The organism is Butyricimonas sp. RTP31003st1_G1_RTP31003_210430 (genome assembly GCF_040920905.1).
Lineage (GTDB): Bacteria > Bacteroidota > Bacteroidia > Bacteroidales > Marinifilaceae > Butyricimonas > Butyricimonas paravirosa.
Map to the genome: position 1 here is coordinate 1 of NZ_JBCOSQ010000046.1, position 41,786 is coordinate 41,786.

Here is a 41,786-nt window from a genome sequence, read left to right on the forward strand (position 1 = left end):
GTATAAAGATTAATAAAAGCGTTATTTTTCCTGTCATCTGAGTCACTTTTTTAGTTGCTCTCCGGTTAACCCGAATCGTCTTTCTCTTTTTTGAAAATTACGAATGGCCAAATATAAGTCTTCTTTTTCAAAATCGGGCCAAAATTTATCAAGAAAATATAGTTCAGTATACGCTAATTGCCATAAAAGGAAATTACTAAGCCTACATTCACCACTTGTTCGGATCAATAAATCGGGATCAGGGATTCCCGACGTCGTCAGGTAAGTGGAAAAATCTGCGTCTGTAAATGCCTCAACATCTTCTATTTTGCCATCCCGCACATCTTGAACTATCCGCTTGGCCGCTGTTAAAATCTCCCATCTTGCCCCATAACTTAATGCCAACACTAGAGTTAACCCGGTATTAGATGCCGTTCTCGTTATTAATCCCTGTAACTTGTTATATACCTCTTCCGGCAAATCCGACAAATTCCCGATAGCCTTCACCCGGACTTGTTTTTTCATCAAATTATCAGTTTCAGCCAAAATAGCGTCCACCATCAAGCCCATCAACACGTCTATCTCTTTCTTCGGACGATTCCAGTTCTCTATCGAAAAAGCATATAAAGTCAAATACTTCACCCCAATCTCCCCAGCAGCCTCCATTGCTGTTCTTACCGCATCTACTCCTTTTTTATGACCTTCCCATCTCTCCAAACCGTGACTTTTGGCCCACCTTCCGTTTCCATCCATAATAATTGCCACGTGTTCCGGTATATTCTCTTTATCCATAATTAATTGAAAATTGAAAATTGAAAATTGAAAATTGAAAATTACTTTTCACTCTCCAATAAAATTAACCCTATTATTTAAAATTGTTTCAACTTTTATCTTTCTTGTTTCTCTTGTCCTCGCCCCAATTCAATTTATTCCGTAACGTGTCGTAATAACTATGATCAGGCATTTTCACAACATTCATTTTAAAATCGCCCGAAGATATAAATAATTCGTGATTATCCGACATTCTTTGCATACGAGAATCAGCACTCAACATGAAGTCTCCTGAACGACTCTCAACTTTTAAACGGATTTGCACATTACCGGGCAAAATCAACGGACGCATATTCAAATTATGCGGGCTTACCGGAGTTATGATCAAGTTATCGCAATCAAAAGCCACGATCGGCCCCCCGCAACTTAACGAGTAGGCAGTAGACCCGGTAGGCGTGGCCACGATCACGCCATCAGCCCAGTATGTGGTGAGATATTCTTCCCCGATATAAGCATGAACCTTCAACAAAGAGGAACGTTCTGTCTTCAATACACTTATCTCATTCAATGCATAATTAAATTCAGCAAAAGGATTATCTTTCATCTCGAATTTCACCAACGCACGCTGTTCCACGTCAAAGTTTCCGGCACATAACCAATGAATAGCCTGAGGAATCTCTTCTTGAGCTATATTAGCCAAAAAACCCAACCGTCCGCTATTAATGCCCAACACGGGAACACCATGATTTTTCACTCGCATCGCAGAATCAAGAAATGTCCCGTCTCCTCCCACACTGAACAAGACATCCGTATCCCGATCAACATCCTCCTCATAAAACGCTTGAAAAACATCAGAAATACCACATTTCTCTTTCAAAAAATCATAGAAAGGTTTATAACAAGTCAAACAAACCCCCCGCTCATTCAGATCACGCAACATTTGTTTGAAATAAGGATAAAACTCTTCATGAATCACCCGTCCGTAAATCGCAACTTTACTTATTTTTGAACACATCTATTTATTTTAGATTCAATTAATTTAAAACTTCCTACATTTCCATAAACTTCAACAACTGCCCGTAACGATCTCTCATCTCTTCATTCATCTCTTCACCGGAAACAAAAGTATTTTTGATCACATAACGATAACGAATAAAAGTATCCAGAATCGGTTCTATCCGGGCCGTATTCACTTTAAGAGTAATCGCTACTTTATTAGAATCCGGCATACACGTAACATAGCAACTTAACACCTTCGCCTCGTTATACTCCACGATTTGGGCAACCTCGGCCAAAGAATAATCAATTTTATTTACTTCCAACACGATAATTCCGCCAGGATCGTCTATACACAAAAGTTTATCAATATTATGCAAGATGTCTGTTAACAAAATAGCTCCCTGATATACCTCTTTTCGGTTCAAAACCGGTACCACCGACAAAAGCCGTGAAGAGGCAACCCCGATAACATCATACATATGTACATCTTCGTAAACGAAAGTCATTTCCCTGGGTATATCCAACTTACCGATCGGATCATGAATACTCCCGTGCGCATACATGATTTCATCAGATAACAACCCCACGTACGTTTCTCCATCCAAGACAGGCAAATGAGACACCCGAAACAAGTCCATCCACCCCAATGCCTGGGCACAAGTATCATCCTTCTTCAATACCGGTACAACATTTGATAGTAAACTTGATGCGATCATATTTATTTCATTTCTCGCCCTAAAGATACATTATTTTCCCCAGTAAATTCCACCCTTAAAATAATTTTCAATTTTCAATATCACCGTTTTCAATTATTTCTATATTTGCCACGTAAATTTAAAAACAGTGAACATCATGTTACCAAAATTTCTTATTGCAGACAATTCCCAGGAAGCACCAGATCTAGTATATGTTGTGCACACGGAAAAGCCTCAATGTATTATTCAATGTGACATGGATGGCTTTTACAGCAACCAGAAAATTTACTGGATTGACGAAGAGCCTCTCTGCACAGACGACATTGAATCTCTCATGGAAGAAGCGGAAGAATTTTTCGAAACCGAATTAGAGAATCAAGAAGAATTATATGACGAAGAAGAAGACAATTAATTGTCTTCTTTCTCGTATAAATAACAAGCTAACAAGTTACAAGTTCACGATAAACACCCATAACCCTCAGAGTCAGAGACTCACCCGGCAGCCTGCAACGCAAAAGACAAATTTTGCTTTCTGCACAATAATTCGTAACTTGCAAAACTATTTACGTACTTACAAACCTGAAATTATGTACACGAAAAGTGATCTCAAACAATTTAAACGCAGGGGAATAAAACCCGAGCAAATTGAAAACCAGCTTGAAAATTTCAAGCAGGGGTTTGATTTTGTACAGATTCGGGATGCGGCAACAATAAACAACGGAATCTACGGTTTGAATGACGAACAAGCCGATGAATTCATCCGCATCTTCGAGGAAAGAATGAATTCGTTGAAAATCGTGAAAATGGTTCCGGCCTCCGGTTCCGCATCACGCATGTTCAAAACGCTAAATACGTTTTTCAACACGTACACGGGTAGCGATGAAGACTATTTGAAATTCCGGCAAGACAAGGAACCCGGAAGTATATTCTCGTTCTTCGAGAAATTGAAAGAATTTCCATTCTACCCACACCTAAAAGAGGCTCTTTACAAAGATCGCCTTGATTTAGACAAATTACTCTGGAAGAATCAACTCATTGAAATTCTAGAATACATCCTTACCCCCAAGGGGCTTAATTACAATGCCACACCCAAGGGATTAATTGATTTCCATATTTACAGGGACCATATCCGCACGGCTGTAGAAGAACACTTGGTAGAAGCGGCACTCTACGCCAACGACGGTAAGGAAGCTCATATTCATTTCACGGTATCAGAAGAACATATAGGCAAATTCAAAGCCCTCATGAAATCTGTTCTCAAAAATTACCAGAAAGAATTCAACTTGAAATACGACATTACATATTCTGTCCAGTCGCCAGCAACAGATACTGTGAGTCTCGATACAGAAGGTAATCTCGTGAGAGACAACGAGGGAAACATCGTGTTCCGCCCCGGTGGTCATGGTGCATTGATTCACAACCTCAATGACCTGAAAGAAGACCTAATCTTCATCAAAAACATTGACAACGTGGCACCCGATCGTAGCAAGGCAGACACAGTAAAATACAAGAAAATCCTTGCCGGAGTTTTGTTAAAAACACAGAACCAGATTTTCAATTACATGAAAATCTTAAGCAAAAAAAACAGTATTACAGACGAAAATTTGAATGAAATCGAGCAATATATCTACGACCACCTCGGTTATAAACCCAAAGAGGGATTAGTTCATACTGACCGTAAGGAAAGAGTCGCTTATTTAAAACAATTACTTGATCGACCATTGCGTGTATGCGGAATGGTGAAAAATGAAGGAGAACCGGGTGGAGGACCGTTCTGGGTTGAAGACCACGAACATGCAACACGCTTGATGATCGTGGAGAGCGCTCAAGTCAACCTGAAAGATCGAAATCAGAAAAAAATATTCACCCAATCAACCCACTTTAATCCCGTGGACATCGTATGTAGTACCTATAACTATAAAGGTAAGAAATATGACTTGGCTAAATACATCGATAACACACAGGGATTCATCACCAGCAAATCACTAGGCGGGAAAGATATTAAAGTTCAAGAACTACCCGGATTGTGGAATGGTGCCATGGCCAACTGGAACACGATATTCGTGGAAGTTCCGCTATCCACCTTCACCCCGGTAAAAACTGTCTTTGACTTGTTGCGTTTTGAACACCGTAACGTGTTTAAAGTAGAATAAATGAATTTAGATTTACGATTTATGATTTCAGGTGATTCATAAATCGTAAATCAAAAATGTTGATTCGTGAAAGGAAATCTAAAATTTAAAATTTAAAATCAAGAAATTAATTTGTTGTTCATGGAGAAGAAAAAGAACTACTTACTATTAGTACTTAGAGGATGTGCCATGGGTGCCGCAGACGTAATCCCGGGTGTTTCAGGAGGTACTATTGCATTTATCACGGGTATCTATGAAGAGTTGATCGAGTCGATTCGGTCAATAAACCTGAAAGCATTACGTTTGTTGGGAACCTTCCAGCTAAAAGAGTTTTGGAAACACATTAACGGAAACTTTTTAATTTCTGTCGTTGCAGGTATTGCCATATCCATATTTTCACTGGCAAAATTGATGAAATACTTGCTAGAAACCCACCCGTTATACATTTGGTCCTTTTTCTTTGGTCTCATCATTATTTCTGCCCTCATGGTTTCAAGAGAAATAAAAAAATGGGATATACTAACCATCACCTCGTTAATCGTTGGCGCCATCATCGCGTACACGATCACGGTTCTCTCCCCAACCAGTACTCCGAATGACTGGTGGTTTATTCTCCTTTCCGGGGCTATCGCCATTTGCGCCATGATCCTACCGGGAATATCCGGTGCCTTCATTCTGTTACTTTTAGGGAAATACGAATACATCATTACCGCCGTCAGCGAATTCAACATTCCCGTTCTACTTACCTTCTTAGTTGGAGCTGTGGCTGGTATAGTCGCTTTCTCACACTTGCTATCCTGGTTATTGAAAAACTATCATGGAATGACAGTAGCCCTATTAACAGGATTCATGGTCGGATCACTCAACAAAATCTGGCCCTGGAAAATTACAGATACAGAACTGGTTAACGGGATTGCTTTTAATGTTGAAAAAAACGTTCTCCCCAATACCTTCGAGCAAGTTAACGGGAGCGATCCTCTTGTATGGCAGGCAATCCTCATGTGTATCATTGGTATTTTACTCATATGGGGTATTGAAAAACTAGCAGTAATACTTAAAAAATAGTTCGCAAAGTTTATAAAGTTCGTAAGATTCATAAAGAAACAGAGTCTTTATCTGTCACAAACCGCTGAAGACAAAGTATCCCATAGGGAATTATGTATCTTCCGAACTTTTTAAACCTGATAAAACTCATAACCCACATAAACTCTCATGCAACTTTTCGGATTACTCGGTTTTCCTTTGGGACATTCATTTTCAAAGACTTACTTCACGGAGAAGTTCAAGGCAGAAAAAATAGATGCAGAATTTGTGAACTTCGAATCTGATAATATTGAACAGACACTACAAGTCATTAAAACAACCCCCTCGCTAAAAGGATTTGCCGTCACGATCCCTTACAAGGAGAAGATCATTCCCTATTTAGACCATATCAGCGAGGATGCCAGAAAAATCGGAGCCGTTAATTCCGTGAAAGTAGAACACACGATTTCCGGTTCCATCCTAACCGGATACAACACTGACATCTTAGGTTTCAGAGAATCTTTATTAGAATTTATCCAGACACCGCCTACACAAGCTTTACTTTTAGGCACTGGCGGAGCGTCCAAAGCCATCCGGAATGCACTTGCCTCTTTGGGAATAGAAGTATTCACGGTTAGCCGTACCCCCCATTCTTCCTCTGAAATCTCCTACAACCAAGTTGCCCGTTACTTACCCAACACTCCTTTAATTATTAACGCTACCCCCGTGGGGATGTGGCCGTATGTAACCGATTGTCCGGACATTCCTTATCATCTTCTCTCCTCAAATCATTATCTTTTCGACCTTATTTATAATCCGGAAATAACCGAATTCATGCACCGTGGAGAGCAACAAGGAGCACGAATAAAAAACGGCTTACAGATGCTCCATCTGCAAGCCGATTATTCGTGGAAACTCTGGAATACTTAATAGTTCAGAGTATTATTTTAAGAAATAAGCTACTTGTTTTGCCTGAGTTCCTTCACATACTTTGACAGGAGTCATCGGCACGTCATTGTAAGGAATGAATTCCATGACTTGTAACAAAGCATATTGTTCATCTTCACTACAATAAGCCTCCAAGCTTAAATTAGATTGTCCGGAACGGGTCAATGATTGTAAATCATCATACCTATTTTGCTCCAAAATATCATACAATCGTGAGGACTGATTTGCAGCCACATACACTTTATGTTTCTTCAACACCTTTCCCGTTGGTTTGTAAACGTAACGCTCTTTCTTTACCAAAAATGCCACGACTCCCCATGCTGCAACACCTAAACCGATCATAATAACAACAGAAGAAAGCGTATCACTCTGAGCCGTGTTAATATAATTCGCACCATACCAAAGGATTGCAGCACCCAAGATCAACAATGCCAAAGGCTTTATAGGAGATTTTTTCTTTTTTTCTATTTTATCTTTATCTACATTCAAGAGAACATCATCGATATATTCAAATTTACTATCACTCATGACTTTATAATTTTTGTATAATTAAATAGTTTATTTTTTCCACATATTCATGCGTATGTTCTTGTTCCCGAATACAATTCAGTCAAGACACAACTCTACCCGCTAATAATTAACGAGCAGCGTTTTTACAAATAAACCCAAAATCATACAATGATTTCGCGCAACGCAAAGACATAGTATCCAACGTCCTGCTTTAACGCAAAAGAGTCGAGATAATCGTTTTCAATATACCTAAAATAAGGAGTAAAAACCCTTTTATATTCTTCTAAATAAACAGAAATATTATTTTTTTGCAAATAACGAAAAGTCGGTTGCACATTTGTTACATCCTGAACAGTGTTGACCGGTAATGCATTTCCGTTCATCGCCGTCAGCATGGCTAACCGTTCAAAATCATCCTTCTCATGTGAAACAAGTCGCTCTTGCCCCGTTGCCTTTGCTAAATAACGAGTAGAATCTATCCCTTGTCCAAGATAGATTACTGCCACCAAAAGCAACACGCAATATTTCACAAAAACTTTCATTCGATATACCTACAATAATACATGACAAAGGTAAATATTTTTTCGAATATATACTAGTTTTATTCATTCTTTCCCTGCATCAACATTCTCAATGAACTCACAGGAATTGTCAGTTTCACATTCATCTGCTGGCTATAAGGCGGCTGATTAGAATAAAATATCGCACGTATACTAGACACCATCGCCACCATGTTTCCACAATCATCCATGATCGGTCCCCCACTTGACCCCTTGGCGTAATCAACCGTAAGTTCCATCCGGCGTGCAAAGGGATCTTTAGCGTCAGAAGTCGTTGTTCGCATAACCACCCCGTTCGTGTATGCATACGGATATCCTTCCGGATGACTTAACAAATGTACCCCTGTCCCCGCCGGGAGGTCATTTCCCAATGGTATCGGGGTAAGCATATCTCCCCGTGTATCAATCTTGAAGAAAGTCACATCTGCAGCTTTGTTAAAACTCAAGATCTCGGTAATCGGGTATACTCTCCCCTCTTCCGTGGCAACAAACATAATACTATCCCGTGGATTCAACTTAGCTGTTGAGTCCAGAAATTCCCAAAACACATGGTAATTCGAGACACAAATCCCGTCGTTCGATAACACGACTGCCGTTGCCCAGCCTGTCACTCCTTCCGGATGCATCATCGCACGATGATACTTGTTGACAGTCAACACGCTGCCCCTTCTCTTCTCGATCATATCTTGTGGGCTCAATTTTTTCTTCTCTACCCGTTGAGATTCCAACCGGACCGGAGTACTCTCTTTTACCTGCTGAGCCTGCTGCCGTAACACATGCACCCCACGGAATAACGTTTTTACCTCATCCCGTTTCAAAGAATCCAACAGATCTGCCTCCATGTGCGTATAATCACGATACACAACCTCTTTCCCCTCTTGAGCAAGACCATTCACGCCCCCGATCACCACAATAATCATAGTAATACATACTAAACGATAATACTTCCCTATTATATTCATAACACTTATTTCAAGTTCTGATAATCACAATACATTTAGACCCAAAAAATAGATATATTCCTATGTTTCAAAAGGAATTGATTCATAATTGGTATTAAGATTATCTCTTTAATTTATTTGAGAAACATCATTTTAAAATCTCGTTCATATATCACTACAGAGTAAAGGGGTTCTAAAAAGCCCCTTTGCTCTATAATCCATTCAATCCATTTAAAATAGTTTCAAACTCCGGATCAGAAGGTTTAGGTAATTTTAAATCCATCACCTTTCCTTTCCGATCTAACAAAATCAAACGAGGAATTGTCGTCACCCGAAAGGCTATCATAAAAGCATTATCATTTGCAATCCACCACTGATTCCCGACCATTTTCCCCCAAAAAAGCTCATTGAGCCATCTCTGCTCTTGGGTATCACAAGAAATACTCACGAATTCTATATTTTTATCTTTATACTTCTCAGCCCATCTCTTCAATGTTGGGTATTCCTGTTTACAAGGATGGCACCATGAGGCCCACACATCAATCACCACATACTTTCCTTTAAATTGTTGCAAAAAAACCTCTTGTTTGGAAGTATCTCTAAATACAAATTTAGGACACACCATTCCTTGCTTCAATTCTATGGTATCTCGCAATTCCCGAGCTCCCAAGAACAAAGGCAAACACGATAAAAAAATGAATAAAAATCTTTTCATACTATTCTTCTCTCTTTCAAATAAACCTCATAAAATCATTCAAAACTTAGGCAATGCTTCCACAAAATTTTGCATTGACAATTGCATCACTTGTGATTCCATTCGCATAATCAATTCATTGGTAAAATTTATAAAACCGATCTTTTGCTTTTCGGTCCATTTCCCCTGCCCTTGAAAAAGAAGAATTGGACGAAAATACAAGTAACTCAATTTACTCTCGCTCATGTTCTGGTAAACTTTCCTATACAAAGAATAAATTTTATCCGTATCTTTCGCATTAATAGCCCTCATCATCTCTATATAATTACTCAAGTCCTCCTGCTCCAAATCATGTTTCTTCAACTCTTTTTCCACAAGGTCTAGGTCGGCATTGGTTGCAGGCATCCTTCCTCGCAACATCTCTTCCAATCTACTAACATATAAAAATGTCAATTTCGCATTCACCTTCTCTACCCCCACACCCCTGCGAAATTGATCAACGTGTTTCAGGAAAAAGCGTAAATTCTCTGAACCTACTAAAGATAAACGAGGGTTATCATAAATAGGCCAGTAAGTCTCCGTACATCTCTTCTCTACTGACAGTGGAGCCAAGATCTCACCAGCAACTTCCCGAGCCTTCTCGTCTAACCCAGAAGCCAGTAACGATTTCAGGAAATCAAATAAATACCCCTCTTCCCTATCTCCCTTCAGGTAACGTTCTTCCATCCTGAAGGCTGATTTCTCCCCGAAACCTTCCTCCACCTTGGAGATGAACTCGTCGGCCCCTTCTGTTCCTCCAACGATTCGGTAAATTAACGTCCCGTCTGTCTTCAAGATCAAAAACGTGGGATAAGCAGAAACACTATACTTGCTGGCGATATCCACGCCCTCGCCCTGCTCCGCATTAATCTTCAAGCTCACGAACCTATCGTTCAGGTACTTCCCCAACTTTTTTTGTGGAAACACTTTATCAGCCATATACTTGCAAGGACCGCACCAAGAAGTATAACAATCCACAAACACCATTTTGTTTTCCTCTTTTGCTTTCTTCAACGCTTCAGAGAAGCTTATATCTTGAAAATTGGTCTGAGCAAATACAGACAGACAAAAGCACACACATCCAAACAACAATACAAACTTTTTCATCTCCAAATTATTTATTACCATTGAGAAAATTTTAATCTTCCTTTCATTAAACAAGTATCACCCACTACCAAATCTTCCGTATCAATCAATTTAAAATCTAACTGAAAATAACCACTGGAAATCGCTGGGTTATATTTCACGATCACGGGAATATTCACATAAGCAGAATCTCCCGGAATCGTCAGATAAGGCTTCATCAAAGGATCATCGAATGCGATATAATTTACGTTAGCCACAGCCGGTTCGTAATAACTATACTCCATCTCTGTTTCATAAGATTCAAACATCACTTTTCTCGGCTGATTAGACTTCCTCCCGATCAAGTGCAACCGGAAATAAACAGTATCCTGAAGCTTTGTTGAATTCAAGGATGGCATATACCCCTCATAAGGTAGATGAACCGGAGCTATATACGGATTCTGTACAGGCCACAAATAATAAAACTGTACCCAATTATTCTCCCCCTCATAATACCCAGGACGTTCTTCCGTGCAAGCTATACACCAGAATGTACAACACAACACTATAATTAAAAATTTTTTCATAATTCAAATCATTTATCATTCAACAATTCAGATTCCGGGAGTGGTAATTGATACTGCTCTTCCGTACACTCTCGCACTCCAAACAACATATTTTTAGTATTATACCGCTTGTATGTATAAAAATTCTGTCCTTCACCTGTAAATTCCCGGATAAATTCCAACAAGATTCTCTCCTCTCGATCGCTTTCTGTCAATGGCACGTAAGTCAAATTGCGAGCTTTACAATACTCTTCATAAATTATATTCGCTTCTTCCAATGGTGCATTCTCCGCAATAATCAAATACATTTCTGCTAATCGCACAATAGGGAAATTTTTTTGAGAAGTAGAAGAATTATAAAAATTCAAATATTTCCGACAATAATATCCACTCGTTCCAAAACGGTTATAATAATATGCCCAAAACCATTGATACCGCATATCTTCAGCGTTTCCTGCAAACAAATCCTCAAAAAATGTATCACTATAGTTTAAAATCGAAACATTCCTAGCTAGCCAAGCTGTACCCTGCGTATAATCATAATTATCACATTTCACTCCGCAAAGATGTTCACTATAACATGTCAAATCCGTAGTCTTATTATTCCAAAGTCCTTCTGTAGTATTATCATCTGGTGTCATCAAACGGACCTTGGCAGTTCCATCCCCATTCTTTGCTTCTTTCACCAGCCGAGCGTAACGCAACGCACCTTCCACCTCTCCTTTCCATAAGCGAGCCCTAGCCTGTAATCCTAATACCCCATAATAATTTATATGATTTTTACGAAAAGACCAAGAAGCGCTTGAAACTTCCGTTTCCTCAAAGGTCCCCGTAACGACAATATCCGATTTCTCTAATAATGCTTCAGCTTCATCCAAATCCGCCAACAAATATGTCATGTACTCTTCAAATGTATTATATTCGTAATCTTTAATATCATTCACCCTTACATAAGGTAAATACTTCTCACTCATATCCACATTCGATGGAACTGGCCCGAACAAACGTATCAAATCCAAATGAACCAAAGCCCGTATTGCCAAGGCTTCCCCCCGACCTATATTATAAACCTCATCCTTTAACTTGTTCTTATTTGTTTCTGTTCCTAGTATTAAAGAATTCGCATTCGTAATAATATTATACAACCCCACAAATATCATAGCTATATCTGAATCACCGGATAAATCATTATAATAATGTCCTGCCCACCTATATCCAGGAGTACCTTCTGCAAAAGTATGTGTACAAGCCATTGATTCCAATACTGATGCACCGCCCAAGCGGCCTTCCGGGTAATACAATCCTCTCATGTTAAGATAAAGTCCGTTTAGTCCTTCCTTTACACCTTCATTCGTTGTATACAATTTCTCTCCCGTAATAGCAGTTTCGGGCTCAACAGTCAGCCAACCTTCACATGCACTACAAACCAATGTCAATACAACATATAACAATAAATAAAATTTTCTTTTTTTCATACCATTAACTATTTGAATTAGAAGGAACAAGATATTGATAAATTCGGATTAATTGAGTAAGGATAAGACGTTCCCCGTTCTCGATGAATTGTCGAAAAATAAAAAATATCTGTCAAATCTGTAGAAATAGATAACATTTCCATTCCCAACTTCTTTATCAACTTTCGTGGAAAATTATAGCGAACATTAATACTATTCAAATTAAATATATTATTCTTGTGGATAAACATATCACATCCATAAGTATTCACGACATAAGCTCCTTGCCTTTTATATAACGCTTCATCTCCAGCTTTTTTCCAACCATCTTTTAATACTTGACGATCCACATTATAGGTTAAGTTTAAATTTTCTCTCTTATTCAACTCGGTGAAGTTCTCAGCGACACCGCCCCATTGTAAACCAAAGCCCAATGATACAGAGAGTCCACCATACGAGATTGTCGTGTGGATGGAACCATTCACCTTCGGTTGTGAGTCTCCCAAATAAACTAAATCTTTACCATTCTGATACATTGTCATTTCTCCATCTTTAGTTAAAAATACCCTCTGACCAGAAAGAGGATCCACGCCAATCGTACGCAAACCATAAACAGCCGTCATAGAATGCCCTTCTCTATAGCGCAAATACGTCGTAGCTGATCCCATTGAAGTATCATAATATTTTAACGAATTCTTAAAACCTTCGGCCAACTTCACTAAAGTCTCCTTGTTATGAGAAAAGCTACCACTTAAATTCCAATTAAACTTTTCTGATCTCAATACATTGAAAGAGATGCTACCATCATAACCTTCATTCCGCACTTCACCCACATTTCCTTTTACAGTGGTAAAACCGTGTGATGCAGGAATATATATATCAGTTAAGGTATTATCCGTCAATTTTCTATAATAGTTTAAATTAAATGTTATTCGGTCTTTAAAAAGACTCAAATTCATCCCCACATTATGTTGAAATGTATTCTGTTGTTTCAGATTCGGGTTTGCGAAAGTTGCCATCTTTACTCCCACACCTCCATTATAAGTGTAATTGGTTTCTCGATTAAAAACCTCCATTGACTGTTCCGGGGAGAATGCCATATTACCGGAAACCCCATACGAATAGCGGAATTGCCAATTTGAAATAAAAGGTAAGTGTTCAATTATAAACTCTTCCTTACTAAGCGTCCATCCAACACCTAAAGCATAAAAAGAAGAAAAACGACTATTTTTCCCAAAAGAAGAACCTCCGTCTAAACGATAAGTCAAATCTATAAAATAACGCGTATCATAATAATAATTACAAAAACCACTTAATGATACTCTACGAGAGGTTGATTCTGAACCATAAGTTCCTCCCGTAGAAGGATAACCTAAAGAAGTTGCCAAATGGTCAATATCCGATGTTAAAAATCCTGTTGCAGACCAAGAAACATTATCATATTTTGTTTCAGACATTTCTCCAGCAATACCTACTGTTAGCATATGTTTTTCGTTAAATGTTTTTGCATAATTCAACGCCCATCTCGTTTCCCACAATGATTCCGTTTTCTCTCCTCTACCATAACTTCCTTTTTGCTCTATATTCTCCTCACTATCATAATATTTATGCGTTGGTGGGATAAAAGAATCTTGTGTTCCCATTTTTTTAGTTAAACCCAACATTGCTGTTATTTGAAAAGCCTCTGAAATATCAAAACGAGCCTGCGTTGTGCTACGTAATGACGTGTATTTTGATTCATTCCAACACCCAACCTCCTTATTATACATCGGATTATCTATAAGAGCCGTTGCATTAGGATGATAATATTGTTCTATCAATTCTCCATTTTCATCATAAGGTTCCCAATATCTGTTCATCCTCACGTAATCAGAAAATTGTCCATAAGGACTATCTTCACTTGTATTCAATCCTATCGTTAAAAGTTGACGTACATTCCATTTACCATGCACGTAATCAATTTCCATCGAACCGTTGAAATTTGTACGATCAGATCCCTTCATAACGCCAATTGTTTCATCATAAAACAGATCAAACCGAAAACGCCAAGCCTCAACTCCTCCCATGATATTCAATATATGCTGTTGTCCAACTCCTGTACGAAGAGGCTCTTTAGCCCAGTTATAATTCACACCTGAATCAACCACATCTTTTAAAGACTGGTATAACTCCTGAAGACTTGAATCATCCCACACGCCATACACTCGTTCTAACTCTAATTTTTCTCTAGCATTCGTTAAGTTGTCATACGAACTTAAATCTGGAATTTCGACTTTAACTTTTCCCGAATATGTCACCGAAATTTTTCCTGCTTTAGGACGTAACGAAGTAATCACTATGACCCCATTCGCCCCTCTAGAACCATAAAGAGCTGTAGCACTCGCATCTTTCAAAATAGTGATGCTTTCAATTTCATTATCATTCAAGTCCATTACTCGTTCTAACGTTACCTCGAAACCATCCATGATAAACAAAGGTTGATTCAATTCATAATTACTCTTTTGATCTCGTATATCGTCTGCACTAAGTAATGTGGATGCCCCTCGCAATTGTAGTTCCGGTAAAGCATTCGGATTAGATCCTTGTGCGTTATTCTGTATAATTCGTAAACTAGGATCTAAACTCGCTAATGTCTGAATCAAATTCCGAGAATAATGAGTTCTGATCTCTTCTTGAGATATAGTTGTCACAGCCCCTGTAAAACTCTCTTTCGGTTTATTGAAAATACCTGTCACAACCACCTCTTCCACCTGTTGGAAATCCTCCTCCATCACGATCTGCAGTGTATCTGTTTTTTCTGTGAAAGTAATTTTCTGTTTTTTATATCCCACGAAAGAAAACTCCACCTCCCCTTTCGTCACAGGTAAATCTATCGCAAACCATCCTTGAGCATTGGTTGCCGTTCCCAAGCTCACCCCCACCATTCTTACCGTCACCCCTGGTAGCGGTTCCTTTTTCTTATCACGGACCCACCCTTTTAATCGCAGGGATTTCTTTTCTTCCTTCGTTTCCTGAGGTTGAATCACGATCACATAATCTTCAATCTGGTAAACGAACCCCGTGTTTCGAAGGACTTCATCCAGAATCTCTTGGATAGTAGCCTCGTGCACGTTTATTGACTTCACCCGAATATTTCTCACGTCATCCATATTATAGATAAACGTGAACTCACTACTTTTCCGAATAGTTGAAAAAACATCTGTTAATGCGACATTTTCCAACGTCAGAGTAAACCTTGCATTCTGTGAATAACTTGCTGCTGATACCGAAACAGACAACAAGAAAAAAAAGCACAAAAATTTCATAACCAACAATGTTTTTCGCAGCCTTATTTTCATAAGACCACCAGAATTACATTTTTTTTTCATAACTTTGTTCTTGAGTTTTACATTGAATTAAATATTGAATGTATTCGGACAGATAGCATGGGGGTGCTGTCTGTCTTTTTTATTCATACACGTTTATAGTTCTATCTTTTATTTCAAATTTTACACGTTTAGTTTGTTCTATTCTTCTCAGGATCTCGTTTATATCCCCATAACGTCTAATCTCGACAGAGAATTTCATCTCTTTCAACGCTGGGTTCATATAAAAAACATTCACGTTATACCAGCGGGCCATATCATCCAGAATTGTCTCCAAATCAACATCTTCAAAATAAAAAATCCCCTCTTTCCATAACACATAATTACGGGCATCTACCTGTTTCACTCTAAACTCGTCATCAGACCATATTGCTTGCTGGTTAGGCGATAAAATAACCTGTTCATTACCTTTTTTCAACTGCACCTTTCCTTCGACCAACGTGGCCACCACCTCTTCTTGATAAGCCGAAACATTAAAACTTGTTCCCAAGACCCGAATATCAACCCCATTCACGGTTACAATAAAAGGTTTTTCCTTATTCTTTGCCACTTCAAAATAAACCTCTCCCTCCATCTCAACTTTTCTCTCCTTACCCGTGAAAGCCACCGGATAACGCAACCTCGACTCCGCATTCAACCACACCCGAGTTCCATCTGCCAATTCCAACGAAAATTCACCTCCTCGCGGCACGATCAACGTATTATACTTTACTTCTGTCGATTGTCCGGCTAAAGAATCCTTCCCCGAATACTTTACCCTATTATCTGATGTCAAAATTCGGGTTCCCCCCTCCTCTTCTAATTGTAAGCTTATTTCTGGCCTCAAATCCACCTTTTTTCCATTAGCAAGTACAAGCTGCGCTTTCATGCTACCATGTTCAATTTGGGCAACAGTACCATTCTCCACCTCCTGCTTTTCTTCATTTACAAGCCAAAAAATTCCAATGCTCACGAATAACACGATAACCGCCACATACTTACTCCACGTAATCCACCGGTCAGTCTTCCGAACCGTATGAGATTTCACTGTCCCCCATCGGGATTCCATTAACTGCCTCCCCCGCTCCTGATCCTTCCAAGCCTCGTTCCCAGCCTTTAATGATTCTAAAATATTCGCATATTCCCCCCGGTGTCGTTCGTCCTCATCCAACCAACGGGCCAACACGAGCCGATCCTTTTCATCAATCGTTCCGGTCAACTCTTCGGCAATAAGCCGGGCAATATCCAAACGTTTTTTTAGTAAATCCATACTTTTACATTTGTAATTTTATCATAGAGATTACTTCAAATGAAAAGTGGGTAGGTCAGACTAGAAAAAAATTCAAAAAAAGAAAAGATTTAACATTTACACCCCTAACAGGAACATCAAAATCACAAAGTAATTTTTGGATAGGGCCTCCCTTAATGTCTCGTAAGCCGACTTTTTCAAACACTTCACCGTGTTCACGGAAATACCTAATTCTTCCGCAACCTCAGGGTTCGTTTTCCCTTCCAGATTCAAAAGGATCACGTTACGAGTCTGTGGTGGCAACTGGTCAATAGCAACATATAACATTCGCATGGTTTCCTGCCGGGTAACCTCCTGCAAGAAATCGTAATCATCCACGTTACTCTCATCCAATTGTGCGAAATAATTTTCCTTCGCCCGTTGATGCTTACAATGATTCCAGTACAAATGACGTGCAACCGTGTATAAAAAAGCTTTCCCGTAATCAACAGAAACAATCTCATCCCGCCGTTCATAAACCCGGATAAAAGTCTCTTGTGCTAAATCTGCTGCTAATTCATCATCCCCCGTGTAGCGTTTCATGAAAGCGTACACGGATGGAAAATTCTCCCGGAAGAATACTTCAAAGTCTTTATTGGTCTGAATAATAGCACTCATAGTGCTACAAAAGTAACTATTCCTCCGAAATATTCAAATACACAATAATTGAATCATTACAAAGTCCGATACAATCTTGTAAACAACTATATCATCTCTTTCTCCCTTAAAATAACATAGGGGAGAACTTTCAAATCTCGTTTCCCCCTGTTATTAAATTACTCAAACAAAGCATTTATATATTCGATCATCTCTTCCCGACGTAATCCTTTCTCCTTTATTTTTCCCTCCGGATCGATCAGATAAATCATCGGAATACCACTCACATTATAACTCTTCGCCACGGGACTTTCAAATGCTTTTAAATCTGAAATAACCTTCCACGGTAAATTATAATGTTTTACATCTTCCTCCCATTTCCCTCGCTCGTCATCCAGATTAATCGTAAACATTACAAAATTCTTATCTTGCGTATTCTTATAAACTGTTTCAAGGAAAGGTATCTCCAATTTACACCATCCGCACCAAGATGCACTAAACTCCAGCAATACATATTTTCCCCTATAATCTGACAATTTGTAAGTATTACCCTCCAAATCCTCTAACGTGAAATCATACGCCATCACTCCCGGTTGTACTCGTTTTTCCTTTTCTAATTTTACCCGGCAATTAGCGATATATGCGTTCTCGGCTAAAGAAACATCGAAAGCATTCAGTGCTTTTTCCATCAAGGGAAGATTATCAGCACTAATATATTCCGAAACAAAATAAGGAGCCACCTCACTACGTGCATACCCCGGAAGATTCAGAATGTAATCCACCACCTTATCATAAGCCTGCTTGTAAGGCTCTGCTAAAGAATCATATAAAGTCCGGTTATCTTTAAACGCCTTACTCCGGTCGTAACCGATTCTGCCATACTCTTTCATAAACTCTTGCCCGTTCTTTTCTATGGCAACAAATTCATCATGTGTTTTACTCCCAGTAATTGTTAGACTCTTCAAATTATTAAAATCCCCTTGAACTTCAACCTCACTATTATCCAAAAATATACTGAAAGAACCCACAAAATCATCTTCTCCCTTCTTAACAACGAAAGAAACCAAACGAGGGTAATCCACCTTACCCGTGTAAACCACTTGGCCATCTTTCAACTTCAAAGTATCTATATACCACTGGGCAGGATTCGGAACCCTTTCACTCACGAAAATTTCACACTCCGGAGCATTTTCCAAACGCATTTTTACCTTAAAACCATCCGTTTTGGATGCACACGAAAAACAGAACAAACATCCTGTCAACAAAATCAATAATCTATTCATCTTTATTATCTTTAAATTTATCTTTCAATCCGGAAACCACGGCTGCAAACAAAGGATCATCCACCGACCACCCACAATCTTTCATCGTTTTCTCTATCAATTCCAATCCTCGCTTACACATTTTTGCATCTCCCTTACGAATCAACATTCCATTTAATTGTAAAGTTACATCAAAACGAGCATCATTATCCAAACGAGAAAACTTCTTATCATACATTTTCAATGCTTTCTTCAAATCACCAGACAAAAAGGCTCTGGTAAACTCCACTATATCCAACAAATAATCCTGTCCGACAATTTCCGATTGAGCAACACACGTTTTATATGTATCTAAAAGTTGAACTGCATTCACTTTATCATGAAAAATTATTTCGTTACAATCATTCACAATCAACGGGAACAAATCGTCGTATATTTTACGATCCACACTATCTTTACTAACCGCTGCATCAAAATCCTTTTTATATTCCAGAAGATACTTGTATTCTGGTAACGACGGATTCTTCACGAATCGTTTCACGAGCATCCAATTTTCTTTACCACTTTTCTCTTGATCGGTCAATGTCCCCCAATATTCGTGCAACACCTCTTCCATCCGCTCTTTCATAAAAGCCCTAGCCAAAGTCTCTATATAACTATACACGAATTGTGGATCACGCTCCCCGTTGACATATCTCTTCTCATAAGAATACAAAGAATGTTCTCCAATACCATTTTGCACATTCTGTAAAAATTCCTCTGCTTTCATTCCTCCCACCATTTTATGAATCACCTCTCCATCTTCATTCAAGATCAAAAAAGTCGGGTAAACCTTCACTTGATACTTCTTAGCCAATTCCCGCCCCTCCCCTTTTTCCATATCCAATTTAACATTTACAAAATGCGTATTCATAAATTGTCCCACGTCTTCCCGGCTAAAAACATCCTGCACCATCATTTTACAAGGGCCGCACCAACTCGTGTAGCAATCCATAAACACCATCTTTTTTTCCTGTTTTACTTTTGCCAGAACTTTCGTGAAACTTCCCTCATCAAATTGTATCTGACATTTTGCCTGCAAGCACAATACAGATAAAAACAAACCGATTAATATCTTATACATGATTTTTTCCATTAATTACACAATGTAGATAATGTCTCCAATACTTCATCCCCCCTCAAGTCCCGACACACGATTCGCCCTTCCGGATCTACCACGAAAGAGTCTGGAATCCCGCCCAAATTATATGCTTTAGCCAAAGGACTGTTTTTCATCCCTTTCAGATCAGACAAACAATACCATTCGATATTATACTCTTTGATCTCATGTAACCAAGCCTCTTTCCGATCATCCATCATCATCGTTACAAAAGCAACATTTTTATCTTTTAAAGCGTGATATGCTTTACGAATAAAAGGAATCTCTTTTTTACACCAGCCACACCAGGATGCACTAAATTCAACAAATAAATATTTTCCCCGGAAATCAGCCAAGGTGTACTTCCTACCATCTTTATCAAACACCTGAAAATCTGGGAAGGCTTTTCCCGGCTGTAAAGCCGTTTCCCGCTCTACGCTTTCTTGCATTCCGTTCAGATAATAAGAATCAGTTAAACTCGGGTCAAACTTTTCCACGATCTTCCCTCTTTGCATAACATCCAGAGATGCGGACAATTGAGCCACCAAATAAGCTGCTGCCGGACTTTTAGAAACTCCCGGCTCAAAAGCAAACAACCGGTCAATAATCACCATTTGCAACGAATCTCGCTTTCGACTCATCTCTCGTACTTCTTCCATCCTAGCCTCGGCAAAAGCCATCTGGATTTTTCCATTAAACTCTGCAACCAATTGTTTCTCCGGTAAAGACTTCAAATAAACATTATACCTGTGAATATCTTCATTAATCGGGGCTGAAGTAATCTTCAACGTTTTCTTCACCTCATCCAATTCGCTGTACACCTTCATATCCTCCGGCTCTATAAATATAGCCACCATCGAGGCCCCCAATCGCTGGTATTGCGGTTCCATGTCAAAAAACAATAGACCGGCCTGAGGCTCCGTGATCTTCCCTTCTAAAAAGTACTTTCCATCCTTAACCTCGCAACTATCCAATAAAACATTTCCCGGCGGATTCGTGTACAACTTCACGATACCTTTAGGTAATCCCTTCATCTCCCCAGAAATCGTGAAACGATCATGCTCCCGTTCTTTACATGCACAAAACAGGCATAGCAAGCTAACCAATAGCCATACATTTTTACATACTTTCATCACCTATACATTAAAGTATTCTCCCGCTAAGCGGGAGAATACTGATTTATTAATAAGTATCCCACTGATTACCTATCTTATAAATTAAATCCACCACACGACCGAACTTTCCGATAAATTCCATTCCTTCCAGAGTTTTTCCATCCCCAACGACCGAAACATCCAGTACCATAAAGTCACTCTTCGACGTGTCATCCGCATTCTCCAAAGCAATACCCAAACGTTCATAATTCGTGGGACAAACAGCAATATCCCGAATCGTCCGCCCAAAATCAGAACGTAATGGTTTTACCGTATTATCCTTGTGATTATAAACATACAGCACGTTACCTGATGCAATATACACGTAAGGACGATTCTGGCAAACAGCAAATTTCGTATTCTCATTAATGATTGAAGGATCAGGAAACTCCACCTCCGAGATCGACCGATACGTCTTCGCTCCCCATCCGGAGAATCGGAATTTTTGCACGTATGCCTTGTTTTCCGAATTCGATTTCAGAACTGTCAGGAACTCATCCGTCGGGGTTTCTGTCGAGATCGGTCCTCCATCCAGCACCGTTTTCCCCATATCGTAAGGAATAAATGCCTTTTCCGAATCATTCGTGTAATCAAATCGTTTCATTTCCCCGGTTCGCACCAGCATATAACTTGAAGTTTTCTTATCAAAACAGATAATATCATTACTAAAAAGCAGGTTTCCCCGAATGCCCAGATTCGTTAATTCATAATCACCCGGATAAGGGAAATTTGGAAACAGACCATCCTGATAAAGAGCATCATATGATGCTTGAATATTACGCACATACAATTTACCATTACTGATAAGATAATCGTAATTCGTCACGCAATTCATTCTCATAGGCTTGAAATCCTTGGGTACATCCCCCACGAACTCATCTTTCGTGGCGACCATTTTACTAAACGTGTTTCCATCCAATTCCACAGAATATTCCGGTCCGTTCTGACAAGCCACGAAAATCTGTCCGATCTCTTCTGATGTCGGCAACCAATGTTCCATCAAGGCACAAGCACCCCCGGCCAAATCCGTCCCGTTCACGTTTTTATAAATATCCGCATAAAGGCCCCCATCATCCCGAACATAGGACAACTCGGAAACGTTACCTTTATCCGCCAAGAGCATCCATCCGGAATAATATGTGGAATAAACCGACACGTTAAAACGGTTGATATACTCTACCCCTAAATCCTCATTCGTAATCGTAAACTCGGCATACAATCCAGCTTTCACGGGAAGGTCACCCACAACAAAATTCAGACTTTCTTCCTCGCAAACCACCTTATTGTTTATTCTCCAAGCATAAGAAACCTTATCCGGCTTGCCATTTGTCCAGGTCACGGTTGGGGTAATCGTTTCCTGTGACCCCACGTAAAAATCATAACTTTTCTCTATACCGCTCACGGAAACCTGCGGCACGGTCTCATAGTCATAATTTCCTTTATCTTCATAACATCCGGCAGCGAACAACGCCATTACCGTGATGATATATATAAATAATCTCTTCATAACTTCATCTTTAAATATTAACCTCTCATTGCCACTTTCATCAAACTACCATCCTCATCTTCAGTTGGATGTTCTTGCAACCAATATTTGAATTGCAGCACGTAAGCCCGCATCGTCGAGTAATTCATCTCTCCCCCGTCGGCCTCTAACGTCATATCCGTCACCCCGATTTCCCGGATAAAAGTTTGATATTTCAAGTCCGAATAAGTACCCAACCCGTTCGCCTCGTGCCAGTCATTCCACCACCCCGGACGAGTTAATTGATTCGTGATAAAAATCCGTCCTTTCCGATTCGCTTCGATTCCCGGCATAAAATCCCCTGACCCCTGCACCTCAAAAACCGCTAGCACACTCCCTTTAAGAGCCTCGTTTCTCGTTACGGTAACATTCAGATAAGCAACCGAATCATTCGCCGCAATCACCTGTTCTTCCACCGGCATCTCAAAATCCACCCCGGCTTGGGCAGAACTTTCATCCTGCAAAAACTTCACGTTATACTTCCGATCACGATCTACCAGAGGCGAAATCATCACTAATTTCAAAGCCACCGTTCCCGACTCCAGCGTCTCATCATAAGCAAACGAGAAAACGGTACTATCTTTTGACAACTTATCAAATTGTATATAGTTACTACTGGAATACCCTTTCAGGTTATCTTCCGAACATGACATCATTCCAAGAAACAACATCATGATAATTACATATAATATTTTCATAGCCAAATATTAATCTACTACTTATTATTTAAATAATCTTCCTTACGCCCGCCAAACTCTACTTCAGTGGCCGGCAATGGCAAACAGAATTGAGACGGTTCAAGCTTTATCGTGGTACTCCCCTGATCAACCGGTAATCCCAAACGTTTATACCAGTAAAACAACTGACCTTCCCCGATAAATTCCCGACGAGCCTCTTTCGTCAACTCCTTCACGAAATTATCATAAGTAATCGTCGTTGAAATCTCCCCGGCTATCCCCCTATTTTTACGCAATTCTTCGAGTAAACCGATAGCAACCTCCTTATGGGCATTAAAACCGCTCTCCGCGGCAATCAGATACATTTCAGATAAACGGATCATCGGAACTTTCCCGCCATTTTCAGAATCCACATCCGCATATTTAACCGATATATCATACCCGTTACTATTCGTGATTACCAAATATTCCTTCCGGAAATCATCAGAAGAAGGATAAATGGAAGTAACATCATTTATCGTGTAATAATTATCTTGAGAGGCGTCATAAGAGTACCACAAATCATGAATACCAGCATAATTCAAAGCAAACAGAATCTCGTTTTGCATCACGACATCCCGACTCTTCAAAGGGGCACTCACCGCACTTTCCTCGGTGAAAGGGAAGAACCCGTCTTTCCCGGCCTGAATAACTTCTTGGGCATACGTGTAAGCTCTCTCATCCCCCATGTAATGATACACACGGGCCATCAACCCGGTAATTGCCCAATAATTCATGCGATATGCCCGGGCCGTTGTAAAATCATTCCCGATTTCCGTCACGTAATGGTTATACATCTCCTTAAAACTCTCTTCCCGAGCCGGATCAACCGTACTTAACATCATCCGGGCGCTATCAAGGTCCGTCAGAATCAATTGAACAATCTCGCTCGTCTTTTTTTGACCATGCACCCGGTCCGTGAAGTTATCGGCATAAGGCAAACACAAAGCCTCCGAATTCTCCTTCCATGACGGGGCAAATGCTCTCAACAAGTCGAAATGCAAGTAAGCCCTTAATGCTTTCGTTTCCGCAACCAAAAACTTATACTCTTCACCTTCAAAAAACGAGGGGGACTTCTCGCTCAAGTAATCCAATAAAACATTACAATTCGCAATACTATTGTAATTTTTTAACCACAAATTCTTAATCACATCTTGAGAATTCGAATTTTTATAATTATACCGGGACGCCTCGTAAAGAAGATGATACTTGTCCTGGTAAACATCATAATACTGGGCCAACACATCCATCAACCCGAATGTCATGTGCGTTCCATACGAAGATGCATCCGTCATCGAAGTATATATACCATATAAGGCATTCTCGAACCCCTTGGGTTTAGAAAACAATTTCTCTGCATTCACCTGTGCTTGCGGGGTCACATCCAGCCAACTATCACAACTGCTGTTCGTCACAGCAAACACGAATAACGTAAAAATAATCAATATTCTCTTTTTCATATCATCCATTATTTTACATTTCTACAGGATTAGAATTGTACCTGTAATCCCACGTTAAAAATTCTAGCAAACGGGTAATCCAGACCTCGTTCCCGTTTCACGTTAGATATTCTGAAAATATCTTCCATCTGGAACGTCAATTTTAAACGTTCCAAGCTCCATCTTTGAATCAACTCGGTCGGGAAAGAATAAGAAAATGACAATGATTTGAATTGCAACACGTTCTCATCCTGAACAAAACGAGAAGAAACCTCCGTCCGATCCCGGTTCTTAATATCTTTAAAGAAAGTGTGATCTCCCGGTTCTTTCCACCTGCCTTGCAACACCCGGCGATCCACGTTCCAACTCAAATTTGCATCCTCCACCCGATCTACAAGCGTTTGGTTATACACCTGTCCTCCACATTGATACAAGAAACTAACATTAATATTAAATCCTTTCCAGTCCGCATTGGCACCAAAAGCTCCCGATACCTTGGGTTCCGTGTCCCCGCACACTATCTTGTTGGCAGCACTCCATTCATAAGTCAAGTTACCTTTCAAATCCTCAAACACCTCTTTCCCGTTCATCGGGTTTATTCCGTGGGATTTTACCGCGTAAATCGCCGTAGTTGACTGTCCCTCTTTAAATTGTACCTGAGGTTTGGCTGTCTCCATCGCTTCACCCCACCCCGGTTCATAATTATCCTGCTCATCATCCACTTTCTTGTTGTACGTTTCCAATGAATTGGAAATCTTTTTAATCACGTTCTTATTATGCGCAATCGATCCGAAGACATTCACGATTAAATCCTTATCCCGTACCACGAATCCTCTCAACGAAATTTCATATCCTTTATTCTCCAACTCTCCCAAGTTATCCCTGTAACTTTCAAAACCTGAAGAAGGCGGTAAAGTAATATCTGCAAGCAAATCTTTCGTTGTCTTCACGTAGTAGTTCATATTAGCACTAACCAATCCATTCAAAAACTGAATTTCAAAATTCCCGTCAAACGTGTGTGTCTTTTCCCATTGCAGGTTTGTATTTCCCATGTTGTTCATGATCACACCCAAACCTCCGGCATACCATTGTCCCTTGTAATACTCGTACACATCCTGGGCCTCATATGCCTCGAAAGAAGCTTTACCGGTAGCCCCGACATTCGCGGAAAATTTCAAATGATTAATCACACCTTTCAATCCTTCAAAAAATTTTTCATTATGCACGTTCCAACCAATACCTGCCGACCAAAACGGGGCATATCTCTTCTTGGAGCCGAATTTTGACGATCCATCCAGACGACCGGATAAATCCAGTAAATAAATATTATTCCAAGTATAGTTCAAGTTCACAAACAAACCTACCAAACGGGATAATCCCTCACTTCCTTCCGGGGTTAAATCCTTAAACTCCTTACCAAAAGAAATGTAATCCATACTACCCGACGGAAAACCGATCACACTATATGATTCATTCTCAAACCGGGTCTCGATAACATTACCTCCCAACACGGCATTCAAAAAGTGACTCCCCAACTGCTGGTTATAACTGAACACCACGTTCATATCCAAGTTAGAACTCTTCTCGTGGAAACTATACGCCTCCCCTCTCTTCAAAATTCCTTCTCCATCCTGATAGTCAGACTCATTGTAAATCGCTGATTCCGGGTCCGTGAATTTCTCTTGCTTATCCGTACGTTCCGAGTATGACACTCTGGCCTTCAACCTGAAATGCTCGCTGATAAACCAGTCAAAATCAAAATTATCCGTCCACTCCGTGTACGTCGTGTTATCTTTATGATTCAACGTTGACTCGTACAATGGATTCAAGAAACGATTGCTCGTACTCACGTGCGGTTGGTATGATTTAATCAAATTTCCATCCTCATCATAAATCTGGTCATACGGGTTCGCCTTGGCATAATCCTTGAAGGAACCATACGGTGATTCTTTCGCTTTCACCTTATCCACCGTCAACTTGTTTCTAAACAACAACTTATTATTCAAATTATAAGAAAGTAGAAAGCCTATCCCGAACCGGTCTCTCGAAGATTTTTTCATCACTCCCGGATTAGCCTGGTAATTCACGTCAATCCCGTAACGCACGCTTTGGTCACCCCCCTCTACATACAAGGAATGTTTATGCCCGACAGCAACGTGCAAAGGTTGAGACAACCAATACGTGTTTACCCCTTTTTTCACTCGTTCCAAACGCTCTGCATAATCCATTCGTAACAACTGCTGGGTATAAAGATCATCCGAATCATACAACCCGGCATCCAACTCGGCCTGCAATTTTTCCTTGGCATTCATCAAGTTATAATCAGACAAATCCGGAGCATTGATCGCCATGTTCATATTATAGGACACTCTCAACTTTCCTTCTTCTGGAGCTTTCGTCGTCACCACCACGACCCCGTTTGCTGCCCGGGAACCATAGATCGCGGTAGCCGAAGCATCCTTTAATATTGTCACGTTCTCGATCCGGTCAATATTCAAGTCAAAGATTTTTTCTACATCGACCTCATAACCATCCAAGATAAAAGTGGGTAAATTCGGATCATTCCTAAATGTAGCCTCAGACACGCCTTCCACCCCGAAACCGGAATTACCGCGAATACGAAAATCAGGTAAACTATTCGGGTTCGATCCCATGTCAACATTCTCACGCAGCCGGAAAGAAGGATCAAACACCTGCAAAGCACTAATCAAATTATTGGACGACACCTTGGCCAACTCCTCTTTATTCACGGAAACCACGTTACCCGTGAAACTTTCCTTGCTCTTAGAAAAATAACCATTGACAACAACCTCTTCCACTTCCAAGGCATCTTCCTCCATCACCACGTTAAGATATTTTTGGCCCGTGTACTTCACCTTCTGCGTTTTCATTCCGATAAAGGAAAAAACAAGTGTCCCCTTTTCCATGGATAACGTCAGTGAAAACTCCCCATTCACGTCTGTTGCGGCACCTAAACTAGTACTATCCAAGCGTACCGTTACACCGGGAATCGCCTCACCTTTTTTATCCGTCACTTTTCCCTTTATCTGGAATTGTTTCACCGTACTATCCCGCATCGTCTTCACCTCGGGAACTATAACGATATAATCATCCACGAAACGATAAGTCATCCCGCTACCAGCCAACACCTTATCAAGCACAGCCCGTACATCTGCCTCTTTAAAATCGGCCTTTACCACCCGCTCCAAGGCTAAACGATCATCATTATAGATAATGATCTTTCCCGTTTGCCGTCGAATTTCCTCAAAAACCGTTTTAATTGACGTCTTCCCAAGATTCATGTTCACTCTCTGCTGCGACATCACGTTTGCAGACAGAGAACACACGAAACAGACGCACAAAATCCAAGTCAATTTCATAATTTTCGACAATTGTTGCTGCTTATTTTTTGACAAAACAAGCCACAAGACATTACTTTTTTTCATACATTTGTAAATTAAGTGATACTTAAATACTTCTTCGGGAGTGATTACCGGATCGTGGTCCTAACACTTTCCGGTATTTTTATTCCTCAGAAGTAATCCTATTCTCTATTTTTCATTAACAACAATCACATCTTTATTGATTTTAAAGGTAACATCGGTCATTGCCTCGATTAAAGAAAGTATGTAACCAATCTCGTTATATTTCTTAAACGCCCCCGAAAACTTTAACCGTTTCAAGCTCTCTTTCGTGAAAAAAAACTTCACTTCATACCAACGTCCCAGTTTATCCCCCAACTCTTCCAACGGCATTCCGTCAAAATTAAGTACCCCGTCCTTCCAATCCACGTAAGTAGCCACGTTTACGGTCTTTACCTCGTATTCACAGTTCTCGTTATTCATCACGAATTGTCGGCTAGGAGTCAATATTTCGTTGATTTTCCCGCTTTTTACATCCACCTTCCCCTTCACCAAGGTGACCTCCGTTCGGGGATCTTGTTTATAGGCCATCACGTTAAATCCTGTGCCTAACACCATCACGTCCAATCGTTCCGTACGCACGATAAAAGGATGCACCTCATCTTTGGAGACTTCAAAATACGCCTCCCCTTCCAACTCCACCATGCGATCTTTCCCGCTAAACATCACCGGGTACTTTAACCGGGATTCGGAATTCATATAAACCACCGTGCGATCGGCCAGCACTAGCCGATACTCTCCCCCCGACGGAACGATCAACTCGTTATACACAACATCTCCCTGTAAGGAATTTTCCTGTTTACTATAATCAATATATTCTTTCCCGTTCAAAATTGGGAAACCCTTTTCACGGATCGTATCTCCATTCGTGCATCCCAACTCAACCTCAAATCCAGATGACAACACCAAGCGAGCTTTCGCCTCACCCGGTTTTACCACCGGGGACTGAGCCACAACCGAAGAGGGAATTTCTTCTTCCCACGATCCCACAAGCCATGTAATCCCAATCAGCACAGCCACACTTGCAGCCACACTCCACCCGATCCGTCTGAAATGACGCCTTTGCCTCTGTTCCTTCCTGTGTTCCACTGCTTTCCATGCGGCACTCATCTCCACGTTCTTCCACCGGGCCACATACTTTCCCGTGTACCAGGCCCGCTCTATTTTTTCAAAGAAGACACGGTGTTCAGCATTTTCCCGCAACCATGCCTCGAACTCCTCCCGTTCCTCCACGCTCGCCTCTCCCACTAGAACTCGATAAATTAAGTCTTCCATGTAGTCTGAAATAGCCATACTTATTCTTATTTTTTACAAGTAGGACTAAATAAAAATCAAAACGGGTGAATGGAGGCACATTTTTTTCGAAAAAATAAACTTAAAAAACGATAACTCCTACCATTCTCTCTAATTTTGAGTGACTGTTACCTGACCGTTGCCTGACTGTTGGGCGCTATCGCCGCCTTGTCGCCGCCTTATCGCCCACTTATAGCCGCCATTTTAACAGACATCATACAAATTAAACAGACCTGACATTACCACCTAAGTGATCTATAAACACGTAACAATAAACCAAACATAATACATCAGAGAATAGCAAGGGGTTAATCTCCCAAGCTCTTGGATAGGATAAGCAACAGAATCAATTCTTCATCTCCCTTTAATTCTTCCCGCAATATACGCATTCCATTACGTAACAACGTTTTCACCGTGTTTAGAGACACCTGTAACTCGTTGGCCGTATCCTGATATTTCATATCCCGCATCAGAACGCAATCCACCACTTTCCTCGTTTGCTCCGGCATCCGAGCGATAACAGTCGTCACCCGATCCACAATTTCCTGATTCAGCACCGTGGCCGTGTCTGCGGCCACGTCAATAGCCGTGTAATCCACCCGTCTACGCAACACATCCTTCTTGTGCGTGTAAGTGTAACAACTATTGCGAACAGAAGAAAAAAGATAAGAACTAAGAGCCTTTTCCTCAATATGCTTCAGATAATCATCTTCCCATAAACGCACGAAAAATTCCTGAACGAGATCTTCTGCCATCGTATCATCATCAATCAAACTTCCCGCGTACAGCACGAGAGGACGATAATATCGATCAAACAACATCCGAACTCCTTCCTTACGGTTCTTCACGAACACATCCAATATATCTCGATCACTTTTTCGCATTAGTGCAAAAATAAACTTTTTTCAACAGCGATCGACAAACAATGAACTTTTATTTCTTAAAACAACAAACCATCCCGCACTTCAAGATATGACTGAATTAATCGGGAAACGGCATATTCTCCCACCCGATCATCAGGCACTTTCAAATATTTTTCCATACTCTCTGAAAACGAATCGACCCGGATTTCATAAAATACAGGGTATATCACCCGATGAGACAAAACGTGTTTCTTTGCCACGTACTCCCGGGTAATTTCAACCTTTTCGATACCATCAAATAACTCTTGAAAAACAGCCATCCCGGACAATTCCTCCCACGTAACCGCACGTTCCGTTTCGATTAACGGGAACTCGTAGAGATTACGCCAAATATCATTCCCCGTTCGCTTAAATAAAAGGGTCATACCTTGCCCATGTATATACAAATAATTAAAATAACGGGGTTTCACCACGGTCTTCCCACTTTTCACGGGTAATCGCTCCACTTGCCGGGCGGCTAATCCCAGGCACTTCCCATTTAGAGGACAATGCTCACAATCTGGTGATTTGGGTACACATTGCAATGCCCCGAACTCCATCATTGCCTGGTTGAACAAATCCGGACGACGTTCATCCAACAGAGATTGAGCCAATGCCGTAAAATATTTCTTCCCCTCTCCCCCGTCAATGGGTAAATCTATATCAAACAACCGGGCCAATACCCGGAATACATTTCCATCCACGGTTGCATAGGGTAACCGGTAGGCAAAAGAACAAATAGCCGCCGCCGTGTAATCACCAATTCCTTTCAACGAAAGCACTTCCTCACGTGTACGGGGAAAAACACCACTGAAATCATTCATGATCTGCCGGGCTGCCGCATGCAGGTTCCTAGCCCGGCTATAATACCCTAACCCTTGCCAGTACTTCATCACCTCGTCCTCATCCGCCCGGGCAAGAGCCGCCACGTCGGGAAATCGCTCCGTAAATCGGTTAAAGTACTCCAATCCTTGTACCACCCTAGTTTGTTGAAGTATGATTTCCGAAATCCAGATCAGGTAAGGATCGGAAGTCCTTCGCCACGGTAAGTCCCGTTTATTCTCCTCGTACCAACGAATTAATATATCGCTAATCTCTCTATCTTCCATCTCGTGTAATTATTCGCCACGAAGATACAAAAACATCGGATTAGAATATTATTATACACACAACAAAAGGGATCACCATCACAGCAATCCCTTTCCATTCACTAATAACAAAAAAATCTATCCTTATTCCAAATGAGCCCGGATCATCCAAGTTACTTTTTCTTTCTTCTCGATCATATCCTCCAAGAAATTGGATGTCCCGAAGTCCTTTGATCCTTCTTTCTCCATGGTTTCCAAATCGGAACGAATTTGTCGAATCACCTCGGCATTATCGTCCAGCAAAGCTGCCAGCATACCCTTTGCATCGGGAAGCGGTTTTTCATCATCATGTTCTTTGATACGATTATGCTCCAAACATCCCTTCAAAGAACCGATAGGACGTTCGTCCAAATCACGAACACGCTCGGCAATGCTATCTATATCTTCAATCAAGCCGTTATAAAGATCTTCCAAAAAAGTGTGATAAGACCTGAAACTCGGGCCCTTCATATTCCAGTGGTAATTCCAAGTTTTAGCGAGTAAAACAAAATGATCAGCCAACAGGTTATTCAAAATGGTTTTGCTGGATTTAATCATTGCAGCATCTAAACCGATATTTCCTTTCATCATAACTATAAATATTTAAAAGTTCGTTTTTATTTCGTTTTCAACACCTATAGAAACGAAAAGAACTTGATAAAGTTTCGATTTTATAGCCTAAAATTTTATATGTTTTTCTCTTGCCGCAATAAACAAGGTGCCTAAAAATTCCGTCCAGTATCCCACCACAAAGGAGTTCCGGCATGATCCGGACCTCCCAAGGCATCGACCAGCATCTCGTATTGCCCGTTATCGCTATCAAGAATAGAAGAGGGATAATTCAGACGACGAATCATCTTTTCCGTGTCAACACACCCGTTACGACTATTGTTATACCGTACGGGGAATAATCTCGGATAACCTGTCCTTCGTTGTTCTGCCCATGCCTCGCAACCTTCCGGGAAAACTGCCAGCCATTTTTGCGTGATAATCCGTTCCAGTTTCATCTCGTCAGAGGCGGCATCATCCCAACGGGGAGTAACCAAACAACGAGCCTTGATATTATTCCCGGGGGTAAAGGCATCCTCGAAATCAGTCGCCCGACAATCACTCTGTAAATAAGTTTCCACACCGGGCACCTGCCACTGGGAGAATGAACACCGGATGCCCTGTTCGTAACAAATTCCGGGGTCCTCCGTCGTCCATCCCCGCAAAGCGGCTTCCGCCCGCAGGAACCAGACCTCGGCAGCCGTCATCAGAATTGGTTTCGTCCGGACATTCACATAGATTTTCGACAAAGCGGAATAAAGCGTGTGGGCAAACATGGTTCCTTGACGGATTCCCCAGTACTGCCCTTTCAAGGGGATACGAACCGAATCCCGTCCCTCCCGATCCTGCAAAAGAACATCATCGGGACAAGGCTCGAAAAAAGCCTCCCGCCGGGGATCATCAAAACCATTCAGAATAGATTCCATGGACGCATTCATGTACACCTCGCCCCACACCCGGTTAATCTCGCCCAACGGGTTAGTATATTCATTGTCTGTCGTCACGGCCACCTGTTGCGCAGGTTCTTCAAAAACCCCGTGGGGATCAGCGAAAGCGTCCACGAACTCTTGCCGGGCTCTATCCGGATCGGCCATTGCCATCCGGATTGCCAGACGCAAACGCAACGAGTTGGCAAACCGAATCCACGATTCGACCTTGCCATCCAACAACAAGTCGAAACGGGAAAATTCAGGCGTGTAGCCAGCTAAATTCACGTGATTTTCCAGTATTCCCACCGCCGTTTTCAAATCATCCAGAAAACGATAATAAACATCTTGTTGCGAATCCGGCAGGTATATCATTTTTTTATTTCCGAAACTCGTGTAAATGACAGGACCATAATAATCAGAGACCCGATGCATCACTTCCACTTTCAATATTTCAGTGACAGCATAGACGGCAGGGTATTTTAACCGGGTAGAATCCTCCAGTCGTTTAATCTGGGGCATGATGTAAGCGTAGGTATTCTCCCACAACGTCCCGTTCCACCCGTCTTGCAGATTATAATCGGAGTTATGACTTCCACCGTTTAGAGGTTTGTAATCGTGCATGTACCCGCTAAACATATCGGCACTCAGATTCTGCATCAACTGATAAGGCCAATTCTTCCCCTTCCCGTAATCATAATTAAAATAAATCCCTTGCTGAATCACGTTTAACGGTATGCCCAGGTGATTCAGATCGACTTGCATATCCTCATCCGTGATTCCCGTATTATCCGTGTTCAAGTCCCTGAAACGTCCCGTGCAAGAGACGAACATCAACCCCATTATCATGTAGATTAAACCTCTCATTCTTTCTTCCAATTAAAACATAACACGTAAACTGAATCCCATACTTCTCGTGGTGGGCATCCCGTACACTTCTATCGCTTGGTTATCATTCCCCGTGGAAAGAATCAGATCCGGGTCAAAAGGCGCTTTCTTGTATATAAAAAACAAATTTCGGGCAGTAAAAGCCAGTTGAACATCCCGGAAAAACTTCGTTGCCTCCATCCAGTGCTTGGGGAAGGTATAGCCCAAAGCCAACTCCCGCAAACGGAAATTAGTGGCATCATACATATAATATTCCGTCACCCCAGCACGCCCCCCGACGATAGACTTGTAGAACCCTTTCACGTTAGTAATCTTCTCTCCTTCCAGCATCACGTACCCCCTGTCCCGTGCATCCCCAGTAACTTTTGTCACCCCGTACATATCCATGTCGGCCTGTGTCTGCGACAACACTTTACCCCCGTACCGACCATCTATCAGCAAGCTCAACACCAATCCCTTCCAAGAGAAAGTGTTCGTCCATCCCAACGTGAAATTCGGATTAGCATTTCCCACTTTCACCGTGTTCCCATCTCCTTCAATCATCGGCAATCCCTGATGTTCTCCATCCGTCTCGTAAAGAATTTTCCCGTCAGCATCCCGCTTGAATGCCTTACCGTATATATCCCCGAAAGACCCTCCTTTCTTCAATTTCATCGCGTAACTGGATGAAAAACCATAAGGCCCGTATTGAAACACGGGTAACTCGGCGTGCAAACGAACCACTTTATTCTTGTTGAAAGCGTAATTTATTCCTGTTTTCCAACTGAAATTTTTAATCTCAACCGGAGTACCCTCAATCATCAGCTCGACACCTGTATTCTGAATATTTCCAGCATTCACGTAACGATAGGCATACTCGTCGCCATCTTTTGCCGGTAATTTGAAAAACTGATTCTTGGTATGCGTCTGATAATAGGTAAAGTCAACGTGCAGGCGAGAACCAAAGAATTTCCATTCCGTTCCCACCTCCATTGACAAGCTCATCTCCGGTTTCATCTCTTCAAAAGGAGCCGCATCCGATGCCTGTATTCCCCCACCGGCCAGAACGTGAGCCACGGGATTCGTGATATACAAAGGAATGTCATTTCCCACCTTACTCCACGTGGCCCGCACCTTACCACTCGTCACCTGTTCGGGTAATTTCAGCACCCGGTTCACCAACCAGGAAAAACCAACGGACGGATAGAAAAAGCCTCTCGATTCCCTGGTCGTGTACGCTAAAGTAGAACTCCAGTCATTCCGGGCTGAAACATCCAGAAATAGATAATCTCGAAACCCTACTTGTGCCGTGACAAACAATGACTGCATCTCCCGGACGGCATCAATCTGCTCTGAAATATAGGCAGATGTATTCATGTTTATGTTCGCTATATTAAACACGTTAGCAAATTTCAAAGAGGCGGTCTTCGAATCGTATCGAAGTTCATTGACTTTTTTCCGGTTAATACTGGCCCCTAAAGATACATCCAGCGAAAAGTCATTAAACTTTCCTTTATAAGTTCCAATCACATCCCCGTACGTTTGCACCTGTTCGTTCCCGGAATCTATATAACGCCCGTTATCTCCTGCCAGCGCAGGAGCCGTCGAGGCATAATATTTTTGACGGAATTTATCGTTCACGTAATCCACGTTTCCACGGGCCTGAACTGAAAAACAATTTGTAATTTTCAAGTTCAATGCGAGGGAAACAATAGCCCGTATTCGTTGCTCCCGGCTCGTGATCCGCTCCTGTATCCAATATGGATTCTGCTCGAAATCCTCTGTCGGGGCATGCCAATTCTGCACGTTCAAATGCCGTTCTTCATTCCATACTTCAAAATGTTCTTTATATTCGGTTATATCCATTCCCCGGGGAAAACGATACAGACCCACTAACGGGTTCATGTAGAATCCTCCCGGAACAGGACGATTTTTCACGTGTTGGCTCAATAGATTTACATTCCCGTCTATTTTCAAACGCCCCTCGTAAAATGTCGCCGTTTCCCGCAGATTAATATTGTGTTTTGACAACTTATGATTCTCCAAAATCCCTTTCCCCGTGGTATTAGCATACGAGAAATAAGTTTGCACTCGCTCATTCCCAGTCATGAAGGACAAAGAGTGAATCGCTGTTACTCCCGTCCGGAAAAAAGAGGGTATCGGATTACCCGTGGCTATATTCTCTCGCTCTCCCCAACTCTCGATTTCATCGCTCATCCCGTAATGATTCTGCAACTTCGGTAACATCATCGCCTTATCAAAAACCACGCTGGAAGTAAAAGAAACCTCTTGTTTCCCGACCGATCCTTTCTTCGTGGTAATCAAAATAACCCCGTTGGCAGCCTGTGTCCCGTAAAGGGCCGCGGCCGGGGCCCCTTTCAAGATGCTGATACTCTCTACATCTTCCGGGTTCAAATTAGAAATTCCATCTCCGGCATCCCGATTTCCCGCATCAGCCGTTCCCCCGATAGCCGTGTAAGGTTGTTCACTGCTTTCGTTCAACATCGGTACCCCGTCAATCACGTACAACGGTTGATTATTCCCAGCCACGGATCGACTTCCCCGCATCACGACTTTCACTGAGCCACCCATTCCCGAAGAACTCCGGTTCACTTGCATTCCGGCCACTTTTCCCATCAACGCCACGATCATGTTCGGATCTTTCACCTGGACTAACTCATTCTTGTTCACCTGAACAGCGGCGTAAGACAAGGCCGATTCTTTCTTTTGCAATCCCAATGCCGTCACGATCACGTCATCCAAAAGAATATAATCATGCTCCAACGTGATCACTAAATCGGTTCTCCCGTCAATCGGGATGATCTGGGTTCGATAGCCAACAAAAGAGACGATCAACGTTCCATGCAAATCTACCTCAAGCGAGAATTTCCCTTCTCGATCGGTAGTTACCCCGTTCATCGTTCCTTTTTCAATAATATTGACCCCGGCTATCGCCTCGCCTTGTACATCATACACGACTCCTGTTACAACAGCACATTTTTCATTCCGAGCCAATGAATCAATTCCCCGTACCACGGCAAACAGTCTTCCACCCTGTACAGATAATAAACAAAGCAAAAGAACAAATACACGCACACACATCGTAATTAGTTTATAAAGTCCGTAAAGTTCATAAAGTCAAAAGTTTTTGGTATCCTTCAGACTATTTATTGGCAACAATGCCATCATGAACAAATCATCCACAAGGATTCACAAACTTTACAGACCTTATAAACTTTATAAACCTTACGAACTTTACGGACTTTCCTGTTATTTCAATCCTCTCTTATGCAACAAAGGATCTTCCGATGGCTCCTGACCACGGAATTTGATATACTGCTGCATAGGGTCAGCATATCCGCCTTCTGACAGAACATATTTTCTAAACTTGGCTGCCAACTCTTTGTTATAAATATCCCCAGAAGATTTGAAAGCTTGGAAAGCGTCAGCGTCCAACACTTCGGCCCAGAGATACACGTAATATCCGGCACTGTAACCGCCATCAAAAATATGAGAGAAATACGTGGAACGATAGCGAGGTAATATCTCTTTGATCAAACCGTATTTATCCATAGAGGCTTTCTCGAAAGCGTTCACGTCAAAATCTTTCACTTCTGTATTAGAGTACCAATCCATATCCAGTAAAGCCGCTGCCACGTATTCTACCGTCGCAAATCCCTGATTAAAATGTCCGCTCTCCTGAATCTTCTGGATTAACGCGTCCGGCATAGTCTCGCCAGTCTGGTAATGTTTTGCATACATTTTCAACACTTCCGGTTCACTCGCCCAATTCTCCATCACCTGCGACGGTAACTCTACCATATCGTGAGGAATCGTACCCGCAATCCGCTGGTAATCGCCACGAGTAAAGAATCCGTGCAAGGCGTGTCCGAATTCATGGAACATCGTTTCCGTGTCATCCCAACTCAACAAAACGGGAGCATCCCCCACGGCCGGAGAGAAATTATAAACCACAGAAACTAATGGCATTTCTTCCTGTCCGTTCACTTTCGTGTAGTGACGGAATTCGGTCATCCATGCTCCTGCTGACTTGCTGGCACGAGTGTAATAATCCAAATACAAAATTCCGAGAGAAGTTCCGTCAACATCTTTCACCTCGTAAGTTTCCACTTGCGGGTGATATAACGGAATATCCGTTCTTTTATGCATGGTGATTCCATATAATTTATTGGCAACCGCAAACATTCCATCCCGCACGTTTTCCAATTTCAGATAAGGAGCCATCTCGGATTCGTCCAGATCATATTTCTGTTTCCGCAATTTCTCCGCGTAATACCACCAATCCCAACTTTCCAGTTTAGACGTCATCCCCTCTTTCGTGGCAATAGCTTGCATTTCAGCCAATTCCTGTTTGGCAACTTTCAATGCTGGTTCCCACACACGTCCCATGAAATCATAGATAGCCTTCGGGGTTTTGGCCATGTTCACATCTACCACGTAAGCGGCATAAGTGTCAAATCCCAACAATTTAGCTTTTTCCGTTCTCAAGTTCACCATTTTAGCTAACACGGCCTTGTTGTCATTAGCATTGTCATTATTCCCGCGCATATAATATCCCTTGTATAACTTCTCCCGCAAATCACGATTTTGGGCATACGTCAGGAAAGGAATCATACTTGGTTTTTGAACCGTGAAAACCCATTTACCTTCCATGCCCCGGTCTTTAGCCTCGGCCGCAGCGGCGGCAATAGAAGTTTCCGGAAGTCCGGCCAAGTCTTTCTCGTTATCAACAACCAACGTGAAAGCATTTGTCTCTTTCAATAGGTTATCACCATATTGTAAACTCAATTTAGCCAACTCACCATTAATCTGCATCATCTTAGCCTTATCGGCATCATTCAGATTCGCACCACCACGCACGAAATCATTGTAATACAGTTCCAACGTACGCAAAGCCAGAGCATCCAATCCCAAAGTCTCCCGTTTGTCGTACAATGCCTTGATCCGAGCAAACAATTTAGGATTCATGTTAATCTCATCCCCGTGGGCTGTTACGGCAGGACTGATTTCCATGGCTAATTGTTGCATTTCATCATTCTTCATCGCCTCGTACAGGTTAAAGAATATCGATGAGGTCTGATTCAGCAACTCCCCGGCTTTATCAAGAGCCACGATCGTGTTCTCGAAAGTCGGTTCTTCCGGGTTATTCACGATAGCCTCAATTTCTGCCTTGTGTTGTTTCATACCTTCCTCGAAAGCCGGCTTGTAATCCGCCGGTTTTATCTTATCAAAAGGCGGAGCTTGAAACGGGGTTTCAAACTTCTGCATTAACGGGTTGTTTACCTGCTTAGCTCCATCCTTACAAGACGTTACTAATGCGGTAACACTCAAAAGTAATATAACGCTCTTTTTCATGAATAAAGTAATTTATATTTAAGTATATTTCTCCCCACGTCCACAAAAACAAGGTAAAGATATAGATTATCCGCTACAAAGCATTCGTTTTGCCGGTAAAAGATTATTTTTAGTGTATGCAAAATTTTAATTAACTTCGCCACCAAAGTAAAAATACCAAAATTAATCAGATATGATAAAACATTCGTTCTTATGCATGGTCATCCTGCTTGTTTCTATCAGCACGGCCGTGTTTGCACAAAAAGGCGGACCTCGTTCCGGCTACAACTTTACAACAGTCGTTGACTTGAAAACGACCCCGGTGAAGAATCAACAAAGCGTGGGAACCTGCTGGGACTACGCAACTCTCTCATTCTTAGAATCAGAATTACTGCGCAAAGGCAAACCTGTCTATGATCTCGCAGAACTTTACGTGGCTAAAAACGCCTACTTCGAGAAAGGATTACGTTACGTTCAATTCCACGGGAAGACAAACTTCAGCGAGGGAGGACAAGCTCATGACGTAATAGATATGATCAAAAAGTACGGAATTGTTCCGGAAGAAGTATATACCGGATTGCAATACGGACGAGACTTTCACATTCATGCAGAAATGGTGGCTGCTTTGCAAGGAATCCTTGACGCCGTGAACAAAAATCCGAACCGACAGATTACTCCCGTGTGGACAAAAGGTTTCATGAGATATATCGAGGCTTATCTGGGTGACACCCCGGAAACATTCACTTACGAGGGCAAGGAATATACCCCGCAAAGTTTTGCGGCATCCCTAGATCTAAACTTAAATGATTACGTGGAATTGACTTCTTTCCAGATGTACCCTTTCTACGAAGAGGTGGAACTCACAATTCCCGATAACTGGATGCACGCCCGTTACTACAATCTACCGATTGACGAGTTAATGGAAGTGATGAACAACGCCTTGAAAAACGGTTACTCCATATGCTGGGATGGAGACGTAAGTCACAACGGTTTCAGCCACCCGAACGGGTTGGCCATTCTCCCGACCAATAACCCGGAGGAAATGATCAATGCCGAGATCGACAAGTGGACCACACTTAGCGCAAAAGATCGGGAACGTAAAATGCAGTCTTTCGAATCTCCCGTACCGGAAATGAGAGTAGATGACAACAAACGTCAATTTACTTTTAACAACCGCCAGACAACAGATGATCACTTGATGCACATCACCGGAATGCTAAAGGATCAGAACGGAACGATCTATTATAAGACCAAAAATTCTTGGGGAGAAGATCGTAACCCGTTCGGTGGTTATCTTTATATGTCCGAACCATTCTGTCGCTTGCAAACCGTGGCAATCATGGTTCACAAAGATGCTATTCCGAAAGCAATACGTAAGAAATTAGGATTATAATAAGAAATGAAAAAACAGCATCAAAACCGATGCTGTTTTTTTATTATCGTTAAAACGAATTATCATCCGCTATCGACATGAATTTCTTACGAATCCACTGAGAAATCTTCGTTGTGATCTCCGGACCGGAATAAGGAATAAACTCTTCATACATATCCGCCTGTTCGAAATTATCAATTCCCACGGACAGAACCTCGATTCCTCTCTTCTTTCCTTCCCGCACAACCTCCCACACGTGTTCACGGGCATCCTCCCCGTCATATCCCGTGGCTGAGGGAGCCCCGTCGGAAATCATGAAGAACAATTTATTCTTGGCATCCGACTTGAACTTATCAAAACAATACAGCATGGCATACCCGTCAGCATTGGCATTTAACGCTTGTTGAGAAAACAGTTTTCCTAGTTGCAGTTTTTCGCCCCGATCGTGGAAACGAATAATCTCGATGCCCTCATCTCCACAGCGATGCCCGTATATCGAGTAATACACCACGTTCGGATACTTGTTGAAAGCCAAGGCTAACGCAGAAGAGATCACAATTTGCGTGGAAATCTTGTCTCCCGTACACATCGAACCAGACAAATCCAAAAGGATAACCACTTCGAGTATAGCCGAAGGAGCCATTACTTCCTCGAAAAATATATTCCGGTTATATCGGGATTGATACAATTCATCCTCATCCAATTCCCCAGAATCCTGCTCGTAGATCACCCGGGTTCGATCCATTTTCCCGGAGAACATGGCCAGACTCAACTGTATTTTGGCCACCAGTTCCTTTGCCCGGTTCAATAAATCATCCGAAATTTCGGCCACATCAGCCTCGAACTCCTCGATACGGTCACAAATTCCCAATGTTCCCTTCCATTCCAGCTTTGACCGTTCCGGGCTCACGTATAACTGGGTCGAAAAAACAGGCTCTTGATTCAACGTTTTCCGCAAATCACGAATAACGGATTCAGCCATTTTAATCTGCTTATCCGTCTTGAAATCCTCGATACCCTTCATCGCCTTCTTCATCTCCTGTAAAAAGAAATGATCCGGACATATCTCCTTTTCTTGAAACAACTCGGTCAACATTCCCGCATACCAAACAACCTCCTTGTAAGTCAATTCCC

General features: G+C 41.5%; 32 protein-coding genes and 1 pseudogene. 5 read left to right on the forward strand and 28 right to left on the reverse strand.

What is annotated here, in order from left to right:
* Positions 1 to 42: 42 nt before the first annotated feature.
* The 3 genes from AB5542_RS14130 to AB5542_RS14140 all read right to left on the reverse strand — a co-directional run bounded on the left by AB5542_RS14130 (position 43) and on the right by AB5542_RS14140 (position 2,465).
* Complete coding sequence (locus AB5542_RS14130) at positions 43 to 771, reverse strand: isoprenyl transferase (protein WP_288215215.1); 729 nt, start codon at positions 769 to 771, stop codon at positions 43 to 45.
* A gap of 88 nt (positions 772 to 859) precedes the next feature.
* Positions 860 to 1,765 (reverse strand): NAD kinase, encoded by a 906-nt coding sequence (locus AB5542_RS14135; protein WP_288215216.1) that lies wholly within the window; start codon positions 1,763 to 1,765, stop codon positions 860 to 862.
* Positions 1,766 to 1,799: 34 nt separating this feature from the next.
* A complete protein-coding gene (locus AB5542_RS14140) occupies positions 1,800 to 2,465 on the reverse strand; it encodes a CBS domain-containing protein (RefSeq protein ID WP_279039051.1) in 666 nt (221 codons plus the stop codon).
* A 136-nt stretch (positions 2,466 to 2,601) separates the two neighbouring features.
* On the opposite strand from AB5542_RS14140, the gene AB5542_RS14145 reads away from it, so the two are divergent.
* The 4 genes from AB5542_RS14145 to AB5542_RS14160 all read left to right on the forward strand — a co-directional run bounded on the left by AB5542_RS14145 (position 2,602) and on the right by AB5542_RS14160 (position 6,529).
* Positions 2,602 to 2,856: a hypothetical protein gene (locus AB5542_RS14145; RefSeq protein WP_087421709.1), complete on the forward strand. Its 255-nt coding sequence runs from the start codon at positions 2,602 to 2,604 to the stop codon at positions 2,854 to 2,856.
* Positions 2,857 to 3,031: 175 nt separating this feature from the next.
* The gene (locus AB5542_RS14150) at positions 3,032 to 4,597 is read left to right on the forward strand and encodes a DUF4301 family protein (protein WP_124317109.1); all 1,566 of its coding nucleotides are present in this window, start codon (positions 3,032 to 3,034) and stop codon (positions 4,595 to 4,597) included.
* 120 nt (positions 4,598 to 4,717) lie between these two features.
* Positions 4,718 to 5,641: a DUF368 domain-containing protein gene (locus tag AB5542_RS14155; RefSeq protein WP_270542816.1), complete on the forward strand. Its 924-nt coding sequence runs from the start codon at positions 4,718 to 4,720 to the stop codon at positions 5,639 to 5,641.
* Between the two features lie 147 nt (positions 5,642 to 5,788).
* A complete protein-coding gene (locus AB5542_RS14160; protein WP_288215217.1) occupies positions 5,789 to 6,529 on the forward strand; it encodes a shikimate dehydrogenase family protein in 741 nt (246 codons plus the stop codon).
* A 12-nt stretch (positions 6,530 to 6,541) separates the two neighbouring features.
* Here AB5542_RS14160 and AB5542_RS14165 read toward each other — a convergent pair whose 3' ends face one another.
* From AB5542_RS14165 to AB5542_RS14280, 24 genes are all read right to left on the reverse strand, one after another.
* Complete coding sequence (locus AB5542_RS14165; protein WP_118304875.1) at positions 6,542 to 7,075, reverse strand: hypothetical protein; 534 nt, start codon at positions 7,073 to 7,075, stop codon at positions 6,542 to 6,544.
* Positions 7,076 to 7,218: 143 nt separating this feature from the next.
* Positions 7,219 to 7,599 (reverse strand): hypothetical protein, encoded by a 381-nt coding sequence (locus AB5542_RS14170; protein ID WP_087421705.1) that lies wholly within the window; start codon positions 7,597 to 7,599, stop codon positions 7,219 to 7,221.
* Positions 7,600 to 7,658: 59 nt separating this feature from the next.
* A complete protein-coding gene (locus AB5542_RS14175; RefSeq protein WP_221230354.1) occupies positions 7,659 to 8,579 on the reverse strand; it encodes a serine protease in 921 nt (306 codons plus the stop codon).
* A 190-nt stretch (positions 8,580 to 8,769) separates the two neighbouring features.
* Positions 8,770 to 9,273 (reverse strand): TlpA family protein disulfide reductase, encoded by a 504-nt coding sequence (locus tag AB5542_RS14180; protein ID WP_124317112.1) that lies wholly within the window; start codon positions 9,271 to 9,273, stop codon positions 8,770 to 8,772.
* Between the two features lie 39 nt (positions 9,274 to 9,312).
* Positions 9,313 to 10,398: a thioredoxin family protein gene (locus AB5542_RS14185; RefSeq protein ID WP_164719685.1), complete on the reverse strand. Its 1,086-nt coding sequence runs from the start codon at positions 10,396 to 10,398 to the stop codon at positions 9,313 to 9,315.
* Positions 10,399 to 10,412: 14 nt separating this feature from the next.
* A complete protein-coding gene (locus tag AB5542_RS14190; RefSeq protein WP_368243135.1) occupies positions 10,413 to 10,943 on the reverse strand; it encodes a hypothetical protein in 531 nt (176 codons plus the stop codon).
* 8 nt (positions 10,944 to 10,951) lie between these two features.
* Positions 10,952 to 12,397: a RagB/SusD family nutrient uptake outer membrane protein gene (locus AB5542_RS14195; RefSeq protein WP_151412148.1), complete on the reverse strand. Its 1,446-nt coding sequence runs from the start codon at positions 12,395 to 12,397 to the stop codon at positions 10,952 to 10,954.
* A 17-nt stretch (positions 12,398 to 12,414) separates the two neighbouring features.
* Positions 12,415 to 15,681, reverse strand: coding sequence for a SusC/RagA family TonB-linked outer membrane protein (locus tag AB5542_RS14200; protein WP_151412149.1), 3,267 nt, complete (start codon positions 15,679 to 15,681; stop codon positions 12,415 to 12,417).
* A gap of 142 nt (positions 15,682 to 15,823) precedes the next feature.
* The gene (locus AB5542_RS14205) at positions 15,824 to 16,990 is read right to left on the reverse strand and encodes a FecR family protein (RefSeq protein ID WP_124315767.1); all 1,167 of its coding nucleotides are present in this window, start codon (positions 16,988 to 16,990) and stop codon (positions 15,824 to 15,826) included.
* A gap of 96 nt (positions 16,991 to 17,086) precedes the next feature.
* Entirely contained in the window at positions 17,087 to 17,626 is a 540-nt protein-coding gene (locus AB5542_RS14210; RefSeq protein ID WP_124315768.1) for an RNA polymerase sigma factor, read from the reverse strand.
* A gap of 158 nt (positions 17,627 to 17,784) precedes the next feature.
* A complete protein-coding gene (locus AB5542_RS14215) occupies positions 17,785 to 18,888 on the reverse strand; it encodes a TlpA disulfide reductase family protein (RefSeq protein WP_279039020.1) in 1,104 nt (367 codons plus the stop codon).
* The gene (locus AB5542_RS14220; RefSeq protein WP_279039018.1) at positions 18,881 to 19,990 is read right to left on the reverse strand and encodes a thioredoxin family protein; all 1,110 of its coding nucleotides are present in this window, start codon (positions 19,988 to 19,990) and stop codon (positions 18,881 to 18,883) included. The genes AB5542_RS14215 and AB5542_RS14220 overlap by 8 nt, the downstream gene beginning before the upstream one ends.
* 11 nt (positions 19,991 to 20,001) lie before the next feature.
* Positions 20,002 to 21,138 (reverse strand): TlpA disulfide reductase family protein, encoded by a 1,137-nt coding sequence (locus AB5542_RS14225; protein ID WP_279039016.1) that lies wholly within the window; start codon positions 21,136 to 21,138, stop codon positions 20,002 to 20,004.
* A 49-nt stretch (positions 21,139 to 21,187) separates the two neighbouring features.
* On the reverse strand, positions 21,188 to 22,666 hold the full coding sequence (locus tag AB5542_RS14230) for a PKD-like family lipoprotein (RefSeq protein WP_279039013.1): 1,479 nt from the start codon (positions 22,664 to 22,666) through the stop codon (positions 21,188 to 21,190).
* Between the two features lie 17 nt (positions 22,667 to 22,683).
* Positions 22,684 to 23,382: a DUF4843 domain-containing protein gene (locus AB5542_RS14235; protein ID WP_279039011.1), complete on the reverse strand. Its 699-nt coding sequence runs from the start codon at positions 23,380 to 23,382 to the stop codon at positions 22,684 to 22,686.
* Positions 23,383 to 23,399: 17 nt separating this feature from the next.
* Positions 23,400 to 24,860 carry a RagB/SusD family nutrient uptake outer membrane protein gene (locus AB5542_RS14240; protein ID WP_279039008.1) on the reverse strand — a complete coding sequence of 487 codons (1,461 nt, stop codon included), beginning with the start codon at positions 24,858 to 24,860 and terminating at the stop codon, positions 23,400 to 23,402.
* Between the two features lie 29 nt (positions 24,861 to 24,889).
* Positions 24,890 to 28,285, reverse strand: a complete 3,396-nt coding sequence (locus AB5542_RS14245) for a SusC/RagA family TonB-linked outer membrane protein (RefSeq protein ID WP_279039006.1) — start codon at positions 28,283 to 28,285, stop codon at positions 24,890 to 24,892.
* A gap of 105 nt (positions 28,286 to 28,390) precedes the next feature.
* On the reverse strand, positions 28,391 to 29,554 hold the full coding sequence (locus AB5542_RS14250) for a FecR domain-containing protein (protein WP_279039004.1): 1,164 nt from the start codon (positions 29,552 to 29,554) through the stop codon (positions 28,391 to 28,393).
* 308 nt (positions 29,555 to 29,862) lie between these two features.
* A complete protein-coding gene (locus tag AB5542_RS14255) occupies positions 29,863 to 30,438 on the reverse strand; it encodes a sigma-70 family RNA polymerase sigma factor (protein WP_279039002.1) in 576 nt (191 codons plus the stop codon).
* 56 nt (positions 30,439 to 30,494) lie between these two features.
* On the reverse strand, positions 30,495 to 31,565 hold the full coding sequence (gene mutY / locus AB5542_RS14260; protein ID WP_087421689.1) for an A/G-specific adenine glycosylase: 1,071 nt from the start codon (positions 31,563 to 31,565) through the stop codon (positions 30,495 to 30,497).
* Positions 31,566 to 31,688: 123 nt separating this feature from the next.
* The gene (locus AB5542_RS14265; protein ID WP_279038998.1) at positions 31,689 to 32,174 is read right to left on the reverse strand and encodes a Dps family protein; all 486 of its coding nucleotides are present in this window, start codon (positions 32,172 to 32,174) and stop codon (positions 31,689 to 31,691) included.
* Positions 32,175 to 32,305: 131 nt separating this feature from the next.
* Complete coding sequence (locus tag AB5542_RS14270) at positions 32,306 to 33,925, reverse strand: SusD/RagB family nutrient-binding outer membrane lipoprotein (RefSeq protein WP_279038995.1); 1,620 nt, start codon at positions 33,923 to 33,925, stop codon at positions 32,306 to 32,308.
* Positions 33,926 to 33,937: 12 nt separating this feature from the next.
* Entirely contained in the window at positions 33,938 to 37,027 is a 3,090-nt protein-coding gene (locus AB5542_RS14275) for a SusC/RagA family TonB-linked outer membrane protein (protein ID WP_279038993.1), read from the reverse strand.
* Between the two features lie 168 nt (positions 37,028 to 37,195).
* Positions 37,196 to 39,301, reverse strand: coding sequence for a M3 family metallopeptidase (locus AB5542_RS14280; protein WP_124315780.1), 2,106 nt, complete (start codon positions 39,299 to 39,301; stop codon positions 37,196 to 37,198).
* 172 nt (positions 39,302 to 39,473) lie between these two features.
* Between AB5542_RS14280 and AB5542_RS14285 the strand changes: the two genes are divergently transcribed.
* Entirely contained in the window at positions 39,474 to 40,673 is a 1,200-nt protein-coding gene (locus AB5542_RS14285) for an aminopeptidase C (protein ID WP_279038990.1), read from the forward strand.
* Between the two features lie 49 nt (positions 40,674 to 40,722).
* Here the strand turns inward: AB5542_RS14285 and AB5542_RS14290 are convergent.
* Positions 40,723 to 41,786 (reverse strand): annotated as a pseudogene (locus AB5542_RS14290) (hypothetical protein); the annotation flags it as partial.

Coding starts and splice junctions, on each gene's coding strand:
- AB5542_RS14130 (WP_288215215.1), bottom strand. CDS start 771: ATGGATAAAGAGAATATACCGGAACACGTGGCAATTATTATGGATGGA.
- AB5542_RS14135 (WP_288215216.1), bottom strand. CDS start 1,765: ATGTGTTCAAAAATAAGTAAAGTTGCGATTTACGGACGGGTGATTCAT.
- AB5542_RS14140 (WP_279039051.1), bottom strand. CDS start 2,465: ATGATCGCATCAAGTTTACTATCAAATGTTGTACCGGTATTGAAGAAG.
- AB5542_RS14145 (WP_087421709.1), top strand. CDS start 2,602: ATGTTACCAAAATTTCTTATTGCAGACAATTCCCAGGAAGCACCAGAT.
- AB5542_RS14150 (WP_124317109.1), top strand. CDS start 3,032: ATGTACACGAAAAGTGATCTCAAACAATTTAAACGCAGGGGAATAAAA.
- AB5542_RS14155 (WP_270542816.1), top strand. CDS start 4,718: ATGGAGAAGAAAAAGAACTACTTACTATTAGTACTTAGAGGATGTGCC.
- AB5542_RS14160 (WP_288215217.1), top strand. CDS start 5,789: ATGCAACTTTTCGGATTACTCGGTTTTCCTTTGGGACATTCATTTTCA.
- AB5542_RS14165 (WP_118304875.1), bottom strand. CDS start 7,075: ATGAGTGATAGTAAATTTGAATATATCGATGATGTTCTCTTGAATGTA.
- AB5542_RS14170 (WP_087421705.1), bottom strand. CDS start 7,599: ATGAAAGTTTTTGTGAAATATTGCGTGTTGCTTTTGGTGGCAGTAATC.
- AB5542_RS14175 (WP_221230354.1), bottom strand. CDS start 8,579: ATGAATATAATAGGGAAGTATTATCGTTTAGTATGTATTACTATGATT.
- AB5542_RS14180 (WP_124317112.1), bottom strand. CDS start 9,273: ATGAAAAGATTTTTATTCATTTTTTTATCGTGTTTGCCTTTGTTCTTG.
- AB5542_RS14185 (WP_164719685.1), bottom strand. CDS start 10,398: ATGAAAAAGTTTGTATTGTTGTTTGGATGTGTGTGCTTTTGTCTGTCT.
- AB5542_RS14190 (WP_368243135.1), bottom strand. CDS start 10,943: ATGAAAAAATTTTTAATTATAGTGTTGTGTTGTACATTCTGGTGTATA.
- AB5542_RS14195 (WP_151412148.1), bottom strand. CDS start 12,397: ATGAAAAAAAGAAAATTTTATTTATTGTTATATGTTGTATTGACATTG.
- AB5542_RS14200 (WP_151412149.1), bottom strand. CDS start 15,681: ATGAAATTTTTGTGCTTTTTTTTCTTGTTGTCTGTTTCGGTATCAGCA.
- AB5542_RS14205 (WP_124315767.1), bottom strand. CDS start 16,990: ATGGATTTACTAAAAAAACGTTTGGATATTGCCCGGCTTATTGCCGAA.
- AB5542_RS14210 (WP_124315768.1), bottom strand. CDS start 17,626: ATGAGTGCTATTATTCAGACCAATAAAGACTTTGAAGTATTCTTCCGG.
- AB5542_RS14215 (WP_279039020.1), bottom strand. CDS start 18,888: ATGAATAGATTATTGATTTTGTTGACAGGATGTTTGTTCTGTTTTTCG.
- AB5542_RS14220 (WP_279039018.1), bottom strand. CDS start 19,990: ATGTATAAGATATTAATCGGTTTGTTTTTATCTGTATTGTGCTTGCAG.
- AB5542_RS14225 (WP_279039016.1), bottom strand. CDS start 21,138: ATGAAAGTATGTAAAAATGTATGGCTATTGGTTAGCTTGCTATGCCTG.
- AB5542_RS14230 (WP_279039013.1), bottom strand. CDS start 22,666: ATGAAGAGATTATTTATATATATCATCACGGTAATGGCGTTGTTCGCT.
- AB5542_RS14235 (WP_279039011.1), bottom strand. CDS start 23,382: ATGAAAATATTATATGTAATTATCATGATGTTGTTTCTTGGAATGATG.
- AB5542_RS14240 (WP_279039008.1), bottom strand. CDS start 24,860: ATGAAAAAGAGAATATTGATTATTTTTACGTTATTCGTGTTTGCTGTG.
- AB5542_RS14245 (WP_279039006.1), bottom strand. CDS start 28,285: ATGAAAAAAAGTAATGTCTTGTGGCTTGTTTTGTCAAAAAATAAGCAG.
- AB5542_RS14250 (WP_279039004.1), bottom strand. CDS start 29,554: ATGGCTATTTCAGACTACATGGAAGACTTAATTTATCGAGTTCTAGTG.
- AB5542_RS14255 (WP_279039002.1), bottom strand. CDS start 30,438: ATGCGAAAAAGTGATCGAGATATATTGGATGTGTTCGTGAAGAACCGT.
- mutY (WP_087421689.1), bottom strand. CDS start 31,565: ATGGAAGATAGAGAGATTAGCGATATATTAATTCGTTGGTACGAGGAG.
- AB5542_RS14265 (WP_279038998.1), bottom strand. CDS start 32,174: ATGATGAAAGGAAATATCGGTTTAGATGCTGCAATGATTAAATCCAGC.
- AB5542_RS14270 (WP_279038995.1), bottom strand. CDS start 33,925: ATGAGAGGTTTAATCTACATGATAATGGGGTTGATGTTCGTCTCTTGC.
- AB5542_RS14275 (WP_279038993.1), bottom strand. CDS start 37,027: ATGTGTGTGCGTGTATTTGTTCTTTTGCTTTGTTTATTATCTGTACAG.
- AB5542_RS14280 (WP_124315780.1), bottom strand. CDS start 39,301: ATGAAAAAGAGCGTTATATTACTTTTGAGTGTTACCGCATTAGTAACG.
- AB5542_RS14285 (WP_279038990.1), top strand. CDS start 39,474: ATGATAAAACATTCGTTCTTATGCATGGTCATCCTGCTTGTTTCTATC.